This is a genomic window from Pseudomonas fluorescens HK44 (genome assembly GCF_000217955.3).
Lineage (GTDB): Bacteria > Pseudomonadota > Gammaproteobacteria > Pseudomonadales > Pseudomonadaceae > Aquipseudomonas > Aquipseudomonas fluorescens_AQ.
The window spans coordinates 1-57,671 of record NZ_AFOY02000027.1; the positions used below are offsets into that span (position 1 = coordinate 1).

The 57,671-nt window shown below is 59.6% G+C and carries 45 protein-coding genes, 1 tRNA gene and 5 pseudogenes (1 of these 51 running past the window's edge); 16 read left to right on the forward strand and 35 right to left on the reverse strand.

Translation table 11 applies throughout. From position 1 onward, the window contains the following. Positions 1–1,130, forward strand: a pseudogene (locus tag HK44_RS30755) (ISL3 family transposase); the annotation flags it as partial. A 165-nt stretch (positions 1,131–1,295) separates the two neighbouring features. On the opposite strand, the gene HK44_RS27100 reads toward HK44_RS30755, so the two are convergent. Further along, positions 1,296–2,369 (reverse strand): fatty acid desaturase, encoded by a 1,074-nt coding sequence (locus tag HK44_RS27100; RefSeq protein ID WP_019691165.1) that lies wholly within the window; start codon positions 2,367–2,369, stop codon positions 1,296–1,298. Positions 2,370–2,469: 100 nt separating this feature from the next. Here HK44_RS27100 and HK44_RS27105 point away from each other — a divergent pair, with 100 nt between their 5' ends. Further along, complete coding sequence (locus tag HK44_RS27105) at positions 2,470–3,474, forward strand: AraC family transcriptional regulator (protein ID WP_019691166.1); 1,005 nt, start codon at positions 2,470–2,472, stop codon at positions 3,472–3,474. 85 nt (positions 3,475–3,559) lie between these two features. Here HK44_RS27105 and HK44_RS27110 read toward each other — a convergent pair whose 3' ends face one another. Beyond that, positions 3,560–3,925, reverse strand: coding sequence for a response regulator (locus HK44_RS27110; RefSeq protein WP_019691167.1), 366 nt, complete (start codon positions 3,923–3,925; stop codon positions 3,560–3,562). Between the two features lie 88 nt (positions 3,926–4,013). Continuing rightward, positions 4,014–4,700, reverse strand: a complete 687-nt coding sequence (locus HK44_RS27115; protein ID WP_019691168.1) for a Crp/Fnr family transcriptional regulator — start codon at positions 4,698–4,700, stop codon at positions 4,014–4,016. Between the two features lie 85 nt (positions 4,701–4,785). Between HK44_RS27115 and HK44_RS27120 the strand changes: the two genes are divergently transcribed. Next, on the forward strand, positions 4,786–5,310 hold the full coding sequence (locus HK44_RS27120; protein WP_019691169.1) for a DUF962 domain-containing protein: 525 nt from the start codon (positions 4,786–4,788) through the stop codon (positions 5,308–5,310). 195 nt (positions 5,311–5,505) lie between these two features. Here HK44_RS27120 and HK44_RS27125 read toward each other — a convergent pair whose 3' ends face one another. From HK44_RS27125 to dibA, 6 genes are all read right to left on the reverse strand, one after another. Beyond that, positions 5,506–6,495: a sulfate/molybdate ABC transporter ATP-binding protein gene (locus HK44_RS27125; RefSeq protein WP_019691170.1), complete on the reverse strand. Its 990-nt coding sequence runs from the start codon at positions 6,493–6,495 to the stop codon at positions 5,506–5,508. A 3-nt stretch (positions 6,496–6,498) separates the two neighbouring features. Continuing rightward, entirely contained in the window at positions 6,499–7,371 is an 873-nt protein-coding gene (cysW, locus tag HK44_RS27130) for a sulfate ABC transporter permease subunit CysW (RefSeq protein WP_019691171.1), read from the reverse strand. A gap of 14 nt (positions 7,372–7,385) precedes the next feature. Then, complete coding sequence (gene cysT / locus HK44_RS27135; RefSeq protein WP_019691172.1) at positions 7,386–8,204, reverse strand: sulfate ABC transporter permease subunit CysT; 819 nt, start codon at positions 8,202–8,204, stop codon at positions 7,386–7,388. Positions 8,205–8,274: 70 nt separating this feature from the next. Further along, positions 8,275–9,288, reverse strand: coding sequence for a sulfate ABC transporter substrate-binding protein (locus HK44_RS27140; RefSeq protein WP_019691173.1), 1,014 nt, complete (start codon positions 9,286–9,288; stop codon positions 8,275–8,277). Between the two features lie 75 nt (positions 9,289–9,363). Further along, entirely contained in the window at positions 9,364–9,546 is a 183-nt protein-coding gene (gene oscA, locus HK44_RS27145; RefSeq protein WP_007941032.1) for a sulfur starvation response protein OscA, read from the reverse strand. A 360-nt stretch (positions 9,547–9,906) separates the two neighbouring features. Next, positions 9,907–11,826: a phosphodiesterase DibA gene (gene dibA, locus HK44_RS27150; protein WP_019691174.1), complete on the reverse strand. Its 1,920-nt coding sequence runs from the start codon at positions 11,824–11,826 to the stop codon at positions 9,907–9,909. Between the two features lie 148 nt (positions 11,827–11,974). Between dibA and desA the strand changes: the two genes are divergently transcribed. Both desA and HK44_RS27160 read left to right on the forward strand, forming a co-directional pair. Continuing rightward, positions 11,975–13,153, forward strand: coding sequence for a delta-9 fatty acid desaturase DesA (gene desA / locus HK44_RS27155; protein ID WP_019691175.1), 1,179 nt, complete (start codon positions 11,975–11,977; stop codon positions 13,151–13,153). 341 nt (positions 13,154–13,494) lie between these two features. Beyond that, positions 13,495–13,681: pseudogene (locus HK44_RS27160) on the forward strand (GGDEF domain-containing protein); the annotation flags it as partial. A gap of 39 nt (positions 13,682–13,720) precedes the next feature. Here HK44_RS27160 and HK44_RS27165 read toward each other — a convergent pair. From HK44_RS27165 to gabD, 3 genes are all read right to left on the reverse strand, one after another. After that, positions 13,721–14,935 carry a response regulator gene (locus HK44_RS27165; protein WP_019691176.1) on the reverse strand — a complete coding sequence of 405 codons (1,215 nt, stop codon included), beginning with the start codon at positions 14,933–14,935 and terminating at the stop codon, positions 13,721–13,723. 135 nt (positions 14,936–15,070) lie between these two features. Further along, complete coding sequence (gabT, locus tag HK44_RS27170) at positions 15,071–16,348, reverse strand: 4-aminobutyrate--2-oxoglutarate transaminase (protein ID WP_019691177.1); 1,278 nt, start codon at positions 16,346–16,348, stop codon at positions 15,071–15,073. A 177-nt stretch (positions 16,349–16,525) separates the two neighbouring features. Next, the gene (gene gabD, locus HK44_RS27175; protein WP_019691178.1) at positions 16,526–17,968 is read right to left on the reverse strand and encodes an NADP-dependent succinate-semialdehyde dehydrogenase; all 1,443 of its coding nucleotides are present in this window, start codon (positions 17,966–17,968) and stop codon (positions 16,526–16,528) included. A gap of 348 nt (positions 17,969–18,316) precedes the next feature. On the opposite strand from gabD, the gene HK44_RS27180 reads away from it, so the two are divergent. From HK44_RS27180 to HK44_RS30025, 3 genes and pseudogenes are all read left to right on the forward strand, one after another. Next, a tRNA-Arg gene (locus HK44_RS27180) sits at positions 18,317–18,393 on the forward strand. Positions 18,394–18,498: 105 nt separating this feature from the next. Further along, complete coding sequence (locus tag HK44_RS27185; RefSeq protein ID WP_242031604.1) at positions 18,499–18,846, forward strand: DNA recombinase; 348 nt, start codon at positions 18,499–18,501, stop codon at positions 18,844–18,846. 34 nt (positions 18,847–18,880) lie between these two features. Next, positions 18,881–19,237 (forward strand): annotated as a pseudogene (locus HK44_RS30025) (IS4 family transposase); the annotation flags it as partial. A 70-nt stretch (positions 19,238–19,307) separates the two neighbouring features. On the opposite strand, the gene HK44_RS27190 reads toward HK44_RS30025, so the two are convergent. The 5 genes from HK44_RS27190 to speB all read right to left on the reverse strand — a co-directional run bounded on the left by HK44_RS27190 (position 19,308) and on the right by speB (position 27,760). Beyond that, positions 19,308–20,654, reverse strand: coding sequence for a short-chain fatty acid transporter (locus HK44_RS27190; protein WP_024265205.1), 1,347 nt, complete (start codon positions 20,652–20,654; stop codon positions 19,308–19,310). Positions 20,655–21,700: 1,046 nt separating this feature from the next. Further along, on the reverse strand, positions 21,701–23,389 hold the full coding sequence (betA, locus tag HK44_RS27195; protein ID WP_019691183.1) for a choline dehydrogenase: 1,689 nt from the start codon (positions 23,387–23,389) through the stop codon (positions 21,701–21,703). Positions 23,390–23,391: 2 nt separating this feature from the next. Continuing rightward, on the reverse strand, positions 23,392–24,960 hold the full coding sequence (locus HK44_RS27200; RefSeq protein WP_019691184.1) for a purine-cytosine permease family protein: 1,569 nt from the start codon (positions 24,958–24,960) through the stop codon (positions 23,392–23,394). A gap of 220 nt (positions 24,961–25,180) precedes the next feature. Beyond that, complete coding sequence (locus HK44_RS27205; RefSeq protein WP_019691185.1) at positions 25,181–26,689, reverse strand: aldehyde dehydrogenase family protein; 1,509 nt, start codon at positions 26,687–26,689, stop codon at positions 25,181–25,183. Positions 26,690–26,761: 72 nt separating this feature from the next. Continuing rightward, on the reverse strand, positions 26,762–27,760 hold the full coding sequence (gene speB, locus HK44_RS27210) for an agmatinase (RefSeq protein ID WP_019691186.1): 999 nt from the start codon (positions 27,758–27,760) through the stop codon (positions 26,762–26,764). A gap of 151 nt (positions 27,761–27,911) precedes the next feature. Here speB and HK44_RS27215 point away from each other — a divergent pair, with 151 nt between their 5' ends. The 6 genes and pseudogenes from HK44_RS27215 (at position 27,912) to lipA (ending at position 36,468) form a co-directional block, all read left to right on the forward strand. After that, entirely contained in the window at positions 27,912–28,826 is a 915-nt protein-coding gene (locus tag HK44_RS27215; protein WP_019691187.1) for a LysR family transcriptional regulator, read from the forward strand. Positions 28,827–28,959: 133 nt separating this feature from the next. Continuing rightward, positions 28,960–30,495, forward strand: coding sequence for a sigma-54-dependent transcriptional regulator (locus HK44_RS27220; RefSeq protein WP_019691188.1), 1,536 nt, complete (start codon positions 28,960–28,962; stop codon positions 30,493–30,495). A 322-nt stretch (positions 30,496–30,817) separates the two neighbouring features. Further along, positions 30,818–31,201, forward strand: a complete 384-nt coding sequence (gene gcvH, locus HK44_RS27225; protein WP_019691189.1) for a glycine cleavage system protein GcvH — start codon at positions 30,818–30,820, stop codon at positions 31,199–31,201. Between the two features lie 9 nt (positions 31,202–31,210). After that, a pseudogene (gene gcvP / locus HK44_RS27230) lies at positions 31,211–34,059 on the forward strand (aminomethyl-transferring glycine dehydrogenase). A 58-nt stretch (positions 34,060–34,117) separates the two neighbouring features. Beyond that, positions 34,118–35,374: a serine hydroxymethyltransferase gene (gene glyA / locus HK44_RS27235; protein WP_019691190.1), complete on the forward strand. Its 1,257-nt coding sequence runs from the start codon at positions 34,118–34,120 to the stop codon at positions 35,372–35,374. A 98-nt stretch (positions 35,375–35,472) separates the two neighbouring features. Beyond that, positions 35,473–36,468, forward strand: coding sequence for a lipoyl synthase (gene lipA / locus HK44_RS27240; protein WP_019691191.1), 996 nt, complete (start codon positions 35,473–35,475; stop codon positions 36,466–36,468). A gap of 124 nt (positions 36,469–36,592) precedes the next feature. Here the strand turns inward: lipA and HK44_RS27245 are convergent, their stop codons facing one another. Together HK44_RS27245 and HK44_RS27250 are read right to left on the reverse strand one after the other, a co-directional pair. Further along, positions 36,593–36,901 (reverse strand): type II toxin-antitoxin system RelE/ParE family toxin, encoded by a 309-nt coding sequence (locus HK44_RS27245; RefSeq protein ID WP_019691192.1) that lies wholly within the window; start codon positions 36,899–36,901, stop codon positions 36,593–36,595. Next, on the reverse strand, positions 36,898–37,197 hold the full coding sequence (locus HK44_RS27250) for a type II toxin-antitoxin system prevent-host-death family antitoxin (protein ID WP_019691193.1): 300 nt from the start codon (positions 37,195–37,197) through the stop codon (positions 36,898–36,900). The genes HK44_RS27245 and HK44_RS27250 overlap by 4 nt, the downstream gene beginning before the upstream one ends. 193 nt (positions 37,198–37,390) lie before the next feature. Here HK44_RS27250 and HK44_RS27255 point away from each other — a divergent pair, with 193 nt between their 5' ends. Beyond that, positions 37,391–37,990 carry a hypothetical protein gene (locus tag HK44_RS27255; RefSeq protein ID WP_024265207.1) on the forward strand — a complete coding sequence of 200 codons (600 nt, stop codon included), beginning with the start codon at positions 37,391–37,393 and terminating at the stop codon, positions 37,988–37,990. Here the strand turns inward: HK44_RS27255 and HK44_RS27260 are convergent, their stop codons facing one another. From HK44_RS27260 to HK44_RS27285, 6 genes are all read right to left on the reverse strand, one after another. Beyond that, positions 37,991–38,170 (reverse strand): hypothetical protein, encoded by a 180-nt coding sequence (locus tag HK44_RS27260; protein ID WP_019691195.1) that lies wholly within the window; start codon positions 38,168–38,170, stop codon positions 37,991–37,993. 122 nt (positions 38,171–38,292) lie between these two features. Further along, positions 38,293–38,814, reverse strand: a complete 522-nt coding sequence (pgaD, locus tag HK44_RS27265) for a poly-beta-1,6-N-acetyl-D-glucosamine biosynthesis protein PgaD (RefSeq protein WP_019691196.1) — start codon at positions 38,812–38,814, stop codon at positions 38,293–38,295. Then, positions 38,811–40,172 (reverse strand): poly-beta-1,6-N-acetyl-D-glucosamine synthase, encoded by a 1,362-nt coding sequence (gene pgaC, locus HK44_RS27270; RefSeq protein ID WP_019691197.1) that lies wholly within the window; start codon positions 40,170–40,172, stop codon positions 38,811–38,813. The genes pgaD and pgaC overlap by 4 nt, the downstream gene beginning before the upstream one ends. Position 40,173: 1 nt before the next feature. Further along, on the reverse strand, positions 40,174–42,171 hold the full coding sequence (gene pgaB / locus HK44_RS27275; RefSeq protein WP_019691198.1) for a poly-beta-1,6-N-acetyl-D-glucosamine N-deacetylase PgaB: 1,998 nt from the start codon (positions 42,169–42,171) through the stop codon (positions 40,174–40,176). 12 nt (positions 42,172–42,183) lie between these two features. Further along, positions 42,184–44,664 carry a poly-beta-1,6 N-acetyl-D-glucosamine export porin PgaA gene (pgaA, locus tag HK44_RS27280; RefSeq protein WP_019691199.1) on the reverse strand — a complete coding sequence of 827 codons (2,481 nt, stop codon included), beginning with the start codon at positions 44,662–44,664 and terminating at the stop codon, positions 42,184–42,186. A gap of 302 nt (positions 44,665–44,966) precedes the next feature. Continuing rightward, the gene (locus HK44_RS27285; protein WP_019691200.1) at positions 44,967–46,478 is read right to left on the reverse strand and encodes a YdgA family protein; all 1,512 of its coding nucleotides are present in this window, start codon (positions 46,476–46,478) and stop codon (positions 44,967–44,969) included. Between the two features lie 314 nt (positions 46,479–46,792). Here HK44_RS27285 and HK44_RS27290 point away from each other — a divergent pair. Continuing rightward, positions 46,793–47,818, forward strand: a pseudogene (locus tag HK44_RS27290) (IS110 family transposase). 321 nt (positions 47,819–48,139) lie between these two features. Here HK44_RS27290 and HK44_RS27295 read toward each other — a convergent pair. The 10 genes from HK44_RS27295 to tcyJ form a co-directional block, all read right to left on the reverse strand. Continuing rightward, a complete protein-coding gene (locus HK44_RS27295; RefSeq protein ID WP_019691201.1) occupies positions 48,140–48,784 on the reverse strand; it encodes a methionine ABC transporter permease in 645 nt (214 codons plus the stop codon). Then, complete coding sequence (locus tag HK44_RS27300; protein WP_019691202.1) at positions 48,774–49,898, reverse strand: methionine ABC transporter ATP-binding protein; 1,125 nt, start codon at positions 49,896–49,898, stop codon at positions 48,774–48,776. The genes HK44_RS27295 and HK44_RS27300 overlap by 11 nt, the downstream gene beginning before the upstream one ends. 2 nt (positions 49,899–49,900) lie before the next feature. Next, a complete protein-coding gene (locus HK44_RS27305; protein WP_019691203.1) occupies positions 49,901–50,710 on the reverse strand; it encodes a MetQ/NlpA family ABC transporter substrate-binding protein in 810 nt (269 codons plus the stop codon). Between the two features lie 177 nt (positions 50,711–50,887). Beyond that, on the reverse strand, positions 50,888–52,249 hold the full coding sequence (locus tag HK44_RS27310) for an LLM class flavin-dependent oxidoreductase (protein ID WP_019691204.1): 1,362 nt from the start codon (positions 52,247–52,249) through the stop codon (positions 50,888–50,890). Continuing rightward, positions 52,249–53,442 (reverse strand): SfnB family sulfur acquisition oxidoreductase, encoded by a 1,194-nt coding sequence (locus HK44_RS27315; protein WP_019691205.1) that lies wholly within the window; start codon positions 53,440–53,442, stop codon positions 52,249–52,251. The genes HK44_RS27310 and HK44_RS27315 overlap by 1 nt, the downstream gene beginning before the upstream one ends. A 39-nt stretch (positions 53,443–53,481) precedes the next feature. Continuing rightward, positions 53,482–54,723, reverse strand: a complete 1,242-nt coding sequence (locus HK44_RS27320; protein ID WP_019691206.1) for an SfnB family sulfur acquisition oxidoreductase — start codon at positions 54,721–54,723, stop codon at positions 53,482–53,484. Positions 54,724–55,002: 279 nt separating this feature from the next. Continuing rightward, on the reverse strand, positions 55,003–55,743 hold the full coding sequence (locus HK44_RS27325) for a hypothetical protein (protein WP_031319734.1): 741 nt from the start codon (positions 55,741–55,743) through the stop codon (positions 55,003–55,005). A gap of 481 nt (positions 55,744–56,224) precedes the next feature. Continuing rightward, positions 56,225–56,971, reverse strand: coding sequence for an L-cystine ABC transporter ATP-binding protein TcyN (tcyN, locus tag HK44_RS27330; protein ID WP_019691207.1), 747 nt, complete (start codon positions 56,969–56,971; stop codon positions 56,225–56,227). Between the two features lie 4 nt (positions 56,972–56,975). Further along, positions 56,976–57,641: a cystine ABC transporter permease gene (gene tcyL / locus HK44_RS27335; protein ID WP_019691208.1), complete on the reverse strand. Its 666-nt coding sequence runs from the start codon at positions 57,639–57,641 to the stop codon at positions 56,976–56,978. Further along, positions 57,641–57,671 carry the end of a cystine ABC transporter substrate-binding protein gene (gene tcyJ / locus HK44_RS27340; RefSeq protein WP_019691209.1) on the reverse strand. It continues 770 nt past the right edge of the window, so only the last 31 of its 801 coding nucleotides appear in the window; its start codon lies off the right edge, out of view — the gene reads right to left on this strand; its stop codon occupies positions 57,641–57,643. The genes tcyL and tcyJ overlap by 1 nt, the downstream gene beginning before the upstream one ends.

A 57,671-nucleotide genomic window follows, 5' to 3' on the forward strand; every position in this document is an offset into this window, starting at 1 on the left:
GATTCGAACTGATTCCCCACGCCACCCGATTCCCTTCCTGTGGCGGCTGCCAAAAGCCTTGTTCAACCACTCATGAGTATTGCGAGCGAAGTGTTCGCGATCTTCCCATTCTAGGTCGTGCGGTACGCCTTAGCGTTTTGCTCAGGCGGGTTGGCTGCCGCGATTGTGGCAAACGCATGGAAGGCGGTCAGTTGGCTGGATCGCTATGCCCGCATGACGCGCCGCTTGGCCGATACGGTCATTCAGGCCTGCGAGCGCCTTCCCACTCTGCACGTAGCCCAGATGTTTGGGTTGCATTGGGACACCGTTCGGTTGCCTGGAGCGTCGTGCCTTGCAGGCGGTGTTGAGCGAGCTGCCAAAGGCGCAACCGCGACACCTGATTATGGACGAGTTCGCGTTGTTCAAAGGTCATCGTTACGCCAGCGTTGTGCTGGATGCCGATACACGACGAGTGCTGTGGATCGGTGAAGGCCGTAGCCGAGCGGCAGTCAGGCCGTTCTTCGAGGAGCTGGGGCCGGAGGGCTGCGCTCGAATCGAAGCGGTGGCGATGGACATGAATACTGCTTTTGATCTGGAGGTTCGCCAGCATTGCCCGAAAGCGCGAGTGGTCTACGACCTTTTCCATGTGGTGGCCAAATATGGCCGAGAGGTGATTGATCGGGTCCGCGTCGACGAGGCTAACCGGCTGCGTCATGACAAGCCGGCTCGCAAGGTCATCAAGCAGGCGCGATGGCTGTTACTGCGTAACCCGCAGAACCTGAAAACGCCGGAACAACAGGTCCATTTGCAGGATTTGCTGGCGGCCAACCAAGCGTTGATGACGGTCTATTTGATGAAGGCTGAACTCAAAACGCTCTGGACGCCGAGTGCTGCCTGGGCTTGGAGATCGGCCTGGAAGCAATGGCTGCGCCATGCACATGAAAGCGAAATACCGGCTCTGATCCAGTTTGCCAAACGGCTAAAAGCTTAACTGGCGGGGCATCGTCAGTCGGGTTCGCTGGCCGATGCACACCGGTCAGTTGGAAGGAATAAACAATCGAATAAAGGTCATCAAGCGGATGGCGTACGGTTACCGGGATAGCGAGTTCTTTTTCATGAAGATCAAGAGCGTCTTTCCCGGTAATCCGTGATGAACCAAAAAAAAGGGGCCGCACCCTGCCAAGGAGACGGCCCCGGAAATCACTATTTTTTACCGCTCGGTCATCACCGACAGCCCGGTAGTCCTCAAATGTTTAACACGGATAAGTTGCGGTTCAATGAATCAATCTGCCTGCACCTGACTCCCCCACAACGATCTACGCTTGGGCTGCCCGCACCGTTTCGGTTGTCTGCTGCGCCTTGCGCTCAAACCGGTTCGCCCGTCCAAACGTGCCGAAATCATTGAAGCGCACACCCATTTCGCGCATCACCTTGTGCGCCACCGGGACGGTCAGCTGGCGGATATAAAACGGTTCCTTCACCACAAAATGATGGATGCCGTGGCTGCTGCCGAAGTTGAAGCAGAACACCTGCAACGGCCACATCCACCAGGGGTTCAGCACCTGGGTCTGCTGGATCACGTTGCCCGGCTCGATGTCGCCGTAGTAGTGCATGTTCGAGCTGACGAAGTGCAGGCAAAAGGTGCGCAGCACGTTCGGGCCGATGATCACCACGGCGGCGATATCAATCACCTGCATCACCGACAGCGTGGTCGCCGACCACTCCACCGAGGAGCCCAGCAAAGACGCAATACCGTTGGCCGCGTGGAAACCGAGAAACAGGTACCACGCGCCCCAGTGCACCAGCGCCAGTGGCGCGTAAACTTTCAAAGAGCGCTTGATGATGCTGAATTTATGCGCCCAGGTCTTGGCCCGCAGCATGCGGATAAACGCCGACATCACGTTGTCGCCGACCATCAGTAAACGCGCGATGCCCCAGGGTTCGCCGTTGGTGATCGCGCGCTCTTCCATGTCGGTTTCGCTGCCGGACACCTTGTGGTGGTTGAGGTGCAGATGACGGCGGATCCACGGGTTGATGGTGCTTGGCCGCGCCAGCCAGACCAAGCCCATCATCAGGTTGTGCGGCAGGCGTTGCTTGCGAAAATACAGGCTGTGGATCAGGTCGTGTTCCAGCTCATGGGTCAACGAGGCGAAAAATGCATTCAGCAGCAAACACGCCCACCAGGCCATGTGTCCGGACATGTAGAGCGCCGCCGAGCCAATCATTCCGGCCAGGGCGAAGGCCAGAATGCCCACGCCCAAGGCGTCCTGATGATCGAGAATTGGGTAACGCTTACGCAGTTCGACACCGCGGGCGAGCACCACTTCACGAATGTGTGCAGATCGTTGTTGTGCATTCAGGCGTTGAGGACTTGCAGAAGTACCGTACATGCTTCCATCCTTTAGTTATTGATGTTCGCATCCTGCCCTGTGCGATTGCTTCGGGCGTTAGCTGTGAACGCCAACCTGTTGACCGGAAGCGCCAATCATCATGATTGAACCCACCTCCCTCGCCAGCTGGACCCGCGCTTTGCGCAAGCAACTCGACGCCCTCGGCCTCGACAGCAACGCGCTGTGCCTGCAAGCCGGGCTCGACCCGCAACTGATGGACGACCCGAACGCCCGCTATCAGTTATCGGCCACCACCCGACTGTGGGAGCTGGCGGTCGAAGTCAGCGGCGATCCGGCGATTGGTTTGCGGGTGTCGCGATTCGTCAGTCCGACCACCTTCCACGCGTTGGGTTATGCGTTGGTGGCCAGCGGCAGTCTGCGTGAAGTGTTCGAGCGCATCGTGCGGTATCACCAGGTGATCAGCGACGCCTTGGACCTCGAACTGACCCGTGGCGAAGATCGTTATTGCTTCACCCTCAAGGTGCCAGAAGGCAGCCCGGCGCCAGCACGGGAAGCAATCGATGCCTTCGCCGCGATCTACGTGCGCACCTGTCGCAACCGTCTGGGCCGGGACTACGCGCCGCTGGCGGTGTACCTGCGTCGCCCGGAACCGGTCGATCCGAAACAATGGCATGCGGTGTTCCGCGCGCCGATCTTCTTTGCCGCTGACGAAGACCGGCTGGAGTTTTCCATCGAAGACTTCGAAAGCCATCTGGATGACGCCAACCCGGAGCTGGCCGAACACAATGAAACCGTACTCAAGCGCGCCCTGACGCAGCTGCGCCTGCTGACCTGGGAGCGCAAGGTGCTCGATGCCATCGAAGCACAACTACCGGAAGGCGAACCCAGCGCCGAACGCATCGCCGAGACCCTGCACTTGAGTTTGCGCAGCTTGCAACGGCACCTGGCGGACGAAGGTTGCCGGTTCGATACGTTGCTCAATGAGTGTCGTGAAAATCTGGCACTGCTGCACTTGCGAGACCCACAGTGCTCGCTGAGCGAAATCAGCTACCTGCTCGGATTCGCCGACACCAGCAGCTTCAGCCGCGCCTTCAAACGCTGGACCGGAATGACGCCGGGGCAGTTTCGCGATGGGTTGCGGTAAAGCTTCGGGATATGCGCCGGTTTTGCTGGCCTCATCGCGGGCAAGCCTTGCTCGCGATAGCGATTTACCAGACACCACAGAAGGCTCAGCGCCCCCGATCACGGCGCAGCAACGTGCGCACCCGCGCCACCAGCTCACTCACGGCGAACGGTTTGAGCAGGTAGTCATCCTCATGCAGCTCCAACCCACGCAGCCGGTCTTCAATACCATCGTGGGTGGTCAGGAACAGCACCGGCGTTGCGCCGAGCTGGCGGATCTGCTGCAACAGTTGCCAACCGTTAAGACCCGGCAGCATCACGTCGAGAATGATCAGATCGTACTCACCCGTTTCGATGAAACGTCGCCCGGCCATGCCGTTGTCCGCCACATCCACCACATAACTGGCTTCGCTCAGCCCTTGGGCCAGAAGTTTCGCGGTCTCGGGTTCGTCTTCCACTAACAGCAAACGCATGGCACACCTCGAATAATCATCACCACAGGCTAGGCGCCTTGGCGCACAAAGCCCATCACTAACGGTTATTTCGGATGAGGTGGCCGGCTCAGACGCCCGCCAACGCCCGCAACCGCCCTGCATCGAGGATCTCGATCTCACCATAACTCAGGTTGAGAATGCCCTGGTTCTCCAGTTCCTTGAGGATCTGGTTGGTGGTCTGCCGCGACAGCGAAAGCAGCAACGCCAACTGCTCCTGCGGCAGCTGCAAGGTGCGCCGTGCCGGTTCGATTTCACCATAGCCGTCGGCAATCATCAGCAAGCGATGCGCTACGCGGGCCGGGGCCGGCAGCAAGGTCAGCTGTTCAAGATTGATGAACGTCAGGCGCAATTTATGGCTCATCAGCAAGGCCAGCTGTCGCCAGTAGTGCGGCTGTTCTTCGAGCAAGGTGAGCAGCGCTGTCTGCGGTATGTGCAACAGAATGCAGTGCCCCACGCCATAGGCGTCGTGGGTGCGCGGCTGGCCATCGAACAGACTGATTTCGCCGAACCAGTGCGGCGGCTCGATCAGGCTCAACAACGCCTCCTTGCCCTGCTCACTCACGGCGCCCACGCGCATCGCACCTTCGAGCACCGCGTACAGCCCACACGGTGGATCGCCGCGCTTGAACAGCCGTTGCCCCGGCGACAACCGCCGCACGCGGGCCAGGGACAGCAGACTATCCTGTAACGAGGGCGGCAAATGGCTGAACCATTGACCCTTCATCAGGCGTGACCGCCAGGCCTGCATATCCATGAAAACTCCAAGATGATTGTCGTCTGGCTGACAGAGCAACGAAGGACCGCAGGGCATGATCGAGATCCCTACAGGAGGAATGACAATGAAAAGCCTCGTTGACCACCTCAGTCAATACGCCGCATACCACCGTGACCCGCGCAACATCGCCAGCCACTTCATTGGCATTCCGCTGATCGTGGTCGCCGTCGCGGTATTGCTGTCACGGCCAGGATGGCCGGTGGCCGGGCTCTGGCTGTCTCCCGCGATGCTATTGGCGCTGGCGTCGGCATGGTTCTATTTGCGCCTGGAAGTACGCCTTGGCATGGTGATGACGGGGCTACTGGGCCTATCCGTTTGGCTAGGTCAAATTCTCGCAGCGCACAGCACCTTGCTCTGGTTGAGCAGTGGCATCGCGATGTTTGTGGTCGGCTGGGCGATCCAGTTTGTCGGCCATCACTACGAAGGACGCAAACCGGCGTTTGTCGATGATGTGACGGGGTTGATTATCGGGCCGTTGTTTGTAGTGGCGGAATTGGCGTTTTTGCTGGGTTTGCGGCATGAGCTCAAAGAGCAGATCGAGGCGCGGGCGGGTGGGGTCCGAATTAATCGCAAAAATGCAGCAGCATAAGACGCTTTTGTGGCGAGGGAGCTTGCTCCCGCTGGACTGCGCAGCAGTCCTAAAACCAGCAATCGCGTTTTTCAGGTAGGACAAGGTGGCCTGCTTTGCGACTGCTGCGCCCGAACGCGGACCGGCCGACGGGAGCAAGCTCCCTCGCCACAGGTCAGTGCAGACCCCGTGGGAGAGGCAAGCCGGCGATGTTTTTCAGAGGCTGGCGACTTTCTGCCAGACCTTGGGTTTGAAGAACAGCGTCTCGCCCTTGGCCAACCCGGTCAGGCTGTCGTGATCCTTCACTACTTCAGCTTCGATCAGTTCGCTCTGGCCCTCGACCTTCAAGGTGATGCGGGTGGTCGCACCCAGCGGACGGATGTCACGTACTTGCGCCGCGTGGTGATCCGCAAGCTCGGTGCGCGACAGCGACACTTCATGAGGGCGGAACAGCACGTGGTTGTCGCCACCCAGGTGCAGACGGTTCGAATCGCCGAGGAAGTGGTAGACGAAATCGCTGGCCGGGTTTTCGTAGACGTCGCCCGGTGAACCGATCTGCTCAATCACCCCCTTGTTCATCACCACGATGCGGTCGGCCACTTCCATCGCCTCTTCCTGGTCGTGGGTCACGAACACCGAGGTCAGGTTGATGTCTTCGTGCAACCGCGCCAGCCAGCGCCGCAGCTCTTTACGGACCTTGGCATCCAGCGCGCCAAAAGGTTCGTCGAGCAGCAAGACTTTCGGCTCGACCGCCAAGGCACGGGCCAAGGCGATGCGCTGACGCTGACCGCCGGACAGTTGTTCCGGGTAGCGATCCGACAGCCAATCCAGTTGCACCATGTTCAGCAGTTCGTGAACTTTGACCGCGATCTGGCTTTCGCTCGGACGCTGGTTTTTCGGCTTCATGCGCAAGCCAAAGGCAACGTTGTCGAATACGGTCATATGGCGGAACAAGGCGTAGTGCTGGAACACGAAACCGACGTTGCGATCACGCACGTCGTGGCCGGAGACGTCTTCGCCATGGAACGCGATGCTGCCGACGTCCGGGGTTTCCAGGCCCGCGATGATTCGCAGCAAAGTGGTTTTGCCGCAGCCGGACGGGCCAAGCAACGCCACCAGCTCGCCGCTCTGGATGTCCAGGTTGATGCTGTTCAGCGCCTTGAACGCGTTGAAGTTCTTGCTGACGTTACGGACTTCGATCGACATGACTTATTCCTCCGCGGCGCTGGCGCGCAGGCGGTTAATACGGTTTTCGCTCCACTGCTTGAGCAGCAGGATGAAGAGCGCCAGGATCAGCAGCAGGCTCGCAACGGCAAACGCGGCAACGTGGTTGTATTCGTTGTAGAGGATCTCGACATGCAGCGGCAGGGTGTTGGTCACCCCGCGAATGTGCCCGGACACCACCGACACCGCCCCGAACTCACCCATCGCCCGCGCAGTACACAGCACCACGCCGTAGATCAGGCCCCACTTGATGTTCGGCACGGTCACGTGCCAGAACATCTGCCAGCCGTTGGCGCCCAGCAACCGCGCGGCTTCCTCTTCCTGCGTGCCTTGCTCCTGCATTAGCGGGATCAGTTCGCGCGCCACAAACGGCACGGTGACGAAAATCGTCGCCAGCACGATGCCCGGCAAGGCGAAGACGATCTGGATGTCGTGGCCCTGCAGCCACGGGCCAAAAATCCCCTGGGCACCGAACATCAGCACGTAGACCAGGCCCGCGATCACCGGCGACACCGAGAACGGCAAGTCGATCAGGGTCACCAGCATGCTCTTGCCACGGAACGAATACTTGCTCACGCACCAGGCCGCGCTGACGCCGAACACCAGGTTCAACGGCACCGAAATCAGCACCGCAATGACGGTCAGTTTCAGCGCCGACAAGGCGTCGGGCTCAAAGATCGCGGTGAAGAACGCACCAAGGCCCAGCTTCAGGCCCTGGGACACCACAATGAACAGCGGCAGCAACAGGAACAACGCAAAAATCAGCCAGCCGAGGCCGATCAGAATTCGCCGAGAAACGGCGCTGCCACGACGGGCAGCATTGGCCGAAGACGCGACGGTAATAGACGATTGGGACATTTTTTCGCGCCTCCTTATGGGGTTTCGATGCGCCGCTGCAACAAGTTGATCAGCAGCAACAGGACGAAGGAAACCACCAGCATCAGCACGCCAATGGAGGTCGCGCCGGTGTAGTCATATTGGTCGAGCTTGACCATGATCAGCAGCGGCAGGATTTCGGTTTTCATCGGCATGTTGCCGGCGATGAAAATCACCGAGCCGTACTCGCCAACACCTCGGGCAAACGCCAGGGCAAAACCGGTCAGCCACGCCGGCAGCAACGCCGGCACCAGAATGTAGCGAAACACCTGCAACGGCTTGGCACCCAGGCACGCGGCGGCCTCTTCGATTTCTCGCGGGATGTCAGCCAGTACCGGCTGCACCGTACGCACCACGAACGGCAGCGTGACGAAGGTCAGCGCCAGGGTGATGCCGAGCGGCGTGTAGGCGATCTTGAACCCCAGGTCCGCCGCGAACTGCCCGACCAGACCGGTCGGCGTGTACAGCGCCGTCAGCGCAATACCGGCCACGGCCGTCGGCAGTGCGAACGGCAGGTCGATCATCGCGTCGATGATCTTGCGTCCGGGGAAGGTGTAACGCACCAGCACCCAGGCCAGCAACGTGCCGATGATGCCGTTGATGATCGCGGCGTACAGCGCGGTGCCGAAACTGAGCTTCAACGCCGCCAGCACCCGTGGCGCCGAGATGATTGCCCAGAACTGATCCCAGGTGAGTTGAGCGGCATGCACAAACATCGCCGCCAAAGGTATGAGCACAATCAGACTGAGGTACACCAAGGTGTAGCCCAGCGTCAGCCCGAAGCCGGGTATGACGGGGGAGATACGACGCGACATAAAAGTCCTTGGTTAAGAGCGCGCAAAGCCCCGACGGTGAGATCGGGGCTCATTTATCAGCTATTTCAGGTTACTGCGCCTGATAGATCTGGTCGAACACGCCACCGTCATTGAAGAATTTTGGCTGGGCGGATTTCCAGCCACCAAAATCCTTGTCGATGGTCACCAGCTCCAGGGTCGGGAACTGTTTGGCGTACTTGGCGGCCACGTCCTTGTCACGCGGGCGGTAGAAGTTTTTCGCAGCAATTTCCTGACCAGCCGGGCTGTACAGGTGCTTGAGGTAGGCTTCGGCGATTTGCTCGTTACCCTTCTTCTCGGCGTTCTTGTCGACGACCGCCACGGGCGGTTCGGCGAGGATCGACAGCGAAGGCACGACGATGTCGAACTTGTCAGCGCCGCCCTGTTCTTTCAGCGCCAGGAAGGCTTCGTTTTCCCAGGCCAGCAACACGTCACCCTGACCATTGTTGACGAAGGTAATGGTCGAACCGCGAGCGCCTGTGTCGAGTACCGGGACGTGCTTGAACAAGGTCTGCACGTACTCTTTGGCCTTGGCTTCGTTACTGCCGTTGGCTTTCAGGCCATAAGCCCAGGCGGCGAGGAAGTTCCAGCGTGCGCCGCCGGAGGTTTTCGGGTTCGGGGTGATGACTTCAACACCGTTTTTGGTCAGGTCGCCCCAGTCCTTGATGCCTTTGGGGTTGCCCTTACGCACCAGGAACACGATGGTCGAGGTGTACGGCGTGCTGGCGTCCGGCAGGCGTTTTTGCCAATCGGCCGGCAGGGTTTTGCCGAGTTTGGCGATTTCGTCGATGTCACCGGCCAGGGCCAGGGTCACCACGTCGGCCCGCAGACCATCAATCACCGCCCGGCCCTGTTTGCCCGAACCACCGTGGGATTGCTGGATCTTCACGTTGTCGCCAGCGTGCTCGTTCTTCCAGAAGTTGATGAACTCGGCGTTGTAGTCCTGATACAGCTCGCGGGTCGGGTCGTACGACACGTTGAGCAGTTCATAATCCCTGGCAACCGCGACACCTGTAAAAATAGCGCTGGCCAGAGCGGCCAAAGCGTAACGGCGAATCGACGACATAGTGCAGCTCCTGAATTCTTTTGTGTTGGCTGTTCTTATGGTTTTCCGGAATCGGGTTGCCCGTTGAGTAGTGCTTCAGCTCGGCTTGTTGCCTGGGTTCTGCAAACGGAATTTCTCTTTGCGCTCGATCTGAACCACCTGCGCGTTGTGTACGGTGATCTCCACTGCCCCAAAGCGCAGATCGCGCAATGCGCTCTGGATCTCGCGCAAAATGGTGGCTTCGTCCTGGCCGTCAACGCTACGTAGAGATGCGCTCATGGTGCTGCTCCTTCAATGAGATGTGCCTGGCAGTGGCGGCACTGCTTGCGGCGTGAGAGCAATAGTAGATAGGCGCATATATTCTTAAAAATACTATTTAAGAATGTTTATATAACCGAAAGGCATTATTTGATAGGCAAGGGTTTGCGCTGGGATTGAATGTTTTTGAAAGATACTCTGAACTCTGTGGCGAGGGAGCTTGCTCCCGCGGGTCGGTCCGCGCTCGGGCGCAGCAGCCCCAAAATCAGGCACCTCTGCCTTTCAGGAAAACTCACCACCCGGATTGCGAGCGCTTCGCACTGGAACGCCAGCCCGGTCGAGCGGGAGCAAGCTCCCTCGCCACAAAAGCAGACCGCGTGTTTACCGAATCACCGGGGCTCGCGCCCAGTCCAGCTCATGAGCCGGTATCGGCCGACCAAACCAGTAACCCTGCCCCAAATCGCAGCCCTGCTCGAGCAAAAACGCCGCCTGCTCGACCTGCTCGATGCCTTCGGCGTGCACCTGCATGCCCATGCTTTGCGCAAGGGCGATGATCACTCGAACGATCGCCGTATCGTCCTCATCTAACGGCAGGCCAGCAACAAAGCCCTGGTCGATCTTGAGTTTCTGCACCGGCAGACGTTTGAGTCGCAGCAGCGACGAATAACCGGTACCAAAGTCATCGATGGCCAGCCGCACGCCCAGTTCGCGCAGACGATGCATTTGTTCCAGCGCGACTTCAGGATCTTCCATCACTGCGCTTTCAGTCACTTCCAGCTCCAGGCACGCCGGGTCCAGTCCCGTGTCGTGCAGCACTTGAGCAACCCGTTCAAACAGTTCGCGCCGGGCAAACAGGCGGGGAGACACGTTCACCGCAATAAACGACAACACCACCCCGGCGTTCTGCCAGGCACACATTTGCTGACAGGCCTGCTGCATCACCCAGGCATCAATCTCGGCGATCAACCCGGTGCGTTCGGCAATCGGAATAAACTCACCCGGCGGCACCAACCCGCGCTGCGGGTGTTGCCAGCGAACCAGCGCTTCAACGCCGACCAAACGGCGGGTCTTGAGGTCATGCACCGGCTGGTAGTACACCCGTAACTCCTGCTGCTCCAGCGCGCGACGCAATTCAAAGGCCATCTCGACCCGGTGCTGGGCGTGAGCGGTCAACTCCTCGGTGTACAAGGCATAACCGTCGCGCCCCGAACTCTTGGCCTTGAACAACGCCGAATCGGCATTGCGCAGCAATTGTTCGGCGCTCAGTGCATCGCTGGGGAACAGGCTGATACCGACACTGGCGTTGATGAACAACGGGTGAGCACCGATGACAAAGGGCTCTTTCAGACCATCAATGATCCGTTGTGCCAACGCGGCAGCCTGCACCACTTGCGGACAGCTCTCGGCCAGCACGGCAAACTCGTCGCCGCCCAAACGCGCCAGCGTAATACCGGGGCCAAACATGCCTTGCAGACGCACCGCCGCCGCTTTGAGCAATTGATCGCCAACGTTATGCCCGAGGCTGTCGTTGATCATCTTGAAATGGTCCAGATCGATCATCAGCAACGCACACCCGCGCTTGTGGATCTGCGCTGAAGCAAGCGTCTGCTCGACGCGATCGCTGAACAGCAGACGGTTGGGCAGGTCGGTCAGCGGATCGTGGTGCGCCAGATGCGCGAGTTCGTGCTCGGAGTTCTTGATCGCGCTGATGTCGGAAAACACCGCCACATAGTGACTGAGCCGGCCGTGGTCATCGTGAATGACCCGGATGGTCTGCCATTGCGGATAAATTTCACCGCTTTTGCGCCGGTTCCAGATCTCGCCGCTCCATTCGCGGGTGTATTTCAGACTCTCGAACATCGCTTGATAGAAATCTGGCGGATGATGGCCGGACTTGAACAGGTTGGGCCTCTGGCCCAACACCTCTTCGGCCTGATAACCGGTGATCTCCATGAAGGCCCGATTGACGTGGACGATCACCCCCTGGCAATCAGTGACCAATACCCCTTCACGGGTGCAATCGAACACCGCCTGCGCCTGGCGTAATCGCGCGCGATCTTCGTTGCGCTGGCGTAATTTGGCGCTGACCCCGAGAAAACCCAGCAAATGCGCCCGGGCAATGAAGATAAACCCGGCGCTAAGCACGACCCAGACATAACCGTTGATCAGTTGCCATCGCTGAAGATCAGCGGATTCATCGAATAAATTGGTTAATAAATAACCAGTGCACTCCAGCCAAACGACAGAAAACATCAAGTAGAGCAGCGCTGTACGCAAGGCATCGCGATAAGAAGCAGACATTCGGTCGTCCATGGACATACAAAAAAGGTTGGAATTATAGATTAAAGAAACATCCGGCCACTCTTATCTGAAAGCACGACTGGTTTTATCTGTGTGCTGAGTGATAATGCGCCAGCTGTTTTTTTCTTTATCGAGGGCCATACAGCCTATGTGGTACGAAGGTTTACTCGGCTTGTCGCCCTGGCAACTGGTGGCAGTCACCCTGTTAATGACCCACATCACCATCGTGGGCGTCACGGTTTATCTGCATCGTTATTCAGCCCATCGCTCCCTTGAGCTCAATGCCGGCCTGAAACACTTTTTCCGCTTCTGGCTGTGGCTGACCACGGCGCAGAACACCCGCGAGTGGACAGCCATCCACCGCAAGCATCACGCCAAATGCGAAACCGTCGACGACCCGCACAGCCCGGTGATCAAAGGCCTGTCCACAGTCTTGCGCAAAGGTGCCGAGCTGTACCGCGCCGAAGCGGAGAACGCCGAAACCCTGCGCATTTACGGCAAGAACTGCCCTGAAGACTGGATCGAACGCAACCTCTACAGCCGTTATCCGCTGCTGGGTGTGGCGATCATGGGCGTCATCGACCTGTTGCTGTTCGGCACCATCGGTATCACCATCTGGGCGATCCAGATGATGTGGATCCCGGTCTGGGCCGCTGGCGTGGTCAATGGCCTGGGCCATGCCATTGGCTACCGCAACTTCGAATGCCGTGATGCGGCAACTAATCTGGTGCCCTGGGGCATCCTGATCGGCGGTGAAGAACTGCATAACAACCATCACACCTACCCTAACTCGGCGAAACTGTCGGTGAAGAAGTGGGAATTCGACCTTGGCTGGGCGTGGATCCAGGTCTTCAGCTTCTTGCGGCTGGCCAAGGTTCAGCGGGTTGCGCCGATCGCCCACCGTGTCGAAGGCAAAGGCAGCCTGGACATGGACACCGCCATGGCGATCCTCAACAACCGCTTCCAGATCATGGCCCAGTACCGCAAGCTGGTGATCGGTCCGCTGGTCAAGCAAGAGCTGGAAAAGGTCGACCATTCGGTTCGCCACCAATTCCATCGCGCCAAGCGCCTGCTCTCGCGTGAAACCAGCCTGCTGGATGACAAGCACCATGTGCGCATCCAGACGATGCTCGAGCACAGCCACGCGCTGAAGGTAATTTACGAGAAACGCCTGGCCTTGCAGCAGATCTGGATCAAGACCAGCTCAAATGGCCACGACATGCTGGCGGCCATCAAGGACTGGGTCCACGAAGCCGAAGCCAGCGGTATTCAATCGCTGCGCGACTTCGCCCACCAGTTGAAAACCTACTCGCTGCGCCCTGCCTGACCTTGTGGCGAGCGAGCTTGCTCGCGCTCGAATGCAGAGCACTCGCAATCCTGGCGACACGTTTTAACTGACAAAACGCAGTCGTCAGATTGGGGCGGTATACCGCCCAGCGGGAGCAAGCTCCCTCGCCACAAAACGCGGGAACCAAGCTCAAAATCCCCTATCTCAAAGAGCACTTCGCCATCCAGGCGGGCTTTGTTGTGGCCGCTACCGAGCTCGCGGCACGCCCTTTGAGCGTTGTGCCGATGGTCAATAAAAACCTGGAAGACCTGCCCTACCCGCAGTGGCCCGAGGCCGCGCAAACCCTGATGGCGCTGATGCATGCACAAGGCGAGGTCGCGCGCCTGCAACAGGAAATCCAGCGTTTGAGTTTCAGTCATCACGGGCAGACCTTCGGCATCACCGTCAGCCAGGGCCTGACCAGCCTCATGGCCGAAGATGAAACCCTCGACAACCCCCTACACCCGAGCCGACGCCGCGATGTATGAAGCCAAACGCCAGGGCAAGAACCGGATCATCTCCGGCTGACAGACTCAACACCGTCCCCTTGTGGGTTTGGTGTCAGGCTTACTTTTTGCGCAAGCGCAGCAGTTCCGGCAGGCCGATTTTGAGCAGGCGCGCCGTTCGGCTTTTGGCCAGTTCTTCAACGCCTTCATGCTCGGTCAGGCGAGCGAGTTGCGCCGCCAGATTCATCACCAGCGCTTCACGGGAATACACCCCGCCGCCGAGCTGATAGACCGCCGCAATCAGCTCTCGCAACTCCAGCGGAAGCCGCCAGCGAGTGCGCAACGCCGATCCATAGGCCGCGCCAAATTCCGCCAGCGCGTCGCCGACCTCTTCCAGCTCGTCCAGTTCGCCCCCCGCCTGTATCCACTCCTGCAAGCAACGTAACAGCGCCAGATCGCCGAGGCGATGGAGCATCCCGGCGCAATAGCAACGCTCCTGATCGAGATCAAGCAACCGCGCCAGGGTCCGCCCGTATTCGGCGGTGTGCAGTGACAGCTCCCAGTAGCGCTCGGCGTAATCGGCCAGGCACGGGTCACTCAACTTCGCACTGCGCTTGAGGGCCAGGCCAAGGATCAGGTTCATGCTTTGCCCGGTGCCCAGGCGACTCAAGGCCTGGGACACGGTCTGCACAGTATCGCCAAGGTGCTGCGAGGCGCTGTTGGCGGCGGCGATCAGCACGGCGGTGATCTGCGGGTCAGTGCGCACTTCTTCCTCCAGCAGCTTCAGATCGAGGCCATTGGGGTTCAGGCTGCGCTTGACCGCCAGTTCCACGTCAGTGAGCAACGGCGCGCCGTCCGCCAACTCACGCCAATGCTCAAGGAAGGTCGACAAGGTCATGCCGGGCGCCAGCGCCGGGACGTCACAGGAAACCGTCTGGCCGGCGCTCAGGAGCAAGTCCTGCAGGCGCTGAGTCAAACCTTCCATGTTCAGGGGCTTGGTCAGATAGGCCGTCGGGGCCAGCGGCAATACCTCGCGCACGCTGGCGCTGTCGTTGCGGCTGCTCATCAAAATGAACGGCAACACCGGGTTACGCCGCCGCTGACGCACGCTGCGCAGCAAGCCCAGGCCATCGACACCGGAAAGCTCCCAATCGGCGATCACCAAGTCATAGGGATTCTCACTCAGCAGCTCCAGTGCCTGCTGGCCATCGGCGCACAGATCCAGTCGCGCATCGCAGCGCACATGCAGCAACACCTGCTTGAGCAGGTCTCGAGACCAAGGGTCAGCCTCGGCGATCAGCACTCGCGGTACAGCGGGTAAATCTACAACGGTCATCAGTTCACTCCGAGGCAATGCTTGCACCTTAGACAATGCCGGCCATTCGATACAGCGCAAAAACCGCCGATGTGTTGCCAGTGACAAAAAAACCCGCCGAAGCGGGTTTTTTGTCGATCAGGTCACACTGGGTAATCAGAGCTCGGAGAAGCACTCTTCCATGATCGCCAGACCTTTATCCAGTTGCTCGTCCGGTGCAGTCAGCGGCACCAGTACACGCAACACGTTGCCATAAGTACCGCACGACAGCAGGATCAGACCCTTGTCGCGCGCCTTGGCCACGACTTGGGCGACGGCGGCGGCGTTAGGCTTGTGGCTGTCGCCGTTTTCGAACAGTTCAACCGCGATCATTGCGCCCAGCGCACGCACTTCACCGATCACCGGGTACTTGGCCTGGATGGCCTTGAGGCCAGTGACCAGACGCTCGCCGACTGCCTTGCAGCGATCCAGCAGGTGCTCTTCTTCGAACACTTCCATCACTGCCAGCGCTGCGGCGCAAGCGATCGGGCTACCGGCATAAGTGCCGCCCAGGCCGCCTGGAGCGATGGCGTCCATGTATTCAGCCTTGCCGCACACACCGGCCAGCGGGAAGCCGCCAGCGATGGATTTGGCGAAGGTGGTCAGGTCGGCCGCAACGCCCATCTGTTCCATGGCGAAGAAGGTGCCGGTACGACCAGCGCCGGTTTGTACTTCGTCAGCGATCAACAGAATGCCGTGCTGGTCACACAGGGCACGCAGACGCTTCATGAACTCTTTAGGCGCGACGTAGAATCCACCTTCGCCCTGTACCGGCTCGATGATGATCGCAGCGATGTCACGCGGCTCGGCGTCGTTCTTGAAGATGCGCTCGATGCTGGCGATCGAATCGTCGATGCTCACGCCATGCAGTTCGTTCGGGTACAGCGCGCGGAAGATGCCGCCTGGCATCAGGCCCATGCCGGCCGAGTAAGGCACGACTTTACCGGTCAGGCCCAGGGTCATCATGGTGCGACCGTGGTACGCGCCGGTGAAGGCAATCACGCCGGCACGGCCAGTAGCGGCGCGGGCGATCTTGATGGAGTTTTCCACGGCTTCGGAACCGGTGGTCACCAGCAGGGTTTTCTTGGCGAAATCACCTGGAACCTTGGCGTTCACTTTCTCGCACAGTTCTACGTACGGTTCGTAAGCCAGTACCTGGAAGCAGGTGTGAGTCAGTTTGTTCAACTGCTCGGTCACGGCGGCGATGATTTTCGGGTGCAGGTGACCGGTGTTCAGCACGGCGATACCGCCGGCGAAGTCGATGAACTCGCGACCTTCAACGTCGGTCACGGTGGCGTTCTTCGCGTGGTCGGCGAAGATCGGGTGAATCTGGCCAACACCGCGTGGTACAGCGGCTTCGCGGCGTTTCATCAGGGATGCGTTGGTCTTGCTCATAGTGTCCTCATTCGCCGCTCATCGGTCGGCGTGGCTCAAGGAATACGTGGCGGGGAGGCAACTACGGCAGCATGCGATGATCGACTGCCACAGCTTTCCCGGCCACAGATAAAAATCTGTTTGAAGCGCACAAAGGGACAGCGCTCTCGTGCCCTTTGTGCTGAACGCCTGCCGGGCTTAGATGCCCAGGCAGAGGTATTTGATTTCCAGGTAATCTTCGATGCCGTACTTGGAGCCTTCACGGCCCAGGCCCGAGGCCTTGATGCCGCCGAACGGCGCGACTTCGTTGGAGATCAACCCGGTGTTGACGCCGACCATGCCGTATTCCAGGGCTTCAGCCACACGGAACACACGACCCAGGTCGCGCGCATAGAAGTACGAGGCCAGACCGAACTCGGTGTCGTTCGACATCGCGATCACTTCGGCTTCGTCTTTGAAGCGGAACAGTGGCGCCAATGGACCGAAGGTTTCTTCCTTGGCCACTGCAGCACTTTTCGGCACGTTGGTCAGGATGGTCGGTTCGAAGAAGTTGCCTTCCATCACCTTGCCACCGGCCAGCAGGGTCGCGCCTTTGCTCAGGGCATCAGCAATGTGCTCCTGAACCTTGGCCACGGCTTTGCCGTCGATCAACGGGCCAGTGGTGGTGCCTTCTTCCAGACCGTTGCCGATCTTGAGTTTGGCCACGGCCACTTTGAGTTTTTCAGCGAACGCGTCGTACACCGAATCCTGAATGTACAGACGGTTGGCGCAGACGCAGGTCTGGCCGTTGTTGCGGTATTTGGAAATGATCGCGCCTTCGACGGCCTTATCCAGGTCCGCGTCGTCGAACACGATGAACGGTGCGTTGCCGCCCAGTTCCAGGGAGACTTTCTTGATGTCCTTGGCGCATTCGGCCATCAGCTGACGACCGATTTCAGTCGAGCCGGTGAAGGACAGCTTGCGCACGATCGGGTTGCTGGTCAGCTCGCTGCCGATGTCGCCGGCGCTGCCGGTCACAACGCTCAGCACGCCTTTCGGGATACCGGCACGCTGGGCCAGTTCAGCCAGGGCGAAGGCCGAGAAAGGCGTTTGCGAAGCAGGCTTGAGCACCATGGTGCAGCCGGCGGCCAGGGCCGGGCCGGCTTTACGGGTGATCATGGCAGCCGGGAAGTTCCACGGAGTGATCGCAGCGGTCACGCCGATCGGCTGCTTGATCACGATCAGGCGCTTGTCTGGCTGGTGGCCCGGAATCACGTCACCGTAGATGCGCTTGGCTTCTTCGGCGAACCATTCGATGAAGGACGCGGCGTAAACGATTTCGCCCTTGGCTTCGGCCAATGGCTTACCCTGCTCCAGAGTCATCAGGCGAGCCAGGTCGTCCTGGTTCTCAATGATCAGTTCGAACCAGCGACGCAGCTTGTTCGCGCGGTCCTTGGCGGTCAGTGCACGCCAGGCCGGCAGCGCTTTGTCAGCGGCTTCGATCGCACGGCGGGTTTCGGCAGCGCCCATTTTCGGCACGGTGCCCAGAATTTCGCCCGTTGCCGGGTTGGTGACGTTGATCGTCTGACCATTGTCCGCATCGACCCAAGCGCCATCAATGAAGGCTTGCTGGCGGAACAACAGGGTGTCTTTAAGCTGCATGTCGGCTTTCCTTAACAGCACCGCGCACGCGCGGAGCAAATTATGATTGTAGAAAGGCGCCTTGAAGGCTGCCGTCAGGGAAATCATTCACCGGGCTGAAGCACATAAATAGCGCACTATTGAAACTCGTGCGGTTCAGCACCCAGACAAGAGCGTTTGAAATCTCAAACGAATCCTAGGATCAAAGGGGGTAAAGGACAATAGGCTGTTCGAAAAAAAGAACGAAAACGCCGCATTTGCCTTATTTTTCTGATCAACGTAGTAAACACCCGCTCGGCAGGCGCGAAACATCAGGCTATTCAGCAGCATGGACGCCCGCAGCGCATATGAGTATCATGGCGCCCGCTTGCACCAGTAGCTCAGCTGGATAGAGTACTGCCCTCCGAAGGCAGGGGTCGTGGGTTCGAATCCCGCCTGGTGCACCATCTTCTTTCCCTTGTATGACAAGGGGATAGCGCTCATGACAGAAACCTGTCCTGGCCCTGAAAGTCGTTTTTGCCACAAATTTGCCACACTTGAACGTGGCGGGAATGGCCGAAATGGCAACAATCAGGAATCGCGGCGAGTATCAGTGGGAAGCGCAAATCCGCCGCAAGGGCTATCCAGCCCAACGAAAAACCTTCGAAACCAAAGCCGATGCCCAAGCCTGGGCGCGCATGATCGAAAGCGAAATCGACCGAGGCATTTTTGTCTCTCGCGTCGAGGCTGAACGCACCGCCTTTCATCAACTCATTGATCGCTACATATCCGAAATTGCTCCGAAGCACAAAGGCGCCTATTCGGAAATCAATCAAACGCCTGGAAGCGCTCAAGCGCCATCCGCTGGCAACACGCATCGTCGCCACCCTCACCTCCTCCGACTTCGCCCGCTACCGTGACGAGCGCCTGAAGATCCGCAAGGGCAATACTGCGGCGATTTACAGGCAGCGCATGTAGATAGAAGAAGGCTTCAGGGATGTGAAAAGTGAGCATCTTGGCGTCGGTGTGACTCGCCATCGGAGTCATTGTCCAAGGCGAATTGAGGTGCTATTGCTGATCTCGGCATTGGCCAACTACATCATTTGCTTAACGGGTTTGCAGGCCCGCGAAGCGGGTCATGAACATCGCTTTCAAAGCAACAGCCTTAAACATCGAAGGGTGTTGTCGCTGTGGCGACTGGGCTTGGAATACTGGCGCAGCGGGCGCGGCTCAAACTCCCGAAAAATCTTGGAGAGACTTGAGCTCGCGTTACGAGACGAGGTATGTCAACAGGCGCAGGCGTTGGAGTAGATTTGTGGGGGGCCCTCAGGGACAGACCCTAATTCAATGGAAAAGGAGAGGGAATCCCGTCGCCTTTCTGTTAATGGCTTAGATACCCCCAAAGCACTACCACTGCAATGTAGATCAGGCCGACCCACAACATCATGATCACCGTATAGCCCATCACATCTTTGAGTCGCAGACGCGACAGCGCGAGCGCAGGCAGAATCCAGAAAGGCTGTACAAGGTCGTTCCAGGCGTTACCCAACATAACGGCCATGGAAGTCTGGGCAAGCGAGCTATTCAGAGATTTCGCCGCTTCGATCATGAAGGGGCCCTGGATTGCCCAATGCCCACCCCCGGACGGTGCAAAAAAGTTGATCACGAACGAGCTAATGAGCCCCCAGAACGGCAGCGTCTGAGCATTGGCGACACCAACAAAGCTGTGGGAGATGCTATTGACCAAGCCAGAACTTTGCATAATCGCCATGATCCCAGCGTAAAACGGGAACTGCAGAATTATGCCGGAAATCGTTTTAATGCCTTCACTGAGCTTGGCGATGTACTGCTTGGGCGTGCCCAGCAGTAAAATGCCGAGAAACAGAATGAAGAAGTTGATCTTATTCAGATCCAGACTGCCGCCTTTTAGGAAATGCAGGATCAGATAGCCCATGCCAAGCAATCCAATCACTGAACTGAGTAGCCGGCTGTTGTTTAACGTGGCCGCGAAAGTGTTATCGGCAAATAGTGCATCAACGGCCGAGGCCCTCTTGGGTGAGTCATCATTAAGTAGCGCTTGATCAATTTCAACAACATCACGGGCGTGTTTTGGGTGCAGCCAGGCGTTGAGAAGAGGCAAGGTGATCAATACGCAGAGCGCGGTCAGCAACATGGGGAGCGAGAAAATGGTTTCCGTTAACCCGATCAACCCCATTTTTGACTCCAGGGGGTGGCCTGGAGTGGAAATCAACACCGGAATGGTCGACGACAACCCCAGGCCATAAAAGGTGAAACCGCTGTAGGCAGCAGCGATGATCAGCGGGTAATGGACCCCCCGCACCTGTATGGCCAGTTTGCGTGCGACGATACCGCCGATAACCAAGCCAAACCCCCAATTCAAATAACTCCCAATCGCCCCTACCAGAGTGGCGACAATAACGGCGGTCGCAGGTCGCTTGACTCGCTGCACAATCCTATTGAGGAACCCGTCGATGAAGGGGGAAGTTGCCAAGACATAGCCCATGGCGAGGATCACCGCCATCTGTGTAGTGAACGCCAGCAGACTCCAAAAACCATCGCCCCAGCTTTGCAAGACGAGTTCTGCACTTTGTCCTTGTGCCAGCACCGCGAGGGCCATGGTCAATAGTGTCAGACCGATCGCGAAGACGAACGGATCAGGCATATATCGCCTCATCAGCTCTGTGAAAAAATCAGCTACCTTATCCAATTTAAAACCCTTATATTTTATTTATCCTGCACTAATACGCTGTGTCGTATTGAATGAACAACGTGCGGCAACATACTTCAGCCTACAAATAGGCCTCAATCCGTCAACATGATAAGCGTTCGGTAATCGCCCTTAGTTTTCGGGCATTTGCTATTAATTGACCGTAAATACTCAGAAGGTATTGATTTATACCTTTAATGTATAAAATCTTGTTTTTGGAGTTTGGGGAGCAGTGGAATTGAAAACCAACGTAAGCCTAATTAGAGTTCGTTTTACCCGTCAGCGACTGCGAATTAACGAACGTGATTCGTGAGACGGGTTTATTGCACTGCTTTTCAGGTGCTGGTGACCTTTCCTTGCGATAGCGGAAACGGTTTCATAAAACGGTCGTTTTTCGAAACTATCCAGACGGTGCAAGGATCGACGCTGAACATCCAACCCGCCTCGAGGCGGGTTTTTAATGCCCGCCATTTGGGGATCCGCCACGCAAGGAGACCCATTTTCAAAGAACGCCGGATGAGCGTTGGGTATGTATCGTCGACAACTCATAGGGCACTGACGTGTTGGGAGCTGAACGATGAAGACAGATCTTTTACATCTGCATTTTCGCCGAAGGTGAATGGCCGGTTAGGTTCGATTTCGATCAGTCGTGACAGGCAGGAATCGGCCCAGGTTGTGTGAAAGCTAGTCATCTTGAATGCATATGACTGGTCATTTGGAGCATGCGGCCGGACTGAAATCGATCGAGCTTGCCACAAACTTGCCACACTAGCCCCGCTAACCAGGGCGAAACCCCACTACCCCCTGCTACCACAACCCTTTGATTTCCCAGCTAATCCCCGCTACCGTATTGATTCTAAACGTCGGTTTTCAGGACTCCGAAGGCAGGGGTCATAGGTTCGAATCCCGCCTGGTGCACCATACGCAAAACGAAAAAGCCTCAGGTCTTATGGCCTGGGGCTTTTTTGTTGAGTTTGTCCCGTGTCCTGTCCTGAATAAGGCTTACACCTGTTTCAGGACTGGATGATTCCCTGATTTCCCTGAAATCAAACCCTCACATTACGTGCCGGCGCTTTCGTGCGTTGACGGGTTTCCCAATCCTTGGCCAACCCGACCACCGCATCCGACGCTGGCAACATGTTGCGCCCGCGCACCAGGTCGGATGCCCGTTCGGCAAGCATGATGGTCGGTGCGTTGAGGTTGCCGTTCGGCTCGGTCGGAAATACTGACGAGTCGATCACCCGCAAGCCTTCGATGCCCCGTACACGCAATTGGGAGTCGACCACCGCCATGTCATCCTCGCCCATGCGGCAGGAGCCGCAAGGATGGTAGGTGCTCTCCAGGTTTTCGCGCACGAACGCATCGAGATCCTCGTCGCTGGTCACCTGCGCGCCCGGCGCAATCTCTCCATCACGGAAACGGTCCATCGCTGGCTGACCGATGATTTCCCGCGTCAGGCGTATGCAGCGGCGGAACCCTTCGCGGTCCTCTTCTCGCTGCAGGTAGTTGAATTGGATCTCCGGGTGCTCATAAGGGTCGGAAGAGCGGACCCGCACATAGCCCCGGCTTTTTGGTTTGTTCGGCCCGGTCAGCACCATGAAGCCGTGGCCCTTGATCGGCTTCTTGCCGTCGTAGCGCATTGCCGCCGGCAGGAAATGGAACTGGATGTCCGGCCAGCGCAAGCCCTGCTCGGAGCGTATGAAACCACCGGCCTCAAAATGATTGGTGGCGCCGAGCCCGTCCTTGAACAACAACCAGCGCAATCCGATCATCAGCTTGCTCAGGGGGTCCATTTTGCTATTGAGCGTCACCGGCTCCTTGCAGCCGAACTGGATGTACACCTCGGCGTGATCCTGCAGGTTTTCCCCGACGCCCGGCAGGTCGTGCCGCACCTCGACCCCGGCTTTGCGGAGCACTTCGGCCGGCCCGATTCCAGAGCGTTGCAGCAGGTGCGGCGAACCGATCGGCCCGGACGATACCAGGACTTCCCGCTTGCAGTAGACCTTGTGGGTCTGGCCTTCGCAGTCATAGATGACGCCCACTGCACGCTTGCCTTCGAGGACGATCTGACGCGTCATCGCCTGGGTGACCACGGTCAGGTTCGGGCGCCCCATGGCCGGCCGCAGGTAAGCATTGGCCGTGGAACAGCGCACGCCATTCTTCACCGTCATGTGCATGGCACCGAAACCTTCCTGCATGAAGCCGTTGCAGTCGTCAGTCTTGATGTAACCTGCCTCGGCACCGGCCTCGATCCAGGCCCCGTACAACGGGTTCTTCATGTTATTGCCGTTGTTGGTGTGCAAGGGCCCGGTATGTCCACGGTAGCCGTCGCCGCCCGCCTCGTAACTCTCCGCCCGCTTGAAGTACGGCAGGCAGTTACGGTAGCCCCAACCCTCTGCACCGAGTGATTCCCACTCATCAAAGTCATAAGCGTGGCCACGGATGTAAACCAGGCCATTGATCGATGATGAGCCGCCCAGCACCTTGCCTCTCGGGCAGTGAATTCGACGCCCGTTGAGGTAGGGCTCCGGCTCGGTCTCATAGCGCCAGTTGTATTTACTGGTGTTCATCGGGATCGAGAAAGCACTCGGCATCTGGATCACCACACTGCGATCGCTGCCGCCGAACTCCAGCACCAGCACTGAGGTGGCGGGGTCTTCGCTCAAGCGGTTGGCCAACACACAACCTGCCGAGCCGGCGCCGATGATGATGTAGTCGTATTGTTGAGTCGCCATGGTTATCTCCCGGCTGTCGATTCGTTGAGCAGCGGCAACGGGTACTTGGCCTGCTTGTCGCCGGTGGTGTATTGCGGGGATGTTTTTTCGATGAGGAGGATGACCGCCTCTTCGCGCGCAAGGTCGATCGAGCGGCTAAGCCAGTAGTACACCAGCCCCGACACGATCAGCCCGACAAGCCAGGCGATGTCGATGCTGCCGAGCGCTTTGGCGAGTGGGCCGACATAGACCTCGCGCTGTTCAACGCCGTCGAAGATGTAAAAGAACGGGATCATGGAAATGAAGCCGATTGCGTACGAGATGATGCCGCGCATCCCCCAACTGCCGTAGATGTTGCCGTGCGGCATGAAGAAGTGCGGGATGGCGTAGCGGCCTTTGCGGACGAAGAAGTAGTCGGTCAGGTTGACCGAGGTCCATGGCACCAGGAAGTACAGCATCACCACCAGGTAGATACCCAGCACCGACAGCCCTTTACCTGAACTCTGGATGCTCAAGGCCACGCCCAGTTGCAGCAGGATCACGAAACCAATCGCCAGAATGCGCGCCTTGCGCGTCGGCTCGATGTGCTTGATGGAGTCAACGCAGGTCAGCGTGGTCAGTTTCGCGCTGTAAATGTTCATCGCGATGACCGGCAGGAACGCCAGGATCGTGATGACCACCACTGCAGTGCCAATGAGCGGCGACACCGTGTTGCCCACTTGTCCGAGAGCGACCAGCACATCAGTGGAATGCAGGTGATCGGCCAGCCAGCCACCCACGGAAATCATCCACGCGCCGGACAACGAGGCACCCAGAAAAACCACCGCGATCAGTTTCCCGCTCGGAGTGTTCTTGGGCAGGTAGCGCGAATAATCGGAAACGTAAGGGGCGTAAGCGATGTTGTAACTTGCCGCCGCAGCGAACTGTGCGATGAAACCGGTCCAGTTGAAGCCCAGCGGTGCGGCAGGAACCTCACCGGCGGCGAGTACCGGCATCGGCGCATCGGGAACCCAGTGCATCAACACCGCCAACGTCACCAGACCGTAAAGCGGAATCGACAGGTACAACGCCCATTTGAAGCTGCGGTGCATCCAGTCATGGCCGAGGATCGCCAGTATGGCCGCCGGCACTGTCACGGCCACCGCCACCACCGCGGGGTTGAAGCCGAATAACGTGTGCAGCCCCTGCATCATTAGTACGAGGTTGACGATATTGAACCCGGCGAACACAAACAGCGTCGCCAACAGCACGAGAATCACCCCGCGATAACCGAACTGCGCGCGCGACTGGATCATCTGCGGCAGCCCCAGGTGTGGGCCTTGCGAACCATGAAAAGCCATGAACAGCGTGCCGAACATGATGCCCAGGGTGCCGGCGAGGGTGGTCCAGAGAGCGCTCAGACCGACGCTCGGACCAACAAAGCCAATGGTCATGGTGAAGAACGTGAAATTGCCGAGGAACCAGAACGGGCCCTGGCTCGACAGTTTGTCGCTACGCTCGCTTTCGGGGATGAAGTCGATTGAATGCCCTTCGACGACCGGCTTGTCGTCGCGGGTGGACACGCTCGGGGCGGACTTGGCGTTAGTGTTCATGACGTACTCTTATTGTTGGAAGATCATGACGAGATAACCGCATTCTTTCGGGTGAACGACCCTGTGGCGAGGGAGCTTGCTCCCGCTGGACTGCGCAGCAGTCCCATTTTTTGGGGCCGCTCCGCGACCCAGCGGGAGCAAGCTCCCTCTCGCCACAGGGTCAGTGTCACGCGTGCCTACCTGGCGTTGTTGCTGGCACCGTTTTGGAATGAGCCAAGCCTCAGGGCAGGGTGATCCAGACCGCCTTGGTCTCCAGCAGGTAATCGAGCTGCTCCGCGCCCAGATCCTTGCCGAATCCAGACTGTTTGTAGCCACCGAACGGCATCGACGGGTCGAGGGTGCCGTGGGCGTTGACGTAGACCGAACCGGCTTTCAACCGTGGAATCAGACTGTGCACCCGCCCAAGGTCATTGGAATAGAGTGCGGCTGCCAGACCGTACGGTGAGTCATTGGCCAGGGCCAGCGCCTCTTCTTCATCGTCGAAGGGTGCGGTCACCAGCACCGGGCCAAAAATCTCCTCCTGGACGATGCGCATATCATTTCGGCAATGGGCAAAAATGGTCGGCTCGACGAAATAGCCGGGGCCCTCGACAGGCTGGCCGCCGTAGACCAGTTCGGCTCCCTCGCGCTTGCCGGTTTCGATGTAGCTTGTCACTCGCTCCTTTTGCAAGGCCGATACCAGCGGGCTGATGAAGCAGTCCGGGTCCAGACCCGGGGCAATTTTCAAGGTCCGGGTGTAGGCGATCAGTTCACGCAGGAACTCGTCGTAGACGCTGCGATGAACATAGGCGCGTGTACCGGCATCGCACACCTGACCCGAGTTGAAGAACACCCCGTTGGCAATGGCTTGGGCAGCGGCCGGAATATCGGCGTCGGCCAGCACGATAACCGGTGATTTTCCTCCGAGTTCGAGGGTCAGTCGCTTCATTTCGTCCAGCGCCGCGCGGCCGACGGTGCGGCCCACCGGCGTCGAACCGGTGAAGGTGAGTTTGTCGATGCCTGGGTGCGTGGCCATGGCCGCACCCACTACACTACCGCGTCCGGTCACGATGTTGATCACCCCGTCCGGGATGCCCGCTTCCTGAGTCAGTTCGGCGAAACGCAAGGCAGACAGCGAGGTCAGCTCGGCGGGTTTGACCACTACGGTGCAGCCGGTTGCCAGAGCGGCACCGAGCTTCCAGGCCATGGTTTGCAGCGGAAAGTTCCAGGGCACGATCGCGCCGACAACGCCCACCGCTTCCTTGCGTGTATACGCCAGGTAGTTGCCCGGTAACGATGGTTCGACGGTACGCCCGTGGAGTTTGGTGGCCCAGCCGGCGAAATAGCGCAGGGTATCGACTGTGCCCTGAATATCGACGTCCCGCGCAAAAGCCACTGACTTGCCCATGTCGATCGATTCGATTTCGGCGAGTTCAGCGGCGTTGCTTTCAATCAGGTCAGCCAGGCGGTGGATCATCCGCTCACGTTCTGCCGGTTTGGCCTGCCGCCAGGCGCCACCGTCAAACTGGGCTCGGGCGGCTTGCACGGCGCGATCCAGATCCTGCGTGGTGCCCATGGGAATACGGGTGATCAGACCCTCGGTCGACGGCTCGATGACATCGGAGGTCTGGCCGTCGCTGGCCTCAACCCACGCACCGCCGATGAACATCTTCTGCACCTTGCCGAGAAAGGTCTGGGTGGCCTCGCTGACGCCGAATTTCTGCAGGTACTGCTTAACGATCGTGTCCATTTTTATTCTCTCTTCCCGGCAGTCAGGTCCTGCCGGGGCATTGTGGTTCGATGATCGATATTCCCCACCCAATCAGGCCGGGGTGGCTTCACTCATGGTCTGACGCGCCTGAGCCCGCTCATGGAAAATGAAGCCGATGCTGTTGAGCAGCAGCTGGGCCGCGAGAATCGAGGTCATGCCGGAAGGGTCATAAACGGGGGCGACCTCGACCAGGTCCATGCCAACGATGTTGCCTTTGCTGCGTTTGGCCAAGGCCTGGATGATTTCCAGCACTTCGTAATACAGGAAGCCACCATGGCTGGGCGTACCCGTGCCGGGGGCGATGGACGGGTCGAAGCCGTCGATGTCGATGGTGATGTAGTAGTTGATGTTCTGCGGAATCAGTGCCAGCACACCTTCGACGCCGAGGCGGCGGACATCGCGCACCGAGAGAATCTTCGAGCCCGCCGCGTGGGCCGCCTCGTAGTCATCGCGATTGGAAGACGACACGTTGCGGATACCCATCTGGGTCATGCCGACGATGTGGTTCATTTCGGAGGCGCGGCGCAATGGGTTGCCATGGCCGTAGCGCACGCCGTGGCGCTCGTCGACAAAATCCAGGTGCGCATCGAAGTGGATGATATGGATCGGACCGCGCCCTTCGAACGCCTTGATCACCGGAGCATGCACCGAGTGATCGCCACCGAGCACAACGGGCATGACACCGGCATCGAGGATTTTGCGCACCGCGTATTCGGTGTTGGCGTTACTGGTGGCCATGTCGGTGTGCACGATATCGGCGTCACCGACGTCGACCATGCGCACGTCGGCGGCGGTCAGGTACATCACATCATCTTCGTGGTCATAGGCGCCGGCGTGGCCGAAGGAGAACAGCGTCGATGCCTCGCGAATTCCGCGTGGTCCGAAACGTGCGCCGGAACGCCACTGGGTGCCCATGTCGTTGGGCACACCGAGCACCGCCACGTCGGCATCCAGCGCGTCCCAATCGGTGCACACCGGGGATTTGCCAAAGGTGCAATGCCCCACGAACGGCAAGTTCAGGCGACCGGACTCATAACCATTATTCGACATTTCTAGCCTCTCCACTTCTTGTTATCGGCTTGGCGGACTGCAAGGCGACCGCCGTTGGAGTGACTATGGGCGCAGGTTTTCGTGGAAAAAATGCTAAACATCAGATACTCATATCGGCATTACCGATGCATCCACACGCGGGAGGTTCAAGGTGATTCAGCTGCATGATGTCGATCTGAAGTTGCTCAGGGTGTTTGCCACGATTGTCCGGTGCGGGGGGTTTTCTGCCGCGCAAGCTGCCTTGAATGCCGGCCAATCGACCATCAGCGAACAAATGACCCATCTGGAAACCCGCCTCGGGGTCAAGCTCTGCCAGCGCGGGCGCAGTGGCTTCCGTTTGACCGAGCAAGGGGTGGCGATCCATGAAGCCACCCAGCGCCTGCTCTCGGCGGTGGAAAACTTCTGCATGGACGCCGACGTGCTCAAACAGCACATCAGCGGAAAGCTCAACCTGGGGATCATCGACACCACCATCACCGACCCTGACTCACCGATACCGCGGACCACCCAGCGCTTCGTGTCCAGAGGGCATGATGTGCATCTCAACGTGTATGTGGGCACCCCCGCAGAACTGGAAGAGCGCGTGCTTGACGGCCGACTGCACCTGGCCATCGGACACTTCCCGATCCACGTTCCCGGCCTGCTGCACTCACCGCTGTATCAGGAAGCACTCGGGCTGTATTGCGGGCGGCGTCATCCGCTCTATGGCAGCCAGGCCGAGCGTGCCGAACTGCTCGAAGAGATTGGTGCAAGCCGAATCGTCGCCCGGGGTTACATGCAGCAATACGACCTGGAACACCTGGGCGTCAGCAAAGCCGCAGCGACGGTGGACAACATCGAGGCGCTGGCCATTCTGATCATCTCCGGCGCCTATCTGGGCTTTCTGCCCATGCACTTCGCCTCTCAGTGGATCAAAACCGGTGAAATGCACCAGTTGGCGCCAACGAGCTTGCGTCTGAAGTCGCCCTTCGATGTGATTACCCGACGTGGCGCTGCTCCACCGCCGATTCTCCAGGCGTTCCTTGAGGATCTTGCGGCCTGTTCGCGCAGCGCAGGCCGCACCTGAGCCCCGCGAGTCAGGTACTGTCGACAAAGGACCGTGTGGCACGTCATGCAAGCATCACGCTCGCCACACTCGAACAGAGCCCGGCATACTCATTTATCACCGCGATCCGGTTCGCAACCCTTTCAGGCCTCCTATGCGCATCCACGTCACCTTTACCGACCGCGTCGGCATCACCCAGGAAGTGCTGGCCCTGCTCGGCAGGCGCAGCCTCAATCTGGATGCCGTCGAAATGGTGCCACCGAACGTTTACATCGACGCGCCGACCCTCGGCGCCGATGTGCTGGAAGAACTGCGCGAAGCCTTTCTTGGTGTGCGGGGCGTGCAGGCGGTGACGATGGTCGACATCCTCCCCGGCCAGCGTCGACGCCTGCAACTGGACGCCTTGCTCGCTGCCAGAGCCGACCCGGTACTGGCCGTGGATGGTCGCGGCCACGTGCTGCTGGCCAATCCGGCACTGATCGCATTGTGCGGGCGTGAGCCGGCCGGTGAGCCCCTGACAGCGCTATTCGATGAACCCTCCTTGCAACGTACGCTGATCGAACACGGCTACCGCCTGCCCATGCGCGAAGTCACCCTCAACGGCCAGACCTTGCTGCTCGATGCGATGCCGATCAGCGAAGCCGGCGAGTTGGGCAGCCAGCCACTGGCCGGTGGTTTGCTCACGCTGTACGTGCCAAACCGTATCAGCGAGCGCCTGGCCGCCCTCCATCACGACCACGCCGAAAGCTTCGAGGCGCTGCTCGGCGAATCACTCCCGATGCGCACCCTGAAAGCCCGGGCCCAGCGTATTGCAGCGCTCGACGCACCGCTGCTGATCCAGGGCGAAACCGGCACCGGCAAAGAGCTCGTGGCCCGCGCCTGCCACACCTTCAGCACGCGGCGTGACTCACCGTTCCTGGCCCTGAACTGCGCGGCATTGCCGGAGAGCCTGGCCGAGAGCGAGCTGTTCGGCTACGCCCCCGGCGCCTTCACCGGCGCCCAGCGCGGCGGCAAACTCGGCCTGCTCGAACTGGCCGACCAGGGCACGGTGTTCCTCGACGAAATCGGTGAAATGTCGCCCTACCTGCAAGCCAAGCTGCTGCGCTTTTTGAGCGATGGCTGCTTCCGCCGGGTCGGTGGTGATCGTGAGGTCAAGGTCAACGTGCGGATCCTTAGCGCGACCCACCGTGACCTGGAAAAAATGGTCAGCGAAGGCAGTTTTCGCGAGGACCTGTTCTACCGCCTGAATGTGCTCAATCTGCAAGTGCCGCCGCTACGAGAACGCGGTCATGACATCCTCGTGCTGGCCCAGCACTTCATGCAGCAGGCCTGTGCCCAGATCCAGCGCCCGGTTTGTCGTCTGGCGCCCGCGACTTATCCGGCACTCCTCGAAAACCGCTGGCCCGGCAATGTGCGGCAATTGCAAAACGTGATCTTCCGCGCCAGCGCCATTTGCGAAAACCCGCTGGTGGGCATCGACGATCTGGATATCGCCACGACGGCCGTGGCGCGGCAAAACGACGGTGAGGTCGGCAGCCTCGAAGATGCCGTCGAAGGGTTTGAAAAGAGCCTGCTGGAGCAGCTCTACCGCAGTTACCCCTCCAGCCGGTTACTCGCCGCACGCCTGCATACTTCCCACAGCGCCATTGCCATCCGCCTGCGCAAATACGGTATTTCCGGCAAGACCTGACCGCCGCCCATACAAGCGCTTTTATGAGCACTGTATGCAAATCGCTACAGCGTACCGAATTCAAGACAAAACGCTGTAACGTCGACGTCTCATCGCCCTTCCCCTCTTTCGCCCTGCTTACCCGGGCCCTCTGTATTGAATTCACTACAGATACGCCCTGTCCAACCCCCAATAAACACATCAACCAATTGATTTATAAAGAATAAATAACAATGGCACTGCACTTGCTATGAACTCTCCAGCCACGCTCGCTGCCCGGCACGAGCCTGTAAATCTTCTCCCGCCACAAGAAGCGGGGGAGTCTGCCCCCTGAGGAGTTCACATGAGCGAATTGCGTTTTACTGAAGATCACGAATGGCTGCGCACCGAAGCTGACGGCAGCGTTACGGTCGGCATCACCGCCTTCGCACAGAACGCCCTGGGCGATGTGGTTTTCGTACAACTGCCTGAGCTGCAGGCCTACGAACAAGGCGCTGAAACCGCCACCGTCGAGTCGGTAAAAGCCGCCAGCGGCGTGTACATGCCATTGGCGGGTGACGTGATGGAAGTGAACCCGGCGCTGGACAGCAGCCCTGAGCTGGTCAACGAAGATCCGCTGGGCGAAGGCTGGTTCTTCCGCTTCAAGCCAACCGACGCCTCGGCTATCGCCAAACTGCTGGATCAGGACGCTTACGACCGTCTGATCAAAGACCACGCTGACGCTTGAGGAATCCGCATGACCCTCCTCCTCGACACCCGTAACGAATTCATCGCCCGCCATATTGGCCCGGGCGTTACCGACGTCGATGCCATGCTGCAAGACGTGGGCTTTGACTCGCTGGAAGCCCTGAGCGCCAGCGTCATCCCCGACAGCATCAAAGGCACCAGCGTCCTCGGACTGGAAGACGGCTTGAGCGAAGCCGAGGCCCTGGCCTCGATCAAAGCCATCGCCGCCAAGAACCAACTGTTCAAGACCTACATCGGCCAGGGCTACTACAACTGCCACACGCCGTCGCCGATCCTGCGCAACCTGCTGGAAAACCCGGCCTGGTACACCGCCTACACCCCCTACCAGCCGGAAATTTCCCAAGGTCGCCTGGAAGCGCTGCTGAACTTCCAGACCCTGATCAGCGACCTGACCGGCCTGCCGATCGCCAACGCCTCCTTGCTCGACGAAGCCACCGCCGCTGCCGAAGCCATGACCTTCTGCAAACGCCTGAGCAAGAACAAGGGCAGCCACGCCTTCTTCGCCTCGATCCACAGCCACCCGCAAACCCTCGACGTGCTGCGCACCCGTGCCGAGCCGTTGGGCATTGACGTGGTGGTCGGCGACGAACGCGAACTGACGGATGTCAGCGCGTTCTTCGGCGCTCTGCTGCAATACCCGGCGAGCAACGGCGACCTGTTCGACTACCGCGAACTGACCGAACGCTTCCACGCCGCTAATGCGCTGGTCGCGGTCGCCGCCGACCTGCTGGCCCTGACCGTGCTGACCCCGCCGGGCGAGTTCGGCGCCGACGTGGCCATCGGTAGCGCCCAACGCTTCGGCGTACCGCTGGGCTTCGGTGGCCCGCACGCGGCCTACTTCTCCACCAAGGATGCGTTCAAGCGCGACATGCCGGGCCGTCTGGTCGGCGTCTCCGTAGACCGTTTCGGCAAGCCGGCCCTGCGCCTGGCCATGCAGACCCGCGAGCAACATATCCGCCGCGAGAAAGCCACCAGCAACATCTGCACCGCCCAGGTGCTGCTGGCCAACATCGCCAGCATGTACGCCGTGTATCACGGTCCTAAAGGCCTGACGCAGATCGCCAACCGCATCCATCACCTGACCGCGATCCTCGCCAAAGGCTTGAGCGCACTGGGCTTGAAGTCGAGCAAGAACACTTCTTCGACACCCTGACCCTGGCCACCGGCGCCCACACCGCCGCCCTGCACGACAAGGCCCGCGCCCAGCGCATCAACCTGCGGGTCGTCGATGGCGAGCGCCTGGGTCTGTCCCTCGATGAAACCACCGGTCAGGCCGACATCGAAAGCCTGTGGAGCGTGCTGGCTGACGGCAAAGCCCTGCCGGACTTCGCCGCGCTGGCCGCCTCGGTGCAAAGCCGCATCCCGGCGGAACTGGTGCGTCAATCGCCGATCCTCAGCCACCCGGTGTTCAACCGTTACCACTCGGAAACCGAGCTGATGCGCTACCTGCGCAAGCTCGCCGACAAGGACCTGGCGCTGGATCGCACCATGATCCCGCTGGGGTCGTGCACCATGAAACTCAACGCGGCCAGCGAAATGATCCCGGTGACCTGGGCCGAATTCGGCGCCCTGCACCCGTTCGCTCCGCCTGCGCAAAGCGCCGGCTACCAGCAACTGACTGACGAACTGGAAGCGATGCTCTGCGCCGCGACCGGTTACGACGCGATTTCGCTGCAACCGAACGCCGGTTCCCAAGGTGAATACGCAGGACTCCTGGCCATTCGCGCCTACCACCAGAGCCGTGGCGAAGAGCGCCGCGACATCTGCCTGATCCCGTCGTCGGCCCACGGCACCAACCCGGCCACCGCCAACATGGCTGGCATGCGCGTCGTGGTGACGGCCTGTGATGCCCGCGGCAACGTCGACATCGAAGACCTGCGCGCCAAAGCCATCGAGCACCGCGAGCACCTCGCCGCGCTGATGATCACCTACCCGTCGACCCACGGCGTGTTCGAAGAAGGCATCCGTGAAATCTGCGGGATCATTCATGACAATGGCGGCCAGGTGTACATCGACGGCGCCAACATGAACGCCATGGTCGGCCTCTGCGCACCGGGCAAGTTCGGCGGCGACGTGTCGCACCTGAACCTGCACAAAACCTTCTGCATCCCGCACGGCGGTGGCGGCCCGGGCGTCGGCCCGATTGGTGTGAAATCGCACCTGACGCCGTTCCTGCCGGGGCACGCGGCCATGGCACGCAAGAAAGGCGCGGTCTGCGCGGCACCGTTCGGCAGCGCGAGCATCCTGCCGATCACCTGGATGTACATCCGCATGATGGGCGGCGCCGGCCTCAAGCGCGCTTCGCAATTGGCGATCCTCAACGCCAACTACATTTCCCGTCGCCTCGAAGAGCACTACCCGGTGCTCTACACCGGCAGCAACGGTCTGGTCGCCCACGAATGCATCCTCGACCTGCGTCCGTTGAAAGACAGCAGCGGCATCAGCGTCGATGACGTCGCCAAGCGCCTGATCGACTTCGGCTTCCATGCGCCAACCATGTCGTTCCCGGTGGCCGGCACGTTGATGATCGAGCCGACCGAAAGCGAATCCAGGGAAGAACTGGACCGCTTCTGCGACGCCATGATCCGCATCCGCGAAGAAATCCGCGCAGTGGAAAACGGCACCCTGGACAAGGACGACAACCCGCTGAAAAACGCTCCGCACACGGCCGCGGAAATCGTTGGCGAGTGGACGCACCCGTACAGCCGTGAGCAAGCGGTGTATCCGGTGGCGTCGTTGATCGAAGGCAAGTACTGGCCACCGGTCGGCCGGGTCGACAACGTGTTCGGCGACCGCAACCTGATCTGCGCCTGCCCGTCGATCACCGACTACGCCTAAGAACAATCGTCCCACAAAAGCATGTCAGTCCATTCAGAGAACAACAGAGGATTCCACCATGTTCAGCAAGCACGACCAGATCAAAGGCTACGACGATGAACTGCTGGCGGCGATGAATGCCGAGGACGCACGTCAAGAACACCACATCGAGCTGATCGCCTCGGAGAACTACACCAGCCAACGAGTGATGGAAGCGCAAGGCAGCGGCCTGACCAACAAGTATGCCGAAGGCTATCCGGGCAAGCGCTACTACGGCGGCTGCGAGCACGTCGACGTGGTCGAGCAGTTGGCCATTGATCGCGCCAAACAACTGTTCGGCGCCGACTATGCCAACGTCCAGCCGCACTCTGGCAGCCAGGCCAACGCAGCGGTCTACCTGGCCCTGCTGCAAGCCGGCGACACCGTGCTGGGCATGAGCCTGGCCCACGGCGGTCACCTGACCCACGGCGCCAAAGTCAGTTTTTCCGGCAAGCTGTATAACGCGGTGCAGTACGGCATCAACACGGCGACCGGGCTGATCGATTACGACGAAGTCGAGCGTCTGGCCGTCGAGCACCAGCCGAAGATGATCATTGCCGGCTTCTCCGCCTACTCCAAAACCCTGGATTTCCCGCGCTTCCGGCAGATTGCCGACAAGGTCGGCGCTTATCTGTTTGTGGATATGGCCCACGTTGCCGGACTAGTCGCTGCTGGCCTGTACCCGAACCCGATCCCGTTCGCCGACGTGGTCACCACCACCACGCACAAGACTTTGCGCGGCCCGCGCGGCGGCCTGATCCTGGCCAAGGCCAATCCGGAACTGGAGAAGAAACTCAACGCTGCGGTATTCCCCGGCGGTCAGGGCGGCCCGCTGATGCACGTGATCGCCGCCAAGGCCGTGTGCTTCAAGGAAGCGCTGGAACCGGGCTTCAAGACCTATCAACAGCACGTGATCGACAACGCCCAGGCCATGGCCGAAGTTTTTATCGAGCGTGGCTACGACGTGATTTCCGGCGGCACCGACAACCATCTGTTCCTGGTGAGCCTGATCCGTCAGGGCCTGACTGGCAAAGACGCCGACGCCGCCCTGGGCCGGGCCGGGATCACCGTGAACAAGAACGCCGTGCCGAACGACCCGCAATCGCCGTTCGTGACCTCGGGTTTGCGCATCGGCACCCCGGCGATTACCAGCCGTGGTTTCAAGGTCGCCCAGAGCGTTGAGTTGGCTGGCTGGATCTGCGACATCCTCGATCACCTCGGCGATGCCGATGTCGAGGCACAGGTCGCCAGGAAGGCCGCTGCAATGTGCGCTGACTTCCCGGTCTATCGCGACTGAACCACAGAAGGGACAGGGCAACGCCTTGTCCCTCCTGCCAGCCTGACGACAAACCACAGGTTGGCTTGGGCCGAACCACCCGCTACAAGGAAAAACACATGGTCACTGTTGTGCAATCGGCCGGCAAAAACCCGGTAAGAATGGAAGTGGGTATCAAGCTGCGCGGCGCCGAAAAGGTTGCGCGAATTCCGGTGAAGATCATTCCGAGCGACGAGCTGCCACGCAAACCCGACTGGATTCGCGTGCGTATCCCGGCGTCACCGGAAGTCGACCGCATCAAGGCCCTGCTGCGCAAACACAAGTTGCACAGCGTCTGCGAAGAAGCTTCCTGCCCGAACCTCGGAGAGTGCTTCTCCGGTGGCACCGCGACCTTCATGATCATGGGCGACATCTGCACCCGTCGCTGCCCGTTCTGCGACGTTGGCCACGGTCGTCCGAAGCCGCTGGACGTCAACGAACCGGAAAGCCTGGCCATCGCCATCGCCGACCTGAAACTGAAGTACGTGGTGATCACCTCGGTAGACCGCGATGACCTGCGCGACGGTGGTGCCCAGCACTTCGCCGACTGCATCCGCGAAATCCGCAAACTGTCGCCGAACGTGCAACTGGAAACCCTGGTCCCGGACTACCGTGGCCGGATGGACGTGGCGCTGGCCATCACCGCGGCCGAGCCGCCGGATGTGTTCAACCACAACCTGGAAACCGTGCCGCGCCTGTACAAGGCTGCGCGTCCGGGGTCGGATTACCAGTGGTCGCTGACCCTGCTGCAAAAATTCAAGCAGCTGATGCCGCACATTCCGACCAAGTCCGGCCTGATGCTGGGTCTGGGCGAAACCGACGAGGAAGTCATCGACGTCATGAAGCGCATGCGCGAACACGACATCGACATGCTGACCCTCGGCCAGTACCTGCAACCGTCCCGCAGCCACTTGCCGGTGCAGCGTTTCGTGCACCCGGACACCTTCGCCTGGTTCGCCGAGGAAGGTTACAAGATGGGCTTCAAGAACGTCGCCTCCGGCCCGCTGGTACGTTCCTCGTACCACGCTGACGAGCAGGTTCATGGCGCGAAAAACGCTGCGGGCTCCAGTGTGTAATCGCTGCTGAAAAACGAACGGGCTCCAGTGCCGTCTGGCACACCCGAAACAACACGAAAAAGCCTCAGGCCGTATGGCCTGAGGCTTTTTCGTCGGCTGAGTAAGTGCTACAAAGCGCGGGGATTTATTGATCTCGGCTTCCGGGCTCGAATAGTCGCCCTGGATCACGCGCGCCATGTAGCACTCGCTCGATCAGGATGTCTTTCTCGGTCAAACCATAAAAGATCAGATACCGACCGTGACTGAGCATACGCAAGCCTTTAGCGCAGTCATCCCGGGCAACACCAAGATCCGGCTGCTCGACCAACAACAAGCAACGCTGGCGCAGCTCTGCGACAAACGTTCGGGCCCTGGCAGGATTGTCCCGGGCAATGTAAAGGGCAATATTCTGCAGGTCCTCTCGCGCCATCGCGGAGAACAACAGTTGCCTCACGAGCGATTTTGCTCGTTAGCGACTTGATCAATCAGTGTATCCAGTTCCGTAAATACCGTATCGGCGTCTATCGCTGGGCGCGGGTCGTTGCGGCTGGTGGCTATCGCTTCGCGTATTTCTGCAGCCTGCAACCGATCCAGAAGCTGTTGATATGCCGCTTGGGGTAAAAGATAGGCCGCTGGGCGGTTATGATTGAGCACTGCGACGGGCTCAGACCCCGCCTGCTCTATCACGGTGCTGGGGCTGCGCTTGAGTTCCGTGATGCTGACTGAGCGGCTAGCGAGTAGTTGCTCCATGGGCAGGCTCCAAGGTACTTAAAAAGGTACCTGATAGTGCTCGATTTACAGTACAAGGGTCAACGCACTTCAGACCAACTGCCAGCCACACCAAGGGACCGATTTGCACATTGCGCCGGAGTAAAAACGCGACGCTGTATCGGGCACCCTATTTAACCGATAAGGATTGGCCAACCGCCAAGTGAGTGTTTTTTTGCACGGACGTTTTTTAATAGTACTCATCGCCTTGGGCCTGCTGGCCGGTTGCGCGACGACACCGCCCAGAGAACAAAGCAACCTTTGCAGCATCTACCGCCAATACCCGGCCTGGTATGAAAACTCGCTGAAAATGGAGAAAATCTGGGGCCTGCCGCCGCATGTGGCGATGGCGATCATCAAGCAGGAAAGCAGCTTTGTGCACGATGCCCTGCCCCCTCGATACTACTTTTTGTGGGTCATCCCCTGGGGACGGGTCAGCTCGGCGTATGGCTATGCCCAGGCGCAGGATCCGGTGTGGAGCGAGTACAAGAGCGCGACCGGCAACGGCGGTTCGCGAGACAACTTTGACGACGCGATCATGTTCGTCGGCTGGTACGTTGCCGGCACTCAGCGTCAGTTGGGGGTTTCCAAGTGGGATGCCTACAGCCAGTACCTTGCCTACCATGAAGGACGTGGCGGGTTCAGCCGCCAGAGTTATCTGCAAAAGCCCTGGCTGATGCAGGTGGCGCGCAAGGTCGAGCAACAGGCGAAAGATTATGGCTGGCAACTCCGGCAATGCAGGGGCGAACTGGAGAGCAACCGCAGCTGGTGGTAGTCATGCCCTGGATGACGGCTTATCCGCGACGTCCACCTCGGCAGGCTCCTCCTCGTCGTCATCCTCTTCATCGTCGTCGAGCAGAAAGTCCTTGCGAGCTTCAGTGATCGCCCGGCGCATGTCTTCGCCCTTGATCGGGCAGTTGAGCAGTTGGGCAATGCGGTCAATTCTTTGTGTCACAGCTGGCCTCCAACGCACCAGTAATTGGCTTGATAGTGCTCGCTTTCAACGAACGACGCCAATGCCCTGAACACCCGGACCGCAATAGCCCTGTAAAACTTTCAGTCAAACCTTACCGCAGCTCACGTCATAGGCATCTGATCGTCATTTGCCGCCAACACCAACGCCTTCTGCTGCACCAGTGAGGCCGGCGGGTGCAACTGCTTCTGGAGCTCGGGATCGATGCGCAAGAAGCGTGGGACAACGTGGCTGACGTCGCCGTCTTCGTTGTTGTGGATCACCATGGTTCCCAGATCGCGCAGCTGAGCCAGATGCTCTTCGGTCAGGTTGAAGCTTATGCTCAAGCCTTTGTCATCGATCACCGGTGCCGGTAGGCGACGCTGGGCGAAGCTTTTGCTCTTGCGGTGCTGGTAACGCGCCCAGGAGATCAGGACCACCGCGTTGAACAGCGCCACCCACAAGTAGATTTGCAGCGTGCCAAAGCCGTCGAGCATCGTCGATTCGATACGCAACCCTTCGTGGGTATCAATCAATGGCCAGAGGCCGCTTACCAGCAGGTACAGCAAGCCGATCCAGGCCAATACCGTGAAAAAGGCATCGATGACGACCAGAAATGGTCGTTGACGGGTTCTGATGATTTTCATTTGCTGAACTCCTCGTCATCGTCATCCTCATTCAGCGGCTTGATGCCACGGTCGGGACTGACCCAGCGCGCACGCTTCTGATGTTGGCCAAACAGGACTTTGGGGAAGCTGACCAGGGTGGTGAGCAGGCTGATGAACCAGAACACCAACGGATACCAGACCACCCAGAACATGGTTTTCCACAGCCCGCGCTCGTAGCGACGGTCGATCAGGATGCTGACCGCAAACTGCAGCAAGCAGACCATCGCCAGCAACAGCCCGGTGAAGGCCGGCGGCAGCAACTGGTGCACGGCAATGGCGGCCGGTATGTCGACGAACTTGCCCACGCCCCAGAAAATCACCGACAGAAAAAAGGTGAAGGCCCAGCCGGTGGACAGGCAGTACTCGAACAGCAGCGGCCAGAGGTAGCGATGGCGGTACTGCCAGATGCCGCGGATGTTTTTGAACAGCACCTCGGCGCCGCCCTGGGCCCAGCGCAGACGCTGCTTCCACAGCCCGGACAGGGTTTCCGGCATCAGAATCCAGCACAGCGCGCGCGGCTCGTAGAAGATGCTCCAGTGATCCAGTTGCAGCTTCCAGCTGATGTCGATGTCTTCGGTGATCATGTCCGGGCTCCAATAGCCGACCCGATGCAACGCCGAACGACGGAACGCCACAATCACCCCGGACACGGTAAAAATCCGCCCGAAGACCCGTTGGGTGCGCTTGATCAAACCGATGATCGAAGAGAACTCACCGACCTGAACACGCCCGACCAGCGTTGAACGGGTTCGAATCCGTGGGTTGCCGGTCACCGCACCAAGCCGGGCGTTGTCCAGCATGGGAGCCACCAGATAGGCCGCCGTGTTCGGCGCGAGCAAGGCATCGCCGTCAATACACACCAGGTACTCACTGCGCGCGGCAATGGCGCCCATGCGCAAGGCCACCGCTTTGCCCTGGTTTTCCGCCAGGTGCAACACCCGCAAGCGAGGGTCTTCGGCAGCGAGGGCATCGAGGACGGCGGCCGTGTTGTCCTTGGAGCCGTCGTTGATCGCGATCACTTCGATGTTCGGGTAATGCTGGCCCAGCGCGGCATGAATGGTATCGGCCGCGTTATCGCCCTCGTTGTAGCAAGGGATGAGGATCGAAATCAGCGGCTCACCCGCCAGCGGCGGTGGCAGCGTATCGTCCTTCCACGGCCAGTGGCGCTCCCAGTGCAGCCAGAAATACAGGCCACCGGCGATCCACAGTCCGGACATGAACAGCGGATAGAAAAACACGAAGTCCATCAAGAATTGCCCGGTGACCAGAAAGATCAGCCCCAGGGGAATCCCCAGGACGATCGCCAGGACCAGCAGAGCTAGAAGTCTATCCAGCATGTTATGGATTCCACTTGTCGGAGAGCGCGGGACGCACGGTTTTCAGGTCCGGCTGGTTCTCAAGGAAGTTGTCCGGGTAGTAACCGAAACTGATCGCTCCCTGGCGTTTGAGGCGACCCATCCAGTCAGTCAGTTGCCCTCCATCGATGTCGGCGCCGCTTTTCTTCGTCCAGTCCCGGGCCTGCAATTCGAACACCGTGCGCTCCAGTGCTCCCGGCCGAACCTTGACCGTGGCCACCAACTCTTCGAGCCATTCACCCGATTGCTTGAGGGGTTTACCTTCCATCAACGGCATAGCCATCGGTGCGGTCCAGTCGTAGGTGCCGAGGAAGTCGTCGAGGTTCTGCGCGAACCAAGCCTCACTGGGCGGATTGAGCATCGGTTCGGCGAAGATGTTGCGCGCCGTCAGCACCTGTGGCCCACGAATGGCGCGAACCTTGGCGGTGAGCTCTTTGGTGAAGTCGATCAGGTAGCGACTCTTGAACCGAGTCCAGCGCTGCATCATCGCCGGATCATCGCGCAGGGCCGCCATCGACCCCGGCAAGCCGTTGGCCGCATAGGTGCGCAAGGCCTCGGGACTGGCGTCCTCGAAGTCCGACAGCACTGCATCGTCGTGGTAGAGGATGCCGTCGACCGAGGTCAGACGCGCCACGTCCTCGTAGATTTCACCGATGATGCGCCGCACGGTCGGGTCGAACGGCGACAGCCGTCGATACTGTCCCGGGTCAACCGAGGTCTGGCCTGTGGCCGGGTCCCAACGGGTGATCCGGGGCAGTTTTGGATCGAGGGCAAAGCTGAGCACCGGCATCCAGGCAAAAACCTTGACGTGGGCGCGAGTACGCAACTGCCAGGCCACCCGGTCGAAGATGTCCGCGCGAACCGGAAGGTGGCGGTTCGGGAAGTACAACGAGTGCACCAGACCGTCGCCCTGTGGATCGGCGAAGGCTTGCAGGAACACGGTGTTGGCGCCCATGTCGGCCATGCGCTGGATCAGCTTGCCCAGATTGACTTCCTGCTGGGCCGGGTCCGGGTCATAAACGTTGTCCAGGTCGACATGCACCACGCGCATCGGTGAGCTGGACTGCACCGCGACGATGCTGTTGGCAAAGTGTTCGCCATCCGGGTCCGAGGCCACCAGGAAACGCGGACTGCTCATCAGGTTGTCGAGTGCATCGAGCCCGTCATCCAGGGTCAGGGCCATCTGGTAACCCTGGGAATCGACCACCTGCAATGCGGTGCCATCGGCCGTGCCGTACGGCCAGACCCATACACGCGGGTTATAACCGGTAGCCTTGCGGATTTTTTCGGTAATGGTGACCACGTCCTTGCGCAGACGAGCCTGGAAATCGGCTTCCGACTCATAGCGACCGGTCGCAGCGTCATAACGACGAGTCGCCGCCGCCGGCTGCAGGTTGCCTTGCGGATTGGCCAGGATGCCTTTGTGGCTGGCGTCGGTGTGAGCGGCGATTTCCACCAGCCCGGACCTGGAAATTTCAGTGATCTGCGTCCAGGTCAAAAACTCCGAACGCGGTCGCATATCACCTGCGAAGTCCACGAGCTTATCCGGTGGTGTATCGATCCAGGTACCGACGGGCGCCAGCAAGGCATGCCAGTTATAAGCCCGCAGCACCGGTAGCACACGGGTGTAGAAGCTCGAATAACCATCGTCGAAACTCAACAGAATGGCTTTGGCTGGCAGTTCGGCCCCCCCCTTGCGCGCGGCGATGATCTGATCGACGGTGACGGGTTTGTAGCCGTTCTCACGCAGCCACGCGAGCTGCTCGATCATCCGCTCGGTGCGCACCGCAACGACCGCCTGATCAGGGTCGCGGTCTTCGACATCGTGATAGGCAATTCCCAACACATGGTTTTTCGGCCATGGCGCTTCATTGGCCGGCAGCGGTCGCTGTGCCGGTGGCGCAAAGGTCGGGGCTTGCCGGGCGCAGGCGCTGATCAGCAAAACGCCCAGCAGAAGGATGCAACGGGTCATCAGAGGCATCTTCAAACTCTTCTAGAAACGGTAGGTAAGGTCGACGAGCAGGCGCAGATCGGTTTCTCGATTGCCGTCGAAGGGCCGGTTGATCGCGCTCAGCGCGGCACCGACCTCGAACACATCATTCCAGCTCAAGCGCTGGCCGTAGCTGAGCAGGCCTACACCGCCAGTGGAGTAATCACGCTGGCTGTATGTACCGGCACCGACCTGGAACTGCTGACTCCACGAAGTTTCGTAGCGGTGATAGAGCACGTGATTGACGCTGACCGTCGGCAGGACGCTGAAGTCCGACTTGGGGTTGAAGTAGGGAACGTCCTCATTCTTGCTGTTGTGGCTGGTGCCGACCTCCAGACCGAGGTCGACCTGCACCCCCGGCGCGCTGTACACGCCTTCGCGTCCGGTCAGCAATGCTTCGAGACGATTGTTGCCATCGCTGAAGTGCGACGGGCTGACCGCCAGTTTCCACTCGCGGCTTTCGTTGGCGCGCCAGCGCAGGAAACCGCTGCCGCCGTTGGCGGTGACGTCACTGTTCAGTGCCCGCAGCGGCGTATTGGCCGAGAGGTAGTCGAGGCTGCCGCCATACTGCCAGGCATCATTGATGTCGCGGGCAATCGACAGGCGCGCGCCCTGTTTGTTGCCATAGCCGAAGTCGTGATTGGAGACTTGCGCTTCCAGTGTCATATCGCGGGTTCGGCGCTCGACACCAAGCCGTTCGACACGGTCACGACCGGTGCCTTCCTGGAAGTCACCAGTGGCATAACCGGCACTTGCAAACACACGCCAGTCCTTATCGATCGGTGGACTGTAGAGCGTGGTCTCAATGCCAAAGTCCTTGCTGCCAGCGACTGCATCGGCACCGTTGCTGCCACCGCCATAACTCTTGCCGCCATAGGTCGATACGCGCAGTTCGGCCATGTCGTGCACCTCACGCTGACGCTCCAAACGCTGCACCGCACGGTTGTCCGGGAATCGCGCAGCGACGTCATCGGTCAACGCATCGAGCTGGCGCCACTCCTGCAAATCCTGCGCGGTATGCCCTTGCGCGACTTCCAGACCGATATCTCGCGGCGTCATGCTCTCGGTTTCCTTGAGCAGATTTTCTGCACGGCGTGGCCAGGCACGCGCCAGGTAGACATTCGCCTGCGCCAGACGCAAACCGACGTTGCCCGGTGCTTGTTCGACCAAGGCATCCAGGCCTTGCTGGCTAGCGGGCAAGTTACCGCTATAGATGCCCGCCTGGGCGGCCAGTTGTTGCGCGTCCATCCATGAATCGTTGGGATTGCCGATCGGCAAGCCTTTGAGCTCCACCCGCGAGCTCTGAGTCTTGGCCAGGTTTTCGGCGACGGTGCGTGCTTCCTGCGGTTTGTCGCTTTCCATCAAGGCGTAGAACAGCGCCGTGGTGTCTTCTACCCGGTCAGCCGGGTCGGCGTCCGGTGCGACCAGCACTCGGCGATACAAGTCTGTCGCGACGTCCGGTTGACGTTGATCCAGATAGGAAGCCGCCACCCAACGCATGGCGTAGGTTGGAATTTTCACGTTTTCAGCGAGCAGTTTCTGGTATTCGCCGATGACCTCAGCCGTGCGCGCGCGGGCCTTGAGTGCGCCCATGCGGTCGATGCGCCAACGAACCACGTCGTCGTGAGCCTGTGCATCCGGGGTCCAGGTCGCCAGCAACTGGTCGTAGTCGCTCAAGGCACGATCGGCGATGTCGTAACGTTCTTTTTCACTGCGCGTGGCAAATTCCGCCAGCCGCACGCGCTCTGCCGCCACATCACCTTCGAGGCGGCGCTGCGTCACCGAATCGATCACCCCCGGACGTTGACGGGCCAGACGCAAAGCCGGCTCTGGCAGCCGTGCGCGTTGCAGGGCGAAAACGTATTCGCGGGCGACTTCAGGTTTGCTCCCGGCGCGGATGAACGCCTGGTCGTATTCGAACAACGCGTCATAGGTCGCACCGGAACGGGTCAAGGCGTAGCCCAGCGCCAGGCGCCGGGCCGGATCGTCAGGTTTGGCCGCGACGAGAGCCTTGGCACGGTTGACGGCCTCGACGGGGTTTCCAGAATCAGCCTGGGTCATGGCCAGGCCGAGTTGCAGGTCAGCATTCGCAGGTTCGAGCGCCAGTGCCTTGCGGTAGAGCTCGGTGGCAGAGTCCCAGCGTTTGAGATTGCGGTAGGCACGAGCGGTGGCGGTCAGCGCCTGAATCGGCAGCACCCGGTTGCGCCCCTGGGTTTCATAGACCTGAACCACTTCGGCGTCGAGACCGGCCCAACTGGCGATCTGCAAATGGTCGCTGACCTGGCCGGAGGTCACCTGGTTAGCAGGCACGTTGCGTAACAGCGTCAACACCGGTGCGTAGTTACCAGTACGCGCATCGCGAATCATTTGGTCGTAGGCGGTATCCGCGAACGCCAGACTCGGCCAAAGCAGTTGGCTGCACAAGGCCACGCGAATCAGAGGGCGCAAGCCAAGAACAATAAAAGGACGAGCAATACCTGGCATTCGTCAGCATCCTTACATGGCGAGCCGGAGTCTCATACCCCCCTTGCCTGGTTCGAAACGGGAAGTCGGGCAATCACCCGACAAGGTTTTGCAAACGCAGTATTTCACGCAAGGGTAGACCACTATCAGGAACACAACATTTATTCAGACTCAGTACAACGGCTTAACCCCCGTGCGCCCTACAGCCTTGATTTGCGGGCACCAGACAGCAAAACGCCCAGCCAATCCGCAAGTTCGGAGGGCCGGGCGCTAGCTTGTAACCTGCGGTCTAGAGCGTTCGCTTAAGTCCAGCGGTGGGTCGTTTACTGGGGTGCGCCAGCAGTGTTGAGCTTGCTCATCACGAACCCGACGAACTGTTCGACGGTCATCTTCTGGCCGTTGAAGTCCACCTGATTATTGGCGTAGTGCAGCTTGGAGACGATGTCGTTGCCGTCCAGCGTCGCCAATTGCGTGCCGACGGCCATGCTGCTGAACATGTCGCTGGTCGCGGCGGCTTGTTCGGCAACCGCTTTGGCATCGGTCTGGCCTTGCATCTGCGCCTGTACCGTCACCAGGTCAGTGATCATCGGCTTGGATAGCTTCAGATTGAAGTCCAGCAGGGCAATCATTTGCTTGCCCAACTGGTCGGGTGGCAGGTCCAGCGATGTCGGCTTGGTCAGGTCTATGACCAGGCTGGTGCGGCTGACACCGTTCGGGGTGGTGAACGAGAAGTTCTCCAGTGCGACTTGTGGCTGGGCGGCCAGCAACGTCTCCAGACCCGCCTTGACCTGTGCCTGTTCGGCGTCGGTCAGGTTCAGCTCGGGCGCCGGTTCACCCGCAGCGGCAGCAGCGGCGGCGGCCGCTTCGTACGGCTGCAGTTTGTTCTGATAGATCTGCACCAGCGACAGCGTCGACGGGATATCGAGGTTTTTCATGCTCCAGGCCATTTGCGCCGAGCCGAGGGCCTTGTCATTGAGGGCGATTTCGCCAATCTTGTAATCGGCACGACCGGCTGCGTTGGTCCCGGACTCGGTGGTGGAGCTCTTCATTTCAGTGTTCTTGAAGGTCATCACCGACTGTTTGTCGCCAAAGGTGGTCTTGGTGCTGGTCAGCTCGACAACGTTTTCCCCCAGGTAGTAGCCATAGCTGCTTTTGCTGAGGTTGCTGGCCAGGGTCAGGCCATTCAATTCGACTTTCACCGGGGACTGATCTTCGGCAACGCTGGTCAGCGTGAGGCTGTCCATGTAACCGTCAGCCTTGACCTTCTGTGCCTGGGCGCTGGCCGACACGTCGAGATTCAGACCGGAAAACTTCAGCGTGGACTTGTCGTCCAATGCCGTGTCGACGGGCAGCAGTTCAAGGTTGCCGCTGGTGGCATGGTCATAGCCGATGTTGACCACACCCTTGAGTGGAGACGCGTCCTTGGTGGCGGCGAACCACTTCTCGGTGGTCGGGGTCTTTTCCAGCGAGTAGTGACTGGTGGCCATGACCGGCAGCCATTTCAGCGACACCAGGCGCGAGAATGGCAGCGGGCCGTGTTCGATGTGGTCAACGAACAGCAGCTCTACGCCTTCAGGGTTCTCGCCGAACATTTCGCCCTGGCCCTTGAGGCGGTAGTGCGCGGTACTGCTGAACAACTGGCGATCCAGCGACACCAGCTCCAGGGTCGCGGTGCCTTTGGAGCCGACCATCGCCGTTTGCAGCTCTTTGTTGGCGTCGGCAATCGAGGTTTGCAGCACACCTTCCAGTTTCGTACCGGTGTACCAGGCGCCGCCGGCACTGATTGCACCGATGGCAACGACGATTCCCAGTAGCACGCCTGCTGATTTATTCATGAATGACCCGATCAATGTCCGTTGTGAAAGTGTGGTCGTCTTCCCTGAACCCTCGACGGGTTGCGGCTCGACTCCGCTAAAAGTGCGATGAGATTAGCATTTGCGCCGTGGAGCGGCCCAATGATTAAAGGTGAAAGAGTGTCTATGGCGTGCGGGAGCGGGATTTTCGTTGATCACTCGATCGCCATCGCGAGCAGGCTCGCTCCCACAGGGGATTCGTGTTGATCACAGATCCAATAATGAAATGGCTACCCCCGCCGCCCCCTGTGATCGCCCACTAAGCTTTCGCAGGGGGCTCATCGGAGACCGTTGCCATGAACAAAGTAGCTATTGCCGCCATCGATCTGGGAAAACACTCTTTCCATCTACACGCGCAAGATGATCGTGGTCATGAGCTTTACCGCAAAAAGTTTACTCGTGCGGCGCTCATGCAGCACCTGATGAATCTCGAACCCTGCACCGTTGTGATGGAAGCCTGCGGCGGAGCCCACTTCATGGCGCAGGAGGTCGCGAAGCTGGGACATACGCCCAAGCTCATTGCCCCGCATCTCGTACGCCCTTACGTGAAAAGCAACAAAAACGACTTCGCTGATGCCGAGCGATCTGCGAGGCGGCGACTCGTCCAACAATGCGCTTTGTACACCCCAAAACCCAGGCTCAGCAGCTGCTGGCCATGCTCAACTCGACACGCGATTCGTTCATCAAAGAGCGCACCGCGACCGTCAATCGGATTCACGCAGCGCTTTTGGAGGTCGGCGTCAGTCTGGCCACAGGCTTCAAGCCCATCAAAGAACTGCCCGCTCGGCTTGAAGCGAGTTCAATTCCTGTGCCCATCAAAAAACTTCTGACGAGGTTGCAGGAGCACTTCACCTATCTGGATGGGCAGATCAAGACGCTGGACAAGGAAGTGGAATGCCAGGCCGCCGAAGATGATCTGGCGGCTCGTTTGATGACCATGCCCTGCGTAGGCCCGATCACCTCCAGCGTCCTGGCTGCCGAATTGGGCGATGGCAAGCAGTTCAAATGCGGCCGAGGCTATTCGGCCTCAATCGGGCTGATACCCAAACAGCATTCTACGGGCGGCAAGACCGTCCTGCTGGGCATCAGCAAGCGAGGTGATCGCAACCAGCGGCGCCTGCTTGTCCAATGTGCCCGTGTTTACCTGATGCAACTGGACCGACAGAAAGGCTGGCTGGCGGACTGGGTCCGGCAGCTATTGGCCCACCATCACTCCAACCATGTGGTCTGCGCGCTGGCCAACAAGCTGGCAAGGATCGCCTGGGCGATTGCTGGCCCACCACACTGAATTTGATGCAGGGCCAACCGCGATGAACGCCTGACCCTGCTGTCACCCGAGCACCACCCACCTGGTTTTGCGATGCTGGATAACAGATGACGTGAACGGCTAACCGGCCTGACGACAACCCTGAGCTCCCACACGGCTGAAAGGCCGTTCGAATAATTAGGATCGTTAGGCATCGATTCTCATCGAGGCGCGGGGTTGCCACCCCACACAGACGCCGGATAGATGAAAGCAAGCCAAACACGCATCAAAAACAGTATTGCAGAAAAGGGGGTAACCATAGATGTGGGAGCGAGCCTGCTCCGGGCGGCGTTCCGACGATAGCAGTTTTATTGGCGCCGCATCACTTCAGGCAAACTCAGCGCTTATTCAAAACACTCGCCAACCGATCCCCACCCAACTGAATCACCGCCACCAGCATCACCAGCAACACAATCACCGTCAGCATGATCTGGCTATCGAACCGCTGATACCCGTAGCGATACGCAATATCCCCCAAGCCGCCGGCACCAATGGCTCCGGCCATCGCCGAGGAATTGATCATGGTCACCAACGTGATGGTGAAACCACCGACGATTCCCGGCAGCGCCTCAGGCAACAACACGTGCCAGACGATATGCCAGCGTCGGCAGCCCATGGCCTGGGCGGCCTCGATCAACCCGTGGTCGACCTCGCGCAAGCTGACCTCGGCGATGCGCGCAAAGAATGGCGTGGCGGCGATGGTCAGCGGCACCACGGCGGCCCAGACGCCGTAGGTGGTGCCGACGATCAAGCGGGTGAAGGGGATCAGCGCGACCATCAGAATCAGAAACGGAATCGAGCGGAACAGGTTGACGAAGGCCCCCAGCGCGCGGTTCAGCGCGGGTGCTTGATAGATGCCACCCTTGGAACTGGTGACCAGAATCACCGCCAGCGGAATACCCGCCAACAGCGCGATCAACGACGACACGCCGACCATCAGAAAGGTGTCGATAACGCCCTGCAACAATCGATCAAACCACATAACCCAGCACCTCCACCTGTTGCGCCCAGTGACTGGCGCGTTGACGCAATGCTTCGGCACCGAGGGACGAACCGGTCACCGCCAATAACAATTGCCCTAGAGCATGCCCCTGAATCCGTTCAACGCCGCCTTGCAGCAAGCGCACGCGCCCGCCGAGGGCACTGAACAGCGCCGCCAGGTCGGGCTCATCATTGCTGTTGCCGGTGAACTGCAAGCGCAGCACTACCGCGGCTTCCGACGATTGCGCTTGCGCCTGCAACCGGCTTTGCAGTTGGTCCGGCAAGCCGTGTTGCAGAGGCGCCAGCAGGGTTTTACTGACCTCGTGCTGCGGGTTGCCAAACACTTCCCAAACCGGCCCTTGCTCGACAATCCGCCCGTGCTCGAGCACCACCACCCGATCACAGATATCGCGGATTACCGCCATTTCGTGAGTGATCAGAATGATCGTCAGCCCGAGGCGCTGATTGATCTCGCGCAACAGGCTGAGGATCGACTGCGTGGTCTCCGGGTCGAGGGCCGAGGTGGCCTCGTCGCAAAGCAGAATCGCTGGGTCATGCACTAGCGCCCGGGCAATGCCGACGCGCTGTTTTTGCCCACCCGAAAGCTGCGCCGGATAGGCCGTGTGTTTGCCTTGCAGACCGACCAGTTGCAGCAGCTCACGGACCTTCTGTTCACGCTCGGCTTTTGGCACTCCCGCGACCTTGAGCGGCAGCTCGACGTTCTGCCACACGGTTTTCGCCGACATCAGGTTGAAGTGCTGAAAGATCATGCCGATCCGCCGCCGCAGCGCGACCAGACGGTCCTCATCGAACTCGCCGATGTCCACCTGATCGATCAGCACCCGCCCCGTGCTCGGTTGTTCGAGGCGGTTGATGGTGCGGATCAACGAGGACTTGCCGGCACCGCTGCGGCCGATGATGCCGAACACTTCACCGCGCTGGATCGCCAGGTCGATGCCGTGCAGCGCAGCGACCGGGCCTTGCTCGCCGTTGTAGTTTTTACCCAGGCCGATAAAGCGCACATGGGCGCGATTGAGTTCAGGGTGCAGCTCGGTCTGTTCTGCACTGCTGGACGGTGAGGTTTGCAGTCGAAGCTGGGCGTTGGCGGCATTCATGGTCAGCCTTCCCAGCCAGCTTGGTAGAGCTTGCCGTGGGCTTTATCCAGCGCGGCGCGAACCACCGGCGAATGCTGGTAGATGTCGACGAACCGGATCAGGCGCGGGTCGGTTTTGCTTTTCGGCTGGATCACGAACTGGATCACGTATTCCTTGTGGTCGAGACCGTCGAACAGCAGCGCTGACGTGGCATCAAAGGTCTTGGCCAGACGAATGTAGGCCGGGTAGCCCTGCACCAGATCGGCGTCGTCATACGCACGCACCAGTTGCACGGCTTCGACCTGAAGGATTTTCAGTTTTTTCGGACTGGCGACGATATCGTCTTCGGTGGCCTTGTAACCCACACCCGGTTTGAGGCTGATCAACCCGGCCTTGGCCAGCAGTTGCAAACCGCGACCGCTGTTGATCGGGTCGTTGGCGATGGTCACGCTGGCACCCTCGGGAAGCTCGTCGAAGCTTTTGTATTTCTTCGAGTACAGGCCGACGTTGTTGATGATGCCCGGCGCAAACGGCACCAGATCAAAACCGGCGGCGGCCTTGGCGTTTTCCAGAAACGGAATGTGCTGGAAGTAGTTCACATCGATGTCGCCCGAGGCCAGGCTGACGTTCGGTGCAATCCAGTCGCTGAACTCCACCAGCTCGACCTTCAGGCCTTGTTTGCCGGCCTCTTCGACTGCCGCTTCCAGCGGGATGGCGAAGGCGGCGGTGGTGCCGATTTTCAGCGGTGCGTCGGCGGCGAACGCTACCGAACTGAAGAGGCCGAGGGCCAGGGCCAGTGCTTTGACTGGGAGGGTGAGCAGGTTGTTTTTCATGATGGGTTTCCAGTCAGTTATTGAATGTGTGACTCATATTTGTGGCGAGGGAGCTTGCTCCCGCTGGGCCGCGCAGCGGTCCCAAAACCATTCTATGAGGCGTGCCTGTTAAAACTCGGCAGCAGGTTGTGCGACTGCTGCGCAGTCGAGCGGGAGCAAGCTCCCTCGCCACTACGGTTAGTGTCGGTAGGTGGATCCTGTATGTTGCTCGGGCAAATACGCCTCTGCGTGAAACAGCTTTTCGCGCAAGGTGCCTTCGTCATAAGCGGTCTTGTACGACCCGCGTCGCTGCAACTCGGGAATCACCAGGTCGATGAAATCGACATAGCTTTCCGGGGTGACGATGCGGGTCAGGTTGAAGCCATCCAGGCCGGTTTCCGTGATCCAGGATTCCAGCTCATCGGCGACCTGCTCAGGCGAGCCGACCACGGTGATGTAGCGGCCGCCCAAGGCGTGTTGCTCCAGCAACTTGCGCCGGGTCCAGTCGTTGTTTTGCAGGTTCTTGGTGGCGGACTGGATGGCGTTGCTTTTCACGTACTGGATGGGTTCATCGAGTTCGTATTCGGAGAAGTCGATCCCGGTGGACGCCGAGAAATGCGCGACCCCGGCCTCGGCGCTGGCGTAGCTCAGGTACTCGGCGTGCTTGGTCCAGGCCAACGCCTCGGTTGCACCGACGATCACGTTCAGCCCCATGAAGACCTTGATGTCCTCGGGGTTACGCCCGGCAGCGGCGGCGCTGGCGCGGACCTTGTCCACCTGCACCTTGGTCGAGGCCTTGTTCTGGCCGCTGATGAACACGCACTCGGCGTGTTGCCCGGCGAACACCAGGCCGCGATCCGAACTGCCGGCCTGAAACAGCACTGGCGTGCGCTGCGGCGAGGGTTCGCAGAGGTGATAACCCTCGACCTGATAGAACTCGCCGTGGTGTTCGACCTTGTGCACTTTGCCCGGTTGGGCGTAGACCCGCTGCTCGCGGTCGTTGATCACCGCAGCGTTTTCCCAACTGCCTTCCCAGAGTTTGTACAGCACCTCAAGGTACTCATCGGCCTGGTCGTAACGCCGGTCATGTTCGACCTGGGAGCGATGGCCCATGGCCTTGGCGGCGCTGTCGAGGTAGCCGGTGACGATGTTCCAGCCGACCCGGCCACGGCTCAGGTGATCGAGGGTCGACATGCGCCGGGCGAACAGGTAAGGCGGCTCATACGTCAGGTTGGCGGTCAGGCCGAAGCCGAGGTTTCTGGTCACCGCGGCCATGGCCGACACCAGCAGCAGAGGGTCGTTGACCGGCAACTGGATCGACTCCTTGAGCGGCACATCGGCCGAGTGCTGGTACACGTCGTACACCCCGACGATGTCGGCGATGAACAGCCCATCGAACAGCCCGCGCTCCAGCAATTGCGCGAGTTCGGTCCAGTACTCGACGGTCTTGTACTGGGTCGAGTTGTCCCGAGGGTGGGTCCACAGGCCGTGGTTGATGTGCCCGATGCAGTTCATGTTGAAGGCATTGAGCAGGATCTTCTTTGTCAGAGGCGAGGGCATCAGATAGTCCCCCGCAGTGGCGGGTTTTCATCGTTGAGGTAGTAGTTACCAATCGCGTGGTACTTCCAGCGCACCGGGTCGTGCAGGGTGTGCACGCGGGCGTTGCGCCAGTGACGATCCAGCCCGTGCTCGGCGAGGGTAGCCTGGCTGCCGGACAGTTCGAACAGCGTGCTGCCGGCCGCCAGGGAAATTTCCGTGCTGATGGCGCGCGCCTCGGCTACGGCAATCGAGGCCGCCGCGATCGTTTCGGCGTTGGTGTCGGCCTGGGCGCGGTCGAGGAATTCGCCTGCGCGTTCCAGCAGTGCTTCCGTCGCATGCAGGCGAATGCTCAGGTGGCCGAAGCTTTTGATCGTCAGCGGGTCTTCGGTGGCGTTGTCATTGCCGGAGTCGATCCATGGACGGGTTTTGCTCCGTACGAAATGCAGTGCGTCTTCATAAGCGGCGCGGGCAATGCCGGTGTCGATGGCCGCATGGAGAATCTGCGCCAGCGGGCCGACCGGGGTCGGGCGTTCGAAGGCACTTTGAAACGGGATCACGTCGTCTGCCGAGACGTAGACGTCTTCGAACACCACCGAACCGCTGCCGGTGGTGCGCTGGCCGAAACCGCTCCAGTCATCGATGACCGTCAGGCCCCGGCTGTCATGCGGGACGAAGGCCAGTTGCTGGACGCCGTTTTCATCGATCGCCGTGGTCGGAATCCGTTGTGCGTAGATGGCCCCGGTGGCGTAGAACTTGCGGCCGTTGATGCGAAAGCCGTTGCCATCGGGAGTCAGGCTGGTGACCCGGTGATGAGCGGTTTTGGTCCCGAGTTCGGCCAGTGCATTGCCAAAGCGCTGACCGGCGAGGACTTCGGCGTAGAGGCGCTTTTGCTGCTCGGGCGTACCGTTCACGCGCAGCACTTCGAGGGCATAAAAATGGTTCTGCGGGATCTGCCCCAGTGAACCGTCGGCCTGGGCGATCAGCGCGATGACCTTGGCCAGGGTGACGTTGGAAACGCCGGCGCCGCCGTATTCCCTCGGCACGCTGATGCCCCACAGGCCAGAGCGCGAAAAGACTTCCAGTTCGGGGTAGGGCAGGCGTCGTTCACGGTCGCGCAGGGCGCTGTCGCGTTTGAAGCCTTCGGCCAGATCGCTGGCGACGACAAGGGCTTGCTCATCGCTGGTGATGACCGCGACGGGGTGAGAAAGAGTCATGTGTTTCTCCAGAGATCTGGTCAAAAGTGTTCTGGTCGTTCAGATCCAGGAATGTCGGGCAGGCTTTGTGCCGTTCAGGTGATAAGTGCCCACGGCGTGGTACTTCCAGCGCACCGGATCGTGCAGGGTGTGCACGCGCGCGTTGCGCCAGTGGCGGTCGAGGTTGAACTCGGCGAGGGTGGCGCGGCTGCCGGCCAGCTCGAAGAGCTTTTCGCTGGCCAGCAGCGAGATCTCGGTGGTCAGCACCTTGGCTTCGGCGACCGCGATTGAAGCGCGTGCGGCGGATTCGGCGGTGACCGGCGCGGCGCTGACTTGATCGAGCACTTTCCCGGCTTTGCGCAGCAGCGCTTCGGCGGCGTGCAGTTCGATTTTCAGTTTGCCGATGTCGGCAATCACGTAGAGGTCATCGCTGGCGCGTTCGACGTTGGCGTCGATCCACGGCCGTGCGCGTTCGCGAACGAAGCTGATGGCGTCATCGATGGCACCGCGGGCAATACCGGCGTCGATGGCGGCTTGAATCAGCTGTGATACGGCGCCCTGGATGTTCGGGTTGTCGTTGATCCGCCAGTTTTCCACCACCAGATCCGCATCGACCCGCACATTGTTCAGCAGCACGGTGCCGCTGGCTGTGGTGCGCTGGCCGAAGCCTGACCAGTCGTCGATGATGCGCAGCCCCGGAGTACCGCGACGGACGAAGGCGATGACTTGCTTGCCGTCGTCGTTCAGTGCCTTGACCGCGACCCAGTGCGCGAACAGTGCACCTGTGGAGTAAAACTTTTGACCATTGATGACGTAGCCATCACCGTCGGCGGTGATGCGGGCCTTGAGTTCCAGGGTGTTTTTGGTGCCGCGTTCCGGGCCGGCGTTGCCGATCCGCCAACCGTCGAGCACGCTCTGGAACAGCTGCTTTTTCTGTCGTTCGTTGGCGGTGTGCTGGAGCAGGTTGAGAATCCCGAAGTGGTTCTGCGGGATTTGCCCGAGTGCCGGGTCGGCCGCGGAAATGATCGCGAAGACTTCGGCGATGGTGACGAATGAAACATCGGGGCCGCCGAACGCCTTGCCAATGGCAATACTGCCCAGGCCACTGCGGGTGAATTGTTCGATTTGTGCCCAAGGCAACTTGCGCTGTTGATCGCGTCGCGCGGCTTGCAAGCGGGCGACCTGAGCGAGTTCACGGGCTGCTTCGAGGGCTTGTGCGTCGTTGCGCAAAACGTGCGCGGGCAACAACAGCGGGGGAATGTCCAGATCACTCTGAACGTTTGCATCTGCCAAATTAGACATCAGCGCCGCTCCTTGGCTGCACGCAATGCCCTGGCGATTTTCACCGGGGTGATTATGTTCCTGACCATACCTACCTCACCTCTCATGGATAAGCCGCAGCGTGCGGCGAAATCAAAATCAAGAATGTCCGGTGGTCCGGTTTATATACCCTAAACGCGTATAAAAAATTAATGAACTAACTTTTAGGAATATGCATAGAAGGCTAGCTCTGTATCCTGTGGCGAGGGAGCAAGCTCCCTCGCCACAGTAAGCGCCTTATCGTCGCCAGGGTTCGGCGGCTCATAGCGGGTCTTTGGGTGGTACTTTGAAATACGTATTGGCGCAGCCGACTTTCAAGGTGCGCGCCGGCGCCCAGCGCGAGTTGTTACCGACGCGATCGAGGATGCAGTAGGTGACTTCCAGCCGGTTATCTTCACCGGCTTCAAGAATCACTGCTGACGGCACCCAGACGTTGATCGGGTGGCCGACTTCGCCGGGTTTGATCCTGGGCAAGTCCATGCGCACATCGCCCCAGCGCAGGGTGATTTCATCATCAGCCGCCATGTTCAGATAAGGTTCGATGATCAGTGGCACGCCACGTTTGATCTGGTTCGGATTGACCCCGTGACGGCGAATCATCTCGGGAATACCCAATGGCTCCAGGTGCTGGTTTTCATCTGCGCACAGGGTGTGTGGCTGACCACCCGGGCAGTCGAGTTTGACCTGGACCTGTTTCGCCGCGGACAGCGCCGGGCCTTGTCCGACTTGCATGAGCCGGTAGTGGATACACGAGCTGCCATTGCGGATAAAACTCTCGGGAACCCGCAGGTTGAGCGGCTGACCGACTTCTGCGCGGTTGAGCACCCTTGAGGCCACATAGCAGTTGTCCCAGAACAGTTCGATCAGATCACCTTCGTCCATGCCGGCATAAGGCGGTATCTCGATCAGCAGGTAAGCAGCGGTAGTGATGTTGATGGCGGAGCCGGACGACTGTGTCAGGCCGGGAGCCGCCAGTTCAACTTTGTTCGACATACAAGTCATGTGTGTTCTCCTTGAAACATCGCAGCGAAGTCCATTTCGGAAGTGTCGAAGGCGTTAGGGTAGTAGGCGATTAAATATATTAAAGCACTATGAAATACCTGTTAGCGACTAGATAAGGGAGTGGTCGGCGGAGTGTCAATAGACGCAAGTTGAGAACGTGGGAATACCAGGCTATTCAGATGTTTCCTACCTGTGAATAGCTATCGATGGACACGCTGTTCAGCATTTTCCTGGATGCGCTCGATTTGTGAGCCAGTGTTTCCGGCGTTTTCTGGCATTGGATCTATATGAGTGTGTTGGAGGTTACGTGACGGGAGGATGTTGCAGGAGGTATCTATATACCGCTTTCGACTCGGATGATTAGATAATTATGGACATCGATAGAAGGCGGGAGTGATGAGAGTCGAATAGTGCGGTAGATGTCACTTCCGTCCGTGGAAGTTGACAGTGGTTAATGCATATTTGGGTATGATAATTAGCTTCAGGAGTTGAGGAACTTATTGAGGAATTGCCGGGTTCGTTCTTCTTTCGGATTGGCAAACAACGCCTTCGCTTCACCTTGTTCGACGATGACGCCTTTGTCGAAAAACACCACCCGGTTCGCCACATCACGAGCAAAACTCATTTCGTGGGTAACGATGACCATCGTGCGTTTTTCTTCGGCCAGGCTGCGAATAGCCGCCAGCACTTCGCCGACCAGTTCCGGATCGAGCGCCGAGGTTGGCTCGTCGAAGAGAATCACTTCCGGCTCCATGGCCAGCGCCCGGGCGATTGCCACGCGCTGTTGCTGCCCACCGGACAACCTGCGCGGATAGGCGTCTTCCTTGCCTGCCAGGCCGACCTTGGCCAGCAGTTTTCGACCCAGCGCCAATGCTTGGTCCTTTGGCATTTTCTTCACCACCAAAGGGCCTTCGATGACGTTTTCCAAGGCCGTGCGATGGGGGAACAGATTGAAGTTCTGAAACACGAAGCCGACATGCTGGCGCAACCGGCGCACCAGGCTCTGCTGCTGGTTCAACGGGCGGCTGCCATCGATCTCGATGTCGCCGACCTTGATCCGGCCGCTGGTGGGTTCTTCAAGAAAGTTCAGGCAACGCAGGAAGGTGGTCTTGCCCGAGCCGCTTGGGCCGATGATCGCCACCACCTCGCCTTCTTCAACCTTCAGATCGATGCCATTGAGCACCACTTGACCCTTGAACTGCTTTGTCAGTTTTTCCACGACAATCATGGGGTCAGGACTCCTGGTCGTGCCGATTGACCCGCTCTTCCAACTGGTTTTGCAGGTGCGAGAGCACCGTTGCAAGAATCCAGTAAATCAGTGCGGCGGCAAGATACATGGTGAAAATTTCGAAGGTGCGGGCGGTGATCAGCTGTGCCTGACGGAACAGTTCCGGCACCTGAATGGTCGCCGCCAGCGCAGTGTCCTTGACCAGCGAAATGAAGCTGTTGCCCAGTGGCGGCAGCGCCGTTCGCGCAGCTTGCGGCAGGATGGCCCGGCGCAGGGTTTGCGCGCGGGTCATGCCGATACTGGCAGCGGCTTCCCACTGGCCGCGTTCGATGGAACTGATCGCGGCGCGGAGGATTTCGCAGGCGTAGGCGGCCATGTTCAGCGAGAAGCCGATCAAGGCGGCTGGCAGCGGATCAAGTTCGATGCCCAATTGCGGCAAGCCGTAATAGATCACGAACAGTTGCACCAACAGCGGCGTGCCGCGAAAGAACGACACGTAGACACGGGCGATCCAGCTCACCAGCTTGAAGCGCGACAAGCGCATCAAGGCCAGGCTAAACCCCAGCAACAGACCAAAGAACATCCCGCCGAGGCTGAGGATGACCGTGAAATACGCGCCCTTGAGCAGAAAGGGCGCGGAGTCCAGCGCGAGTTGGAAACCTGCTTCCATTATTGAGTGACGTCAGCGTTGAAGTATTTT

Bases quoted from the DNA above. Each gene is read 5' to 3' on its own strand.
- HK44_RS27115 (WP_019691168.1), bottom strand. From the start codon at position 4,700: ATGGATATGCAGGCCTGGCGGTCACGCCTGATGAAGGGTCAATGGTTC.
- pgaC (WP_019691197.1), bottom strand. From the start codon at position 40,172: ATGCTGGATAGACTTCTAGCTCTGCTGGTCCTGGCGATCGTCCTGGGG.
- betA (WP_019691183.1), bottom strand. From the start codon at position 23,389: ATGGCGACTCAACAATACGACTACATCATCATCGGCGCCGGCTCGGCA.
- speB (WP_019691186.1), bottom strand. From the start codon at position 27,760: ATGTCGAATAATGGTTATGAGTCCGGTCGCCTGAACTTGCCGTTCGTG.
- tcyN (WP_019691207.1), bottom strand. From the start codon at position 56,971: ATGATTGTCGTGGAAAAACTGACAAAGCAGTTCAAGGGTCAAGTGGTG.
- HK44_RS27110 (WP_019691167.1), bottom strand. From the start codon at position 3,925: ATGCGTTTGCTGTTAGTGGAAGACGAACCCGAGACCGCGAAACTTCTG.
- oscA (WP_007941032.1), bottom strand. From the start codon at position 9,546: ATGAGCGCATCTCTACGTAGCGTTGACGGCCAGGACGAAGCCACCATT.
- HK44_RS27205 (WP_019691185.1), bottom strand. From the start codon at position 26,689: ATGGACACGATCGTTAAGCAGTACCTGCAGAAATTCGGCGTCAGCGAG.
- HK44_RS27305 (WP_019691203.1), bottom strand. From the start codon at position 50,710: ATGAAAAACAACCTGCTCACCCTCCCAGTCAAAGCACTGGCCCTGGCC.
- lipA (WP_019691191.1), top strand. From the start codon at position 35,473: ATGGTCACTGTTGTGCAATCGGCCGGCAAAAACCCGGTAAGAATGGAA.
- pgaA (WP_019691199.1), bottom strand. From the start codon at position 44,664: ATGCCAGGTATTGCTCGTCCTTTTATTGTTCTTGGCTTGCGCCCTCTG.
- pgaB (WP_019691198.1), bottom strand. From the start codon at position 42,171: ATGCCTCTGATGACCCGTTGCATCCTTCTGCTGGGCGTTTTGCTGATC.
- gabT (WP_019691177.1), bottom strand. From the start codon at position 16,348: ATGAGCAAGACCAACGCATCCCTGATGAAACGCCGCGAAGCCGCTGTA.
- HK44_RS27125 (WP_019691170.1), bottom strand. From the start codon at position 6,495: ATGTCGATCGAAGTCCGTAACGTCAGCAAGAACTTCAACGCGTTCAAG.
- HK44_RS27315 (WP_019691205.1), bottom strand. From the start codon at position 53,442: ATGACTCTTTCTCACCCCGTCGCGGTCATCACCAGCGATGAGCAAGCC.
- HK44_RS27325 (WP_031319734.1), bottom strand. From the start codon at position 55,743: ATGACTTGTATGTCGAACAAAGTTGAACTGGCGGCTCCCGGCCTGACA.
- HK44_RS27200 (WP_019691184.1), bottom strand. From the start codon at position 24,960: ATGAACACTAACGCCAAGTCCGCCCCGAGCGTGTCCACCCGCGACGAC.
- HK44_RS27250 (WP_019691193.1), bottom strand. From the start codon at position 37,197: ATGGAGCAACTACTCGCTAGCCGCTCAGTCAGCATCACGGAACTCAAG.
- pgaD (WP_019691196.1), bottom strand. From the start codon at position 38,814: ATGAAAATCATCAGAACCCGTCAACGACCATTTCTGGTCGTCATCGAT.
- HK44_RS27165 (WP_019691176.1), bottom strand. From the start codon at position 14,935: ATGACCGTTGTAGATTTACCCGCTGTACCGCGAGTGCTGATCGCCGAG.
- gabD (WP_019691178.1), bottom strand. From the start codon at position 17,968: ATGCAGCTTAAAGACACCCTGTTGTTCCGCCAGCAAGCCTTCATTGAT.
- HK44_RS27300 (WP_019691202.1), bottom strand. From the start codon at position 49,898: ATGAATGCCGCCAACGCCCAGCTTCGACTGCAAACCTCACCGTCCAGC.
- HK44_RS27100 (WP_019691165.1), bottom strand. From the start codon at position 2,369: ATGTACGGTACTTCTGCAAGTCCTCAACGCCTGAATGCACAACAACGA.
- cysW (WP_019691171.1), bottom strand. From the start codon at position 7,371: ATGTCCCAATCGTCTATTACCGTCGCGTCTTCGGCCAATGCTGCCCGT.
- glyA (WP_019691190.1), top strand. From the start codon at position 34,118: ATGTTCAGCAAGCACGACCAGATCAAAGGCTACGACGATGAACTGCTG.
- HK44_RS27220 (WP_019691188.1), top strand. From the start codon at position 28,960: ATGCGCATCCACGTCACCTTTACCGACCGCGTCGGCATCACCCAGGAA.
- HK44_RS27120 (WP_019691169.1), top strand. From the start codon at position 4,786: ATGAAAAGCCTCGTTGACCACCTCAGTCAATACGCCGCATACCACCGT.
- gcvH (WP_019691189.1), top strand. From the start codon at position 30,818: ATGAGCGAATTGCGTTTTACTGAAGATCACGAATGGCTGCGCACCGAA.
- HK44_RS27310 (WP_019691204.1), bottom strand. From the start codon at position 52,249: ATGCCCTCGCCTCTGACAAAGAAGATCCTGCTCAATGCCTTCAACATG.
- HK44_RS27140 (WP_019691173.1), bottom strand. From the start codon at position 9,288: ATGTCGTCGATTCGCCGTTACGCTTTGGCCGCTCTGGCCAGCGCTATT.
- tcyL (WP_019691208.1), bottom strand. From the start codon at position 57,641: ATGGAAGCAGGTTTCCAACTCGCGCTGGACTCCGCGCCCTTTCTGCTC.
- HK44_RS27105 (WP_019691166.1), top strand. From the start codon at position 2,470: ATGATTGAACCCACCTCCCTCGCCAGCTGGACCCGCGCTTTGCGCAAG.
- HK44_RS27320 (WP_019691206.1), bottom strand. From the start codon at position 54,723: ATGTCTAATTTGGCAGATGCAAACGTTCAGAGTGATCTGGACATTCCC.
- HK44_RS27295 (WP_019691201.1), bottom strand. From the start codon at position 48,784: ATGTGGTTTGATCGATTGTTGCAGGGCGTTATCGACACCTTTCTGATG.
- dibA (WP_019691174.1), bottom strand. From the start codon at position 11,826: ATGTCTGCTTCTTATCGCGATGCCTTGCGTACAGCGCTGCTCTACTTG.
- HK44_RS27285 (WP_019691200.1), bottom strand. From the start codon at position 46,478: ATGAATAAATCAGCAGGCGTGCTACTGGGAATCGTCGTTGCCATCGGT.
- HK44_RS27185 (WP_242031604.1), top strand. From the start codon at position 18,499: ATGGCCGAAATGGCAACAATCAGGAATCGCGGCGAGTATCAGTGGGAA.
- cysT (WP_019691172.1), bottom strand. From the start codon at position 8,204: ATGTCGCGTCGTATCTCCCCCGTCATACCCGGCTTCGGGCTGACGCTG.
- desA (WP_019691175.1), top strand. From the start codon at position 11,975: ATGTGGTACGAAGGTTTACTCGGCTTGTCGCCCTGGCAACTGGTGGCA.